The organism is Rhodococcus sp. KRD162 (assembly GCF_017168335.1).
GTDB lineage: Bacteria > Actinomycetota > Actinomycetes > Mycobacteriales > Mycobacteriaceae > Rhodococcoides.
The window spans coordinates 1-46,528 of sequence record NZ_JABFAU010000056.1; the positions used below are offsets into that span (position 1 = coordinate 1).

Below are 46,528 nucleotides of genomic sequence, written 5' to 3' on the forward strand. Positions count from 1 at the left end.
ACCCTGCCCTCGCAAACGCGCGCGCGTTTGCCAGATGCGAGCAGGCTGGTCATCGATCGGGTCATATTTTGCGCGCGTTCAGCAAACGCGCGCGCGTTTGCCCCCTGCGAACAGGCCCGGCATCGATGGCACCGTCACTGCCCACTATTTGCCTCGATAGGCGGATTCGCGCCGCCGATGTCGAATAGTGGACAGTCAGCGCACCTGGCCGACTGCGATCAGGCTTCCGCTTCCACGATTCGCTTGATCGCCGCCAGCGTGCGGGGAATTCCGTCCAGTGCGGCTCGGCTACGAATGTCGATCTGATTCTGCGCATCGTCGCCGAATTTGCGATGGAAGTGGGCGATTCCTTCGGGGAGGAAGTTCCAGTTCTCGGTCAGGCGTGTGCCACCGTCCGCCGACTCGAGGGTGTAGCCCCAGCGCACGAAGTTCTCGCCCACCACCCACGCGAACTCGCGGCCGGGTTCGGCGGCAGCAACGGTGGACACTGTCTCCCACGTTCGTTCTTCCGTGACGTTGCGGCCGGTGAACGTGGACCCGACGCCGCCACCATCGGGCTCGTTCCACCAGCATTTCTGGCAGATCGGGCTCCATTCTCCCGTTCGGGTGACATCGGAGACGACGGCGTACACCTTGTCGACCGACGCAGCGACGACGATGGATTCGGAGAACTCGAGTGCAGTCATCTTCCCATTGTGCCTCCGATCCTCACGAAGCTGTGAGCAGAGTCGCTGCCTACAGCAGAACTGCTGGTGTGCAAACCAATTCGGGCTCACACTCGATTCATGACCGAATCGCCACGATTGTTCCCAGCCGAACTCCGCAATCAACTCCTCCGCCACCGAGTTCTGGTACTCGACGGGCCCCTCGACGATGACAACGGCACCGTCCTCACCACTCATCTACTCACCCTGGCCGCCGAGAACACCTCTGCCGACATCGCTCTGTGGATTCATTCCCCCGGTGGATCGGTTCCCGCGATGCTGGCCATTCGTGACGTGATGCGCCTCGTGCCGTGTGACGTCTCGACATTGGCACTTGGATTGGCTTGCAGCGCAGGCCAGTTCCTTCTGTCGGCGGGAACTCGAGGCAAGCGCTACGCGCTACCGCACTCGCGGATCCTGATGCATCAGGGCTCAGCAGGCATCGGTGGGTCGGCTGTCGAAGTAGAGGTCCAGGCCAATGACCTGCGCCATACCCGAGATACCGTGCTCGGTCTCATCGCCGACGACACCGGGCAGTCTCGAGAGCAGATATTCGACGACTCCCTGCACGATCGCTGGTTCACCGCGGCCGCTGCTCGCGAGTACGGGTTCGTCGACGCGATCGTCGACTCGTTCGATCAGGTCATGCCTGCGCGACGGGTGTCCTTCGGAATGGAGATGGCCCGATGAGCACATACACGATTCCCAATGTGATCACTCGAGACTCCCGCGGAGAACGCGTCGTCGACGTCTATTCGCACCTCCTCAGTGAGCGCATCGTCTACCTGGGTACCGGGATAGACGCCGGGGTGGCGAATGCGATGATCGCGCAGTTGCTGCACCTGGAGGCCGATTCTCCCGACCAGGAGATTTCGATGTACATCAACTGCGAGGGCGGCGACACTGCTGCCATGCTCGCCGTCTACGACACGATGCAGTTCATCGGATCACCCGTTGCCACAACATGTGTGGGTCAGGCAGTTGCGGCGGGTGCTGTGTTGCTCGCGGCCGGGGCACCGGGGCGTCGATCGGCGCTCACCCACAGTCGGGTGGTGCTGCATCAGCCTGCCGCCCAGGGCCGCGGCACCATTCCAGATCTCATCCTGGCCGCCGACGAGGTCGTACGGGTTCGCGCCGAAATGGAGGCAATCCTCGCAAAACACACTGGACGCGATGCGGCGAAGCTTCGACACGACACCGATCGGGATCTGGTGTTGACGGCTTCCGCTGCCCGCGAGTACGGCGTCGTCGACCAGGTTCTCGAGGGACGTCAGGCAGCCATCAGTGTCGCGTCGCCGCGCGAGAGGTCGTGATGCGCGAGGCGTGAGATTTCGGCCATCGATGTCCCCAGCGCGCCGACGACGGCCGCAAGAACTTCGCTCGACGGGTCCTTGCGGCCACGCTCGACCTCCGACAAGTACTGTGGCGCAATGCCTGCGCGAGCAGCGGTGTCGGCGAGCGTATCGCCTCGGGCGTGCCTGCGCTCGCGTAGTCTTCGGCCGACCACCTCACGCCACAAGGGTTCCACGGTACGCGCCGCACGGCGCTCATCGATTCGTATGACCTCGCCCATGATCGGAGCCTAGGCCTCGATAGCCAGACAGGTCGGCGATTCTGCTCAGAGCAGAGAATCCGGTCTGACGAACGTCTTCGCAAAGCGCTTCTGCCAGGGCGTCTCCATGGCCCGACGCGAGTAGTGTCGACGTACGTAGTCGACGGCCGCACCGCCGGGCAGACCGTCCAGCGCGACGAGACACGCCAGCGCTGTGCCCGTTCTACCCGCTCCACCGGTGCACGCAATCTCGACCCTTTCGGTTGCAGAGCGGCGCAATGCTTCTCGTAGCACAACCTCGAGATGTCTCGAATCGGACGGTAGCCAGAAGTCCGGCCAACGAACCCATCGATTGTCCCATTCGAACCCGCCGGGATCTTTGCCCTGCAGATAGATCCCGAGATCCGGCCGTGGTCCGTCAGGCAGCGAATCGCGCATGCCGCGTCCACGAACGTAACTGCCTGACGGCAACTCCAGCACGCCAGGACTATCCGCTTCCCACACTCGGCTCGTCCTCTCGCAGCATCCAAGTTCCTTGCATTCTGCATCGCTCGGCCTCGAGGGGAGGACGTAACAGCATGGGGCATACTCGGACGATGCACCCATTCGTCGAGCACCGTGAGCGTGTGTTGACCGGTTGCTGGACTCCTCAGCACGGCGTCCAGGTCACGTCGTCCACATTGCCCGTGCCATGGTTGGCTGCGCTCGATCGACTCGGGCATGACCTGCATGTGCGTCAGTACGGCTCTCGCATCGAACGTATCGACTGGGCGGCCATGTACGACCCGGACGGCGGGGCGGTCTGGCTCGAGAGTGCCGTCACCGTGGAGGGACGCAATCCGGATGGGCTCGGCGGCAACGGATATGGCGCGCAGGTCGACGCCAACGTCGACGAGGCGCTGGTGTCCATGGCAGATTTGGTTCAACTGCAAGTGGCCAACGCTCACACAGCGTGGCCGTGGGGTGACGACGGTGGCTTCATGAGCCCGCATCTCGTCGACGGCGTCGCCGTGTGGATCGACCGAACTGGAAGTTCGACTCCGATCGGCACTCTCGACGAGAGACGCTAGCTGCACCCTCTTTCCGACGTATCGATACTGCGGTATCGTTTGCTTCACCAACGCGAAATACTCACCGGCCCGCCTCCGATATGGCGCACACTATGACATTTCTTTACGAGAAGGCCACGGCCTCGTTCGTCCGGTGAACCCCCACAGACCGCGTAGATCGCGGACCGATGGTTGGGCCATCCTCGATCTGACGCAGTGGCGTCATCGAGTCGAATATGCCGAACAGCGTGTCAATCGAAAATCCAAATCGCTGTTCGACAACCGAGTGCCTATGTTGGCGGGCTTCACCGACTGTCCTGCATGCGATGGCCACTTCGGCGGTGACGGTCCGCGCGATCGGTTGGAACGATTGATGCGACGCGATGGACGACATGCCCACCGGTTGCGCGTCGCGGTAACCGAGTTGGACCGTCGGTACCGTGAGGCAACCGTCGAGATCGTGAAGTCCAGAACGATGCCGTGGTGGGAACGCCGATTGCCGTGAATGTGACGACACCGAGCGCTCGACTAGACATCGGGCTTCGTCCACTCGATCGTGTGTCGAAAACCAATGCGATGTCGCATCTTTGCACCCGGCAGCCGATTCTCGACCATGCCGCCGATCTCATCGAAGCTCAGCACCGGGTCCTTGACCGGGAACGGTGGCGGCGGTGCGGTCACCGGGCTGGGCCACGGTCGGTGAACGAATCCGATCAATGGATTGGTGACGATGGACACGGCGTCCCACATCAGGTCTCGGACGCTTCGCGGGGGTGCCAGACCCACCACGAGCACGCGTCCGCTGGGCGTGAGAATCCGCTCGATGTGGCTCAACGCGTCGTCGATATCGAGGTGATGCAGAACCGCGACCATGGTGACCAGATCGATCGAATCGTCTGCCCAGGAGTCGAGTTGACGACCCGTGATCGACACGTTGTTCACATCGGCAGAGGTGATTTCTGCGATTCGTCGCATGTCCGCATCGGCGTCGGCGGCGACGACGTGGTCGAAGTGGGAAGCCAGGATCCGCGCCAAAGCGCCTCGTCCACAGCCCATATCGAGTGCTTTGGCACGCCCGTCGGGCAGATTCGCGAGAATCCAGCTGTGAAAGTAGTCGTTGTGACTCCATGCGTGTCGCTCGTTCAGCTCGCGTAGCCATCGAGCTCCGTCGCGTCCCAGCCGGGATTCTCCTAGTCGCCTCAGCACCACAGCGCCCAGTATCCATGAGGCGCAACCGTGGTGGGTCGCCGGAGCATGTCAACTGGCGATCTTCACAATCAGGTTTCCACGATGGTCACCGGCCAGGAGTTCGTCCAACGCGGTGATCGCCCGATCGAGCGGACCCTCCAACATTGTGTGCGGGAAGGTAACCACACCCTGCGAGAACCATGGGATGTAGTGGCTGACCCAGGCCTGAATCTGGTCGGGAGTGTGCATCGTGGTGAATGGCCGTATCTGAATTTCTTTCACGATCGCGGTCATGATGTCCAAACGCGGATGTCCGCCGTGACCGCCGCCGATCTGCCCGGCGAGTGCTCCGCACAACGCAAATCGCGCGCCGAACGATGCGTGGCGGACGGCCGTCTCGAACTGCGTTCCGCCGATCGTGTCGAAGAATACGGTGATGCCAGCCGGTGCGAGTGCACTCAGGCGAGCGTCGAGATCCTCGTTCTTGTAGTCGATCGCCGCATCGAAGCCGAGCTGCTCAGTGAGGTAAGCGCATTTGCCCGGACCACCCGCGATACCGATCACCAGCGCGGCACCCTGTGCCCTGGCAATCTGCCCCGCGATCGAACCCACTCCACCTGCCGCCCCACTGACCAGAACCACGTCTCCCGCACCCACACCTGCGACGTCGACCATGCCGTGAAAGGACGTCACCCCTTGATTGAGCATGTACTCGGGGCCTGGGAACACTCCCTCTGGAACGGGAAATACCGCGTTCGACGCGATCGCAGTCAGGTTCCTCCACCCCTGATTGTGCTGCACGATGGTTCCGACCGGTCTATCGGATCGAGATTCCACGACTCGCCCGATCGCGGGCCCGTACAGCGGCACACCGACGTCGAAGGCCGGCAGTGGGAGACCCGGGTTCTCGAACATCAGGTCGGCATTGACAGCAGCAATCTGTTGAAAAATGTTTTCTACGAGCACCTCTCCATCTCCGATAGGCCGCTGATTCGCGACTTTGACTTCCAGCAGCTCGGACGGCCGCTGCCCCAAATCGGTGCGGTGCGCGCGCAGCAACACTTCTGCGGTTTCGGTCCAATTCACATTTGCCCCCTCGATCTGTACGCGACCCGGTTTTCCAGGTACGCCGCCGACGGTAGAAGCAGATGCGGACAGCTTCGGTCCTCGTGACCGGAGGGCCGTCTTACGCTGATGCCGCCCACGCATCCAATGCCTGTTGAACGAGTGCCGGAGATTCGAGCGGACTCAGGTGCCCCACGCCAGGGAGAGTAAGCACAGACGGTTCCCCCGGCAGCGATTGTTGCAGGCGAAACGCCTGTTCGACGGTAATCCAGGGGTCCTGCTCGCCCCATCCGATGGCGGTGCTGCAGCGGACTCGAGGTAGGGCATCGACGATGGGTCGCGTGTGCTCGGTTCGCAGTTCGGCGATCTGTCGGTAGAACGCAGGCTGACCCTCGTCGGATATCCAGGGTTCGGTCAGCGTCGCCACGGTATCTCGGTCCAGTTGCTGATGTGACGCTCCTGCAATGTATTCGGAGACCAGCGCCGCATGCAGCGCAGAAGGCAACGCGGCGAACACGTCTGTGTTGTCCGCCACCAGCCGGAAGAATTCGGATCCCCAAGGCTCGAGAGTCACCACGTCCCACAGGAACAAGCTGCGGTAGTCATGTCCGTGCAGCAGATGGGCTCCCAGTGCGACGGCACCGCCGATATCGTGTGCTACGACGAAGGGTTGCTCGAGCTCCCAGTGGTCGAGCAACAATGCCAAGCGCCGCATCTGGGTGTGCAGATCGGTCCGCACATCGGATCCCCGCGCGGAGCGGCCGTATCCGGGCATGTCCCATAAATAGACTCGGTGCCCGCTGCTCAGATGTCGAGCTGCCTGAGCCCAGACCTGCGCAGACCACGGAGTTCCATGGCAGAACACGACGTCCGCGGACGCAGCGTTGCCGCCGTCGGGAGTGATCTCGTACGTCGCCACCCGATCGCCGCCCACGAGGACGAAGACGGGTTCCGGTAGGTCGAATCTGTCGGTCGCCATGACGACGAATCTAGAACTTCAGGTCCACCTGAAGTCAACGTGAGAGCATCGGCGGATGAAGATCGGAGATGCCGCGCAGCAACTCGGCGTGCCGACTCACGCCCTCAGGCATTGGGACGACGTCGGTGTCGTTGTGCCCGCACGCTTACCGTCGGGCCACCGTGATTACAGCGAGGAACACCTGTATCGACTGCGGGTCGTGCGTGCATGCCAGGCTGTCGGCATCAGCCTGGCAGATATTCGCCTCATCCTTCACCGAGACGAACCCGAGCGGACGGTGATCATCGAAGCGCAGCTTGCTCGAATACGAGCGCAACAAGCTCAACTCGAGGGTGCTGAACGTTTTCTCGTTCACGTCGTCTCCTGCACGCACGACCTGCTCACTCGATGCCCACACTGCAGCGAATATTCGACTGCGTCGAGGGCATCGACATGATGAGGTGACGTAGTGACCCAACCAGGATCCCTTTCGGTCGTGCGTCCCTCGACCCGCGGCTGGGTGAGTCGATATCTGCATGCTGGTGAACGGATCATCGACGCGGAGGCGCTGACGGGCGGAATCACGGCCGAAGTGGCGAAGTTGACTGTTCGTATGGTCAGCGGAGCCGAGCGTTACCTGGTGTTGCGCAGCTATACCGATTCCGCCAGGCTTCATCATGCCGAGGACTGGCTGGATCGCGAAAGCAATGCTTTGGCAACGCTTTCGGGATCGTGTGTGCCCGCTCCCGAGTTGGTGGCTGTCGATCCGCGCGCTGGATATTGCGAGTTCCCGTCGCTTCTCATGACCCACTTGCCGGGGTCGACACTTCTCATCGATGAATCCGTGGAAGTGCGGGTTCGCATGCTCGCGCGGCAACTCGTCGAGATACACGCCATAGATGCCAACAGTCGGCCGCGTGAATATCAGGTATTGACCACTGCCGACACTGTCGTACTACCCGCGCGAGCGGACGCGACAGTGTGGTCCGCCGCGGTCGACCTGATCCGCGGGCCGACCCCACGATACGAGGGACGGTTCCTGCATCGGGATTTTCAACCCGGAAACGTTCTGTTCGACATATCGGACTCGGGCATGCCTCGGATCACCGGCGTCGTCGACTGGGCTGGAGCATCGTGGGGGCCGACCGATCTCGACGTGGCACATTGCTCGACCAATCTTGCTCTGCTCCACGGGCCACAGTGGGGATCACGGTTCGCCTCCGCATACGAAGAGGCCGGCGGCACCCTTTCCAACAACTCACGAGCCCGGCAGTACTGGTGTGTGCGTGATGCGTTGGCCTGTTCCGCCGAAGTGCAGTTGTGGGCGTCGCCGTGGCGCGACGCCGGTCGAACGGACCTGACGCCGAGCGTCGTAGAGGAACGGTTGTGCGCTTACGTCAGGTTGTTGATGGACGCGCCCCAGGCCAGATGAGTGGGTCATGTCTCCGGAATACCTCTTGAACATGTTCAAAATGGGGTCTAACGTCATTTTTGAACACGTTCAGAAATGAGGCGAACCGATGGCCCGCACATCCGAGACTCGCGGCAAGGTTGTCGAAGTTGCCCTTCGCCTGTTTCGAGAGGAGGGGTTTCAAGCAACCACGATGCGTCGCATTGCCGACGAAGCGGGCGTCTCCCTCGGTAATGCCTACTATTACTTCGCCGGCAAGGACGAACTGGTCAACGAGTTGTACATGGTGATTCAGCGCGATCACCGCGAGCGCGCACTCCAGGTGTTGGTCCACGGCGGATCATTGTCGGAAAACCTTGCTGCCGTGTTGCATTCCGGCCTCGACGTCATGGCCCCCTACCATGCCTTCGGCGGGTCTTTCCTACAATTGGCGTTGCCCACCCGGTCCAGCTCCAGTCCGTTCTCGCAGGAATCGTCCGACGCCAGGTCCATGGCCATCGACCTCATGCGAACCACCTTGGAGACTTCGAAACAGAAGGTTCCGGCGTCGCTGAATGATGTTCTTCCACAACTACTCTGGATGATCTACATGGGTGTCACCCTCCATTGGGTGACCGACTCCTCGGACAGCCAGCAGCGCACTCGCACACTGGTCGACGGGCTCGTGCCCGTGGTGGCCAAAGCCGTACGCCTCGCTCGCCTCCCGGTGGCGCGGGGGTTGGTCACCGATGTGGCCGGTCTGTTGAAACGAATGACGTCCCCAGAAGGGCTCGAACGATGAATGATTCACTGTCGACCGTCGTCCTGTGCGGTGCCTCCGGCTACATCGGACGATACCTTCGCGCGTCGTACGAACAGCGCGGAATCCAGGTCCGGACCGTCGGACGCGGACCATCGAGCGACGCCACCTGGGACGACCGTCGCCGTCTCGTCGACGTTCTCGACGGTTCCGATCTGGTCGTCAACCTCGCGGGCCGCTCGGTGAGCTGCCGCTACAACAAGACCAACGCCGACGCGATCATGTCGTCCCGCGTACAGACGACGGCCGAGCTCGGACGTGCGTTGGCGGAGGTGCAGAACGCGCCCACTTTGTGGGTCAACGCCAGCACCGGAACCATCTATCGCGACTCACGCGATCGACCGATGGGCGAGAGCACCGGCGAACTGGGGTCGGGATTCTCCGTCGAGGTCGCTCGCGCCTGGGAGCGTGAGCTTTTCGACGCGGACGTCGCCATCCGCAAGGTGGCGTTGCGATTGTCGATCGTATTGGGCGCTGGAGGCGGAGCGATCAATCCGATGATCGACCTCGCACGGCTCGGACTGGGCGGCACGATGGGTGACGGCCAACAGATGTTCAGCTGGGTTCATGTCGCGGATGTCGCACGAGTTCTCGATCATCTCCACGAGAACCGGGGCATCTCCGGACCGGTCAACGTGGCAACTCCATACCCGGTCATCAATGAGGTTCTGATGCAGCAGATTCGGGCAACTCTGGGCCGCGCGCGCGGGGTGCCGACCCCGTCGTGGTTGCTCCAGTTCGGTGCACGCGTGATTCGTACCGAGGCAGAGTTGGTTCTCAAGAGCCGATGGGTGGACCCACTTGTGCTGACCGACAGCGGCTTCGAGTTCAGATATCCGACGCTGGACGACGCGCTGGCCGAGATCGCGTCCAGGACGCCCCGTGGTTTGCTCCCCGTCACCCTCGGTTGATGGGGATCAACCCCGATCGCCACACCAACGACGCCGATGCCGAGTTGACCAACATCTGCAGCTTCACCGTCGGGCATACAATGAGGCGCCCTCCACGCGCGGAAAGGACACGGATATGACGCAAACTGTTGATCCGCGCGCGCGAATAGAGGAGCGCGCTCGCAACAAGTTCGAGTCCAAACGGACCGAGCTGGCTGAGGCGACTCTGCACACGCTTGCCGAACTGGGGTACGCCCGCACCTCGCTGAGAGAGATCGCGCAGAATTCCGAATATTCGCACGGCGTGCTGCACTACTACTTCACCGACAAACTCGATCTCATCACGCACGCTGTGCGCCAGTACGAGGCCATCTGCGTCACTCGTTACGACGAGGTGGTGGCCGATGCAGTCGACGCCACCGGACTGTCAGAGGACTTCGAGGCGAAGTACTTCGGCACCCTGACCGCGGACGCAGGCATCCACCGCCTCTGGTACGACCTCCGAAATCAAGCATTGTTCGACGGCTCGTTTCGCAGCGACGTACTCGAGATCGAGGAGCGACGCGTGGACATGATCTGGCGAGTAGTTTCCCGCTACTGCGAACTCCACGGCACCGAGCCGGCTCTCGATCGAGCATCCGCCTACATCCTTCTCGACGGCATCTTTCAGCGAGCCCTTCTGCAACACCTCGCCGGAAACTCAGACGAACTGGACGCCGCACGAGTGCAACTACGCTCTGCCTTTTCGATGCTGGATTTCCCGACGCGTCAGTAGGTCCTGGGCCGGATGCCTGTGTAGATGCCGGGAACCCGATCGCTCGCTACGACGGTCCAGCGCCTTCGACAGCGGCACGCATAGGTGCATCGCAGGGCACCTGATCACGCCACCGCACCGCCGTATGCCATCATGGAGGTGCGCCTGGGTGCGCAGCGGCGGTGGGGCTCGCCGTAACCGAACCTCGGCCTGCGGGCCGACAACAGTCCCTGTCTCGGTTCTCGTATGTCCGCAGATAGGGAGCAGGTCGATGAACAATTTCGACGAGTCACACGGTGGCACCGACGACAGGTCCATCCCGGTCGACCCAGACGGCGTGGATTCATCGCGTCCCCTCCATGTCCAACCCGTTGCCATTGCAGCAGTGGCGCTCGGTGGCCTGGTGGGCACCGGTATTCGGTACGGTGCCGAGTCGGCGTTTCCGTCCGGTTCCGGTTCGTTCCCGTTCACCACCCTCGTCATCAACCTCACCGGGGCCTTCATTCTGGGAATGCTGTTGGAACGGCTCGTTCTGTCCGGCCCCGACGCCGGCTGGCGACGACGAATCCGATTGTGCATCGGTACCGGGGTCCTCGGCTCGTACACCACCTACAGTTCGTTTGCCCTCGAGACCGTGGAGTTGCTACGAGATCATCGTGTGGTGGCTGCCGGGGTGTACATGACCGTCAGCGTGATCGTCGGTACGTTCGCAGCCGGAGCCGGCATCGTTCTCGCACAACGGTTCGGTGCCACCAAGGAGGAGACGCGATGATCGCGTTGTGGGTCGTCCTCGCGGGAAGCGCTGGGGCAGTAAGCAGGTTCGTGCTCGACGGCGTAATCCGCTCACGGCTGAAGACTGAATTTCCCTACGCCACAGTGGTGATCAACGTAGTCGGATCGGCAATCCTCGGCGTGGTGGCGGGGTTGGTGACGTTCAGGTCCGCACCGGAACAGGTGCAAGCGATAGTCGGTGTCGGATTCTGCGGCGGTTTCACCACTTTCAGCACCGCAAGCGTGGAGACCGTTCGATTGCTCGAACGCCGACGCTACGGATCCGCGGCATACAACGCCGTCGGCACTGCGCTCACCACCACCGCAGTGGCAGGTGTGGCGATGGTCGCGGCAGCGTATATGTGACCTGCCTGCGGAGCCGACATTTCTGACGGTTCCGACCGCAGCACGTCACCGTAATCGTCCCTGACGCGGTGCCGCCACGCTGCGGACGCAGGGAGTTCACGAAGGTCGATCGTCATGTCATTACTCCGTTTCGATGCACCGATGAAGGTCGAGAATATCGAGATCAGGCCCGTACCCCTTGACCTTCGAGTTACAGGAACCTCGATGCTGACGGTTGCCGCACAGTGCGGACCACCGGTACATGATCGAAGGAGCCGAAGCGATGACCGACGACGCCACGATGAAAGCCATAATCGCAGCAGTGGCCGAAGGCCGCAGCGGAAATCCCGTGGACGCTCGTCGCACGCTGCTCGATCTCTGGAACAGGATCGGCAGTAACGGCGATGCCCTGCACCGTTGCACTCTCGCGCACTATCTGGCGGATCTCTACGACGACCCAGCGCAGTCCTTGGCGTGGGACATCCGGTCTCTCGATGCGGCAGATGCCCTCACCGACAGCCGAGTTCGACATCATCACGCGACGCTGTATGTCGCCGGTTTCTATCCGTCGCTCCACCTCAACCTCGCCGACGACTATCGCCGTCTTTCGTCGTTCGAGGCGGCCGAGGACCACATCGCGGCAGCGAAGAAACTGGCGAAGGACCTGCCCGACGATTCGTACGGCACCGGCATCCGAGACGCCATCGCCGAGATCGGCCAGGCTATTGCCGGCCGAGACTCGAGGCCTCGAAAGCAAGAGGAGGTCTCCGGTTCCACGCAGACGGACTGATGCGTCCCCGTCTCGTGACGCGCGTGCCCAGTTGTGCGTATGTGACGTCAACGGTCCATGTGATCGCTTCTCTCGCTCACGAGGATTCGATCCTGGCGAACGGATAGCCGCCGATGACCACGACGACGAAGACATATCCTGCAAGCCCAAACAATTCCCACGTGGTTCTTTCGCGCTGGAAGTCGAGGAAAATCCACGCCAACGGAGCGAGAAGCAAAACAGCGCTGACGATCCCGCACACAGCGAACCACCTGTTCGCCGCTGCGCGCAGGTGCGGCGTGGTTTTCACCCGGTCCGGTACATCGCCGCCGTAGTAGTCGGAATGGAGCGCCTTTCCTCGAATACCGACAGATGCTCCATAACTGAACGCGACGACGCCCACGATCAGGCCGAGAGCAAGTGCAGTGTTCACGACGCCCCGACCGTCCGGTAGATGCGAATCGTGTTGGCGCACGCCCACCCTGCAATGATCGGCGCTAGCAAGCCGAGCCACGGAACGTGACCGGTGAACGCCACCACGAGAATCGCGAACGCGATCGCGGTCGTGCCGTAGGAGTCGACTTTTCGGCCGATCGAGGAATTGGCCGGAGCAACCTTTGCCGGAAATCGCGGGGAGTCGGCGAGCATCCTCACCGCTGATACACATGCCGAGATGCCTGCGATGACTATGAATGCGAAGACGAACGCACCGCCCAATCCGATACCGGCCCAATCCATACGCGGCTCGAACAGTCCTCGAGCGACCGACCCGATCACCGCAACCGACGCGAAGAACCCCAGGTACAGCAACGCGATGGGTCCCGCCAGTCCAGTTCTCGCGCTATCGCCCATACCGGACGGTATCAAATGGAATCGAACGGATCGTGCCGTGCGGGTTCGTCGCAGCGGTTGGTGGCGCTTCCGTAGATCACCGCGAAGAGAGTCAGCGCCGGACTCTTATCCGAGATCCAGAAGTAGTCGCTTCAACAAGTCGGCGAGTTGGCTTCGCTCGTCCGAATTCAGCGATCTCAGCAGAGTTTCCTCGTTGGCTACATGCGCCGGTAGCGCGGCATCCACTGCGGCGACCCCTGCCGGCGTCAATTGCACGATCACCACTCGGCGGTTGCTCGGGTCGATTTCTCGTTCGATCAGGCCCTTGTCGGTCAGCCGGTTCAGCCGGTGGGTGACCGCGCCCGAGGTCACCATCGCACTGTCCAACAACTGCCCGACGGTGAGTCGATAAGGAGCTCCGGCGCGTCGGAGCGTGGCAATGAGGTCGAATTCGCCCGACTGCAAGCCGAATTCGGACAGCACGGCCTGAATCCTTTTGTCCAGTACGGATGCTGCTCGCCCGATCCGCCCGATGACGGCCATCGGGCTGACATCGACCTCTGGTCGCTCGGTGTGCCACTGCTGCACGATCCGATCCACTGCATCGTCCGCCATCGAACATCACCTTAATATTTCAGCGTTGAATTGTTTGACATTGCCACTTCGTCGACCTACGGTTCATCACTAGATAGTTCAGCGTTGAGATGTTGCATGACCTTAGTCCCCCGGAGATGAGTCCACCATGAGGACACGCCACGAACAGGCACAACCGACCGATGCCCGACGCCTCCTCGCGCCTCGTGTCACGCCGTCGACCCTCGTTTTCACCGCTACTGCCGCGCTCGCCCCCATCATGTGGGGAACGACTTATCTGGTGACGACCGAACTCCTGCCGCCGGATCGGCCCATGACCGCCAGCGTCCTCCGCGCAATCCCCGCCGGACTGCTTCTCCTGCTCATTGCGCCAGGCATTCCCGGCAAGGGCTGGAGGCTGAAGACCGCGACCCTCGGGGTGCTGAACATCGGATTGTTCTTTCCGATGTTGTTCGTGGCCGCCTACCGACTGCCAGGAGGCATCGCGGCCGTCGTCGGATCTGCGCAGCCGCTCGTCATCATCGCGATATCGACAGCGCTGGGCTGGGGACGAACGCGACCCGTGCAACTCGGATGGGCTGTTGTTGCGGTCGCCGGGGTCGCGGTGGCGGCTGCGTCGGGCACGGTCCGGCTCGATGCGATCGGTTTGGCCGCGGCGGCAGTCGGAACCGTCAGCATGGCGATGGGCATCACCCTCACCAAGCGCTGGGGGGTTGCTCCGAACACGAACCCGCTCACGTCCACTGCGTGGCAATTGCTTGTCGGCGGCCTCGTCATCTGCCCGCTGATTCCCATCGTCGACGACGGTGCCTGGACCGTCGATGCACATGCAGTGATCGGATACGCCTGGCTGGCAGTGATGGGTGGTGCGGTTGCCTACTCACTCTGGTTTCGTGGTGCCCGCAATCTTCCGACCACCAACATCGCCCTCCTAGGGGTGCTGAGCCCGTTGACCGCGGCCGTTCTCGGTTGGATCATTCTGGGCCAGAACATGACCGGATTGCAGTGCCTTGGATTCGGCGTCGCACTCCTCGGCTCGATCGCCGGCCAATTCGTGAAAACACCGTCGCCGCGGTAGGAATCGACGAAAACCCAGGCGGGAAGCGCATGCCGACCTCGAGTGCACCAATCGGCCACTACACCAACATCATTCCATCATCTCGATCCACAATCAGGCAGTGATCCCGCTTCGCCACCTCAATCCAGGGACACGTTCTCGGGTGCGTTCGGGCCCGCCGGCAAAAACGACCGGGTAGTCCGTGTCGTAAACCTGGGCGCAACAACAACGATCTATCGTGACCCTTATGACCTCGTCCAGCTACATGCCGCTCCGGGCCGACACTGGATCGCGTACGCATGCCGGACACAGGTCGGTCGCCGCAGCGACGGACACCCCACGCACTCCGGTCGGATCGGTACCCACAGCGCGGAAGATCCGCTTCGGTTCGCGATGGCTGGCAGGGTCGATACTCGCGGCGTGCATCGCGATTGCAGCGCACGCGTTCTTCCTCGGATGGACAGTTCCATTCGGGCTCTTCGGCAACGGAATCGACACGATCGTCTACCGACACGGCGGCGAGGTCGTCGTGCTCGGTCAGCCGTTGTACGAATTCGCCCTGTTCGACGTCGGACTACCCTTCACCTACCCACCGTTCGCGGCTTTGTTGTTCACTCCACTCGCGCTTGTCACCGCGACGAGTGCCGTCACGGTTGTGCAAGCGATCAATGCCCTGCTGGTCTATGCAGCGGTGGTCCTGAGCTGGCGAGCTCTCGGATATCGCAGCGGCGCTGTGTATCTCGTCAGCGCGGGTATGGCCGTCGCGTTCACCTGGCTCGAACCGGTGCGGATGACCATCTGGCTCGGCCAGATCAACCTTCTGCTGCTCGTGTTGGTTCTGTTCGATCTCAGCCGAAGCGAAGGCAGTCGGCTGCGCGGGGTCGGTGTGGGAATAGCCGCGGGGCTCAAGCTGACTCCCGCCTTCTTCGTCCTCTATCTGCTCGCAATCAAGCAGTGGCGTGCAGCGCTCACTGCCACTGCCGCATTCGCAGCAACCGTTGCCGCCGGATTCCTCGTCATTGCCTCCGATTCCTGGAAGTTCTGGACCGCAACGATGGTCGACTCCGAACGAATCGGGGCTCTCGCATCACCGGCGAACCAATCGATCCACGGAGCGCTGGCCCGCCTGTGGCCGGGCAACACGCCACCTTTTCTCGTGTGGCTTCTTCTTGCTGCGGCTGTCGCGGCGCTCGCATTGTGGACAGCTGCCCGCGTACACAGGGCAGGAAAGACATTGCTGGCTTTGACGATCTGCGGACTCGCAACGCCGATGGTCTCTCCCTTTGCGTGGGGGCATCACTGGGTGTGGTGCATCCCGCTGGCCGTTCTCGCCCTCGACTATGCGAATCGACGCCGCACCTGGTGGAGCTGGTTGGTGCCAATCGCCGTCACTGGCCCGATGATCGCCTGGTACTTCACCGATTACCGCGGCATCAAGGCCATCGGAATCTTCATGTTCGAGGGATCTCCCGCCTTCGAATTCGCCGTTCAATTCACTTACCCGGCAGTGTTCCTGGCCGTCATCGCCGCAACTCTGATCTCCTCGTTCCGGCCAACGAGCGCGGTGCCCGGTTGATGAGTACGTGAACAGTTGGTGGAGAGCCGTACTTGCGTTGCTGATCCTCCTCACAGCATCGTGCGGTTCCTTCGAGCCTGGCAAGCCCTTGGCCATGGACGGGGATGACGTGTCGTACGAGTTGGAGAAGGTCGCCTTCACGATTCCGGATGGCTTCGAGTTCATCCAGGGCGTCAAGTACGCGGAGTTCGTCGGACAACCCGCGTGGGCTGCTCGATTCGACGGACCGAACGAACTGGGTGACGGGCGGGCCGTAGCGGCTGCCAACCCGTCGTATCCCCCTCTGCAGCCGGCCGACTGCGGCACCGCATCGAAGGACAGCTGGACCTCGTTGGGCTCGAAGTGTGAACCCGAGATGCTGTTTACCTCACGCCTTGCAGGTGGATCTTCAGACGCTTTCTCCGTGATGTTGACAACGGGTGCTCAGGAATCGTCGCTCTTCATCTACTGCGAGGGCCACTGACCTGCCGCGGGAAATCGTGTGCAGCCAGCCGCGCTCAGCGCGGCTGGCTGCACCGGATTCGGTTGACGGTGGCGATGATTTCGGCGATAACCTGTTCCATTCGCTCTGTCAGGTCCAACCAGGTGTATCGAAGCACCGTCCAGCTCTGCGAGAGGGCATTCTGACGGGTCCGATCACGTTGGAACACGTCGTGGTCGGTGTGGAAGGCCCAACCGTCGATCTCGATCGCTACCATTTCCGCAACGAACGCGATGTCGAGTTCGTATCCGCTCCATCGATAGTTGGCTACCCAGCCGAGGACCGAACGGGCTCGGAGTTCGCTGAGCAGCAGCCGTTCGCCTTCGGAGCGGGCACCACTTTCGGCGACCTTCAGTAGTCGTGCGGCCTGCTGAGCACCTGTTCGACCGGGATTTCGCGCGTGGGACTGCCTCAATTTTTCCAAGTTCGTATGCCGTTGCAGCGCTCGGTCCATGATGTGTGACTTTCCGATTGCCGATTCCAGCACCGAGAGTTCGAGCGAGGTGACCTCGAGCCCTCTGCGGGTGACGATGTCTTTTCCGTGCACATCTCGTCGGCGGATTCTGCATCCCTCCGCGCGGCTTCGACCATTGCGCGGTGTTGTGACCTCGATGACCTGGGGCACCTCTGTAGTCACCCGGTGCCAAAAGACCGCAGCTTCCCCACTGAGAATCGCACTCGTCCCCGCGCCCCACACTGCCGCCCGGATGCGCGCATCGGTGCTGAATGGGCGGTCCGCAACGAAGTAGACACCTCGGTGCACCTTCGTCCACGTGCCCGCGCGCAGCAATCGGTCCACCGCGTCCGCGCTCACCCCGCATGCGCCTGCTTGCGCGCGAGTGATCACTCCGTCGTGTTGCGCCAGCCAATCATCGAGCATGTCGACTTGGACGTTCACGCGGTCGAAGGGGTTCCATGGATCGGATCCGCGGGACGGTTCATCCCTGACTGTCGAATCCGCGCATATCCCGCTACGATCCTCGGTACATCAGACCAAATGGTCTCTAAGGTGGAGGGCTACCAATGCCGTACTTCGGTTTGCTGGTGATGTTGCTGTGGGTGTTCTGCCTGATCGACGTGATCACAGCCGACGACGGTGGAGTGCGGTACCTACCCAAGATCGTTTGGCTGCTGCTGGTGGTATTTCTCCCGCTCGCCGGATCGCTGGCGTGGCTGTTCGCAGGACGCCCCATCGGCGGCGGCATCTGGGGAGGTCCTGGCGGCGGATCCCGTTACCAGCGGGCGGGCAATTCGACATTCCCGGAGTACGAGACGCGGCCAGGTCGCCAAGCGGCTCAGAACCGGGAAGCGGACGATGAATTTCTGCGTCGCTGCCGTGAGCGCGCAGAGGAGCAGCGTCAACTGGAGCGGGAGCGCCGCAAGCGCGATCTCGGGCTCTGACCGCAAGAAACACTGTCCAGCTCAGCGTTGCTGTATCGATGGCGAATCGATGACTCCCCATCGCGAAGGCGGCAGCACGATCAGGCGCGCCTTTCCGATGACGTCATCCACGGGCACTGTTCCGCCGAGTTCGTCGCCTGCGTGAGCTCTCGAGTCCGCCGAGCCACTTCGATTGTCGCCCATCACCCAGAGACTTCCGTCCGGCACTTCGACGGGTCCGAAGCAGCGGCCGGACGGCGGCGCGGTCTGACAGGTGAGCTGGTTGTCGACAAACGGGAAGTCCCTGACGACATACGGCTCGTCCAGGGGCCGACCGTCCACCTCGACTCGTCCTTGCGCGTCACAGCACTGCACAGTTTGCCCACCGGTGGCGATAACTCGTTTCACGAGATCGTTCTCGTCGGGTGCCACCAACCCTGCCCACGAACCCGCGTCCTGGAGTGCCTTGACAATCGGGTTGTCCGAGCGTGTCGAGCGGTAGCCGATGTTCCACGACGAGGTAGGCGCTCGGAACACCACCACATCACCCGGTTGTGGATCACCGAAGCGAAAGGTCATCTTGTCCACTGCAATTCGATCGCCGACAAGAAGCGTTGGTTCCATCGACCCGGACGGAATGTAGTACACCCGTCCGACGAACGTCTGCAACAGAACACTGAGCACCAACGCCACAACGACGAGGATTGCCGTCTCCCGCAGCCAGGACGGGACCCTGCGTCGTGGGGCGTCGTCGATGTTCTGGTTGTCGGCCATCACCATCTTCACAGCTTAGAGCCAGTGCAGTGCGTATCGTACTGAGCATGCTGTTTCTGGGCGTCGTGTTGGCTACTGTTGGTGCGGTGATGATGACCATCGCAACAGCGCAGCTCTCGCGCGTGAACGAGGGCCACTACCTGCCCATGATCATCGGAAGATTCGCGGTCGCGTCCCCATTCAAGGTCACCGCTCTTCGGGTGGGCGCGCAAACCGTCGCTGCCGTCGCGACATGGATCGTCGCTGTGACCACATGGGATCACCGGGCACCCTGGCCATCCTTCATCGCCACTGTGACGACTCTGATTGCAGCAGTAGCGATTCCGGTCATTGCCATGACGTGGAAGCACAATCGACATTTCCGGAGGTCGAATCGATGACGTCGGCGCACAGGGTCGGACTCGCCACCATCACTCTCGCGGCAATGCTCTGTGCGTGTGCGCCTGCCGAAGTCGACGAACCTGGAATTCCTACCGCTTAGATTCGTTCGACGCAGTTCGCCGCTCCTCCACCTCCGGTCACCGATGCTGCTCCCACCGCCGAGCAACTGACCACGCTTTTCGCTGCGAGCCTTGACTACTCCGTTCGAGAGAAGGATCGGGCCCACCTGTTCGACGGCCCCAGCGAAAACAATGTTGCACTCGCACGCGCGTGGGGTGCCCAGCCCGATCCACAACGGATCGAATTCACGACGGTCGAGCCCGCTGGCCCGGACACTGTCCATGCGAGTGGACAAGGGCGCTGGAGAAGCATGGAGCCCTATTCGGTGGGACCGATCCCTTTCGTCCGGTGGGACAACGAGTGGAAGGTCTCTCGCACATTCGCTTGTGGATTCGTGGGTGCCTTCGATGGACCCGACGCATGCGCGTGAGCTGACGTTCTGGCCTTGCCTGCATCAGGATATCTCGAATCGGGTGCAGCTGACCGCGGTGAGCAGCGAACTCGGCGATGCCATCACCGGACGGAAGACCGGCCGCTCCAGCGACAAAGAGATCACTCTGTTCGACTCCACCGTCAACCCCAGCTGGCAAACGCGCGCGCATTCGCTGAACGCTCGCGAAATCGCTGCCACTTCGAGGCTATTCCCCGCGCACCTGGCAAACGCGCGCGCATTTGCGTACGGCTCGAAGGCCGATACACCCCGAATTACCTATGCCACATACTGATTCCGTTGCTATTGCAACATTGCCTAACCCCGGGCAGCCTTCAGGTGATCAGCCGACACCGCCTTGAGGTGCGTCAGGTCCGAAGCCACTGTGGCGAGCGTGAAGCCCGCGGACAGTCGTTGAGCAGCGATGCTTCCCGTTGCAGTGTGAATCCCCGCCGTTATTCCTGCGGCGGCGGCAGCTTTCTGCACTCGGACGAGAGCTGCGTCGAACTCCTCGTCCACGGAAGGGTCCGTAGGCGAGGCTCCACCGACGGCCAGGCGCAGATCCGAGGGCCCCACGTAGACGCCGTCGAGTCCGGGTACAGCACAGATCGCTTCAACGTTGGCCAGGCCCTGCGGTGTCTCGATCATGGCCAACACGACGGTATCGCGGTTGGCAGCGGCAGGGTCGGGTCCGATGCGTAGTTGCGAGCGCATCGGGCCGTAGGAACGGATTCCTGCCGGCGGATAGGTCGCCGCAGACACTGCGGCGGCAGCGTCTTCGGCGGTGTCGATGAGCGGCACGATGACGCCGGCCGCACCTGCATCTAGTGCACGGCCGATGACGGTGGCATTGTTGGCCTCGACCCGAACGAGGGCGGCGGGCCCCTGCGCGGCGTCGATAGCCGTGATTCCGGCGAGCATGCCCGAGTATCCGATCAGACCGTGCTGGAGGTCGAGAGCAATGTAGTCCCAACCCACGTGCGCAAGCCATTCGGTCGATACCGGACTGTCGATGACTGACCAATACCCGAGGATGCGCTCGCGGTTACGAACCCGAGCGGCAAATTCCTGTGCAGACATTCAAACCCCTTCAGCGGTTGTAATTCGGCATCGGTCCGCGGAGCGCACCACCGACCTCGTCGCATGCAGCGACGACTTCCGCGTCGAGTGGCCCGCGGCCGAGGGCAGCGATGTTCGACTCGAGGTGCTCCACCTTGGATCCCCCCAACAGCACCGGCCCGGTGGCAGGCTTGGACACCAGCCATCGTAGGGCGAGCTCGGTGAGCGGCATTCCGGCCCCGTCGGCAACGACACCCAGCTGCGTGATGGCATCGAATATTGCTGTGTTCCAGTAGCGTTCACGGTACATGGCAGCCAGACGCGAGTCACCGAACCGACCGTCGATGGGTTCGACTCCCGCGGAGTGCTTTCCGGTGAGCAGGCCGCCGCCTAGTGGGTTGTAGACCATGGTGGTCAGACCCGTAAGTGCAGCGAACTCGACGTACTCCTCTTCGATCCTGCGTGCGAGCAAGTTGTACAGCTGCTGCGCGACCACTGGACGTGGGGCACCTACCTCGTCGGCTACCCGGTTGATCTCTCCGATCTGCCAGGCCGCGAAGTTCGAGACGCCGAGGGCCCGAATCTTTCCCTCCGACATCAGCTCTGCAACGGTGGTGAGAGTGTCCGCGATCGGTGTCGCGCGATCGGGCTGGTGCAGGTAGAACAGATCGACGTAGTCGGTGTTCAGCCGTACCAGGCTGGCATCGACGCTCCGCCGCAACCCTTTCGGAGACAGTGGACTGTTGTCTCCGGCGTCCGGATGGGGCATGCCGGCTTTGGTTGCCAGGGTCACTCGGTCGCGACGGGTGGCGAGCAGAGTCGCGAGCATCCGCTCGGATTCTCCGCCCGCGTAGCCGTTGGCCGTGTCGATGTGTGTAACTCCGGCGTCCAGTGCGGCATCGAGCATCTTCGCGGCACCGGGTTCGTCGACGGTGTCACCGAACGTCATGGTCCCCAGGACGAGAGGGGAAATGTCGAGCGAGTTCATGCGGGGGCTCCTACGGGTGCATTCGTGAGCCGCGAAACGACATGTCGCGGTTTGATTCCTGTCATCGCTGCGGGGTCGAGCGCCGCTGCGCGCAGTGCTCGGGTGTACGGCTCCTTGGGGCGCGCAAGAACCTCCTCGGTGTCGCCGCTCTCGACGACGCGTCCCTTCGACATCACGATGACCGTCTCACTGATCTCGCGGACTACCCCGAGGTTGTGCGAGATGAAGACGTAGGTCAACCCGGTTTGCTGTTGAATTTCGCGCAGCAGCTCGAGCACCTGCGCCTGCACCGACACATCCAGCGCACTGGTGGCTTCGTCGCACACCAGGACCTCCGGTCCTGAAGCGAGAGCACGAGCGATGCCGATTCGTTGGCGCTGGCCACCGGAGAACTCTGCTGGTCGACGCCCGAGGGCTGTCGTCGGCAGTCCGACCCGGTCGATGAGTTCGGCCGCCTTCGCTACTCGCTCCGACTTACTTCGAATACCTTTGAGGCGCAGCGGCTCCCCGACGATGTCGACGGCCGTTAGGTGCGGGTCGAGTGACCCATAGGGGTCCTGGAACACCATCTGCACGCGGGAACGGAACGGCCGCAGTGATTTCTCGGACATCTGCGCGATGTCGGTACCGTCGACTACTATCCGCCCGGCCGTCGGGGTGAGCAACCGAACGATGGACTTGGCGATGGTGGATTTGCCGCAGCCGGATTCACCGACGATTGCGATGGTCTTGCCCTTGTCCACTGAGAAGCTCACCGTGTCGACGGCTCGGAATCTGCCTTGGGCGACGGGGTATTCGACGACGAGGTTCTCGACAGACAGAAGTGGTGCAGTCATACCGTGGCCTCGACCTTCTCGGCTGCTTCGTTCCACGGTCCCAGTTGCGGGATCGCGTCGAGCAAGTTCTTCGTGTAAAGATTCTTCGGGGCATTGACAAGCTCTTCGGCACCGCCGTCCTCGACGAACACTCCACTCTTCATCACGTAGATGCGATCGGACATCAAGCGTGCGACGCCGAGATCGTGGGTGATGACGAGCAGTCCGATTCCGGTGCGCTCCTGCAGTTCCAGAAGCAAGTCGAGAATGCTGGCCTGTACCGTGACGTCGAGGGCGCTGGTCGGCTCGTCGGCGACGATCAGTTCGGGGCCGGCCGCGAGTGCGCCTGCAATCAGTACGCGTTGGAGCATACCGCCCGAGAGCTGATGCGGATACTTGTTCAATTGGCCCGCGGGGTCGGGAATACGAACCTGCTCGAGCAACTCGATGCATCGTGTGGTCTGCGCGGATCGGCCGGTGACGCCGCTGTGCCGGACAGCTTCTCGCAGCTGACTACCGACAGTGTGCACCGGGCTGAGAGCTGTCATCGGGTCCTGAGGGATGAGTGCGATGTGCTTACCCCGAATGCCGCACAGCTCCTTGTCCTTTCCGAGTATCTCCGTGTCCCGGAAGGTCACGGACCCGGAGAGCACCGCCAGATCGGTGGGGAGCAGCCCGAGTATGCCCATTGCCGTAGTGGACTTTCCGGATCCGGATTCGCCGATGATAGTGACGGTTTCACCTGCTTCGATGCAGAAGGACACGCCGTCGACAGCCCTGATGACGCCTGTGTCGGTGACCAACTCGATCTGCAGTTCATCGACCTTCAGTAGGTTGCCCATGTCTCAGGCACGCCCTTTCTCGTTGAAGCGGGAGAACATTCGTCGTAGGCTCGATCCGGCCGGACGGTCGCGCAGGCCGTCACCGAGCAGGTTGACGCCGACCACCAGCAGCACGATAACCAGACCGGGCAGGGTGACGAGCCACCAGGAGGTGGTGATGTAGTCCTGACCGTCGGAGATGATGCGCCCCCAGGTTGCGAATGGACGTTGTGGTCCAGCACCGAGATAACTCAGTGCACTCTCGAGCAGCACTGCCTGCGCGAGGAGCAGCAGCACGACCAGCGATGCCTGCTTGATGATGTTGGGGACCACATGGCGCAGCAGGATTGCGATTCTGCCGAGCCCGAGCACTCTGGCCGCAGCGATGTACGGCTTCTCGCGTTCGACCAGGACGAGTGATCTCGTCAGTCGGGCAATCTCGGGCCATTGCGCAATGGCGATGACAAATGTGATGACCGGGATGGACGGACCGAAGAGCGCGACGACGAGGAGCAACATCATCAACAACGGAAGGGACAGTTGCGCTTCGAGCAGGCGGGACACGACTGCGTCGACCCATCCGCCGAAGAAGCCGGCGAGCGACCCGAGGGTGAGTCCGATGAGCCCCGAGACGATGACAGCCAGGATGCCGACTGTGAGCGAGACCTGACCGCCGTAGAGCACGCGGGCCAGTAGATCGCGTCCCAGCTGATCGGTTCCGAAAAGGTGACCGTCGGTGAGCGGTGCGAGTCGCCGTTGGGCGAGGTCGGTGACGTCGGGTGAGGCGAGTGGCAGGACCCGCGCGAACGCGACCGGGAGGATCACTGCCAGTGCGCATACGGTGCCGATCCATATCTTGACGCGGCTGTCTCGTCTCCTGCGCGTGGCTCCGGCCGAGGCGAAGTCCTGGGGAGTAACGGCACTGGGACGCGCTGCGTCCGAGGGCTTGTCGACGACTGTCATCAGCTTGCTGCCTTCCCGAGGCGGACGCGGGGATCGAGGAGTGGGTAACAGAGATCGACGGCCAATTGCACGAGGACGGCGAGCACTGCAGTGACCAGAACCGTTGCCTGGATCAACGGGTAGTCGCGGGTTTCGAGGGCGCGCACCACCAGTGAGCCGACACCGGGCCAGGCGAAGACCACCTCGACCACGACGACGCCGTTGAGCATCGACGCGAACCTGGTGCCGAGTGCGGTCAGCACCGGAATCGAGGAATTGCGCAGCGCGTACCGCCAGGTGATCTCCCGTTCGGTGACGCCCCGCGAGCGAGCGACGGTGACGTAGGGCGAGGCGTACGCGCTGACCATCTCGCGTCGCACCATCCGGGAGATGAGGGCGATCTGCAGTATCGCGACGGTGACGGCCGGCAGGATCAGCGACGACCAGGTGGTGAACCCAGCCGCTGGGAGCACCGGGATCAGTACGGCGAAGAAGGTCAACAACATCAAGCCGGTCCAGAAGTCGGGCATCGACTGGCCGGCGATAGTGACGACGTTCGCACCCAGCTCACGGCGGGTATCGGCGCGACGGGCCATCCAGATACCCAGAGGAATCGACACCACGGTGGTCAGCAGGATCGCCGCGATGGCCAGGGTGATCGTGTACGGGATGCGCTGGAGGACTACGTCGAACGCTGGTGCCTGGAACGAGTACGAGGTACCGAGGTCCAGGGTGAACAGGCCCTTCAAGTACAGCGCGTACTGAGTGAAGATCGACTGGTCGAGCCCGAGGTTGGTGCGGATCTGCGCCAGGTCCTCGGTGGTGGCCAGTGGCCCCGCCATCGAGTAGGCCGGGTCTCCGGGGGCCATGCGGATCAGTACGAAGACGGTGGTGAGCGTCAGGAAGATGGTGAGCACGCTCTGCCCGAGCCGACGCACAACGTAGCGAGCCGTCGGCGCGGTAAGGAACGCGGGTAGCACGGAGTTCGTGGCCGCGGGCACGCTGGGCGGACTGGCGGTGAGCTGGGTCATCGCTCCACCTGCGCTGCTGATACTGCTTGGGTCATCGTCGACCTTTCGATAACACTGCCTCGTTGTAACTCAGCTCACAATTGCACCGATGCGCGATTTGCGCAACCGGCAATATTTTTCTGCGCATTTCAAGCATTTCGTAGTACAGTCGCCATGTGTCCACGATCACTTTCGTCGACGGAGGTCTGCGAGACCTGAACCGACATCCACATTTCGATGCGCCAGTCACGAGAGGTCAATGATGACCGAAAGCTTTGTCAACCAGCGTTTTTCACGGCGAGCACTGTTTCGATCGAGTTTGGTTCTCGGCGCGGGGCTGACCCTCGGCGGCGCGATGACTGCGTGCGCAACGCCCACCGGCCAACCAGGGCCGGGCACTGTCAGCTTGGCCATGAATCGATCGATGGTGACCCTGGACAACAAGCTCCTCCAGTTCGACGCGGCCCTGACCGTGCAGCGCTCGGTGCGCGAGGCGTTGACCACCATCACTCCGTCACTGAAGGTACAGCTCGTTCTTGCCGACAGCTTCGAGCTCGTCGCGCCGACGCGGTGGCTGGTACATCTACGCCCCGGAGTCACCTACTCCGACGGCAGGCCCGTCCGGGTCGAGGACGTCGACGTCGCGCTGCGCATGTACAGCCAAGTCACGGGCTCGTTCGTCGGAACGTTCTTCCCCGAGTGGCCCACGGTCGGCAAGATCGACGACTCGACGTTCACTCTCGACACCGAGCGGCCCATCCCTGTGCTCGACTACTTGATGTCGAACATCCTGATCACCCCCGCCGAGGACAATATTCCCGAGGACTTGCAGGACGGGGTCGGTACCGGCCCGTTCGTGGTGACCGCGTCCGATCGCGGTACCGGAAACTACTCACTGGCCAGGAACCAAACATATTGGGGTACTGCGGCATCGGTTGAGTCGGTCAACGTTCGGTTCGTGCCCGACGAGTCCAATCGCGTCGTCTCACTTCGTAGCGGCGAGGTCGACGTCATCGATGCCATCACTCCCGACGCGGCCGATCAGCTCGCCGGCTTGGCCGGTGTGACCGTGCAGCGCACGGACGGCGTGCGACTCAATCAGCTCTTCTACAACTTCCGGAAGCCGGCCGGGCATCCACTGGCGGATCCTCGCGTCCGAAAAGCACTGAGCTATGCGATCAACGGCAACGCATTGATCGACCAGGTGATGCAGGGCACGGCAACTCCGTCGCGCGGCGTCGTGCCGGGCATTCTGGCCGGGGCGATCGAGACCGGTGAGTACGTCTACGATCCGCAGCGGGCTCGGCAGGAGCTCGATGCGCTGGGCGTTCGCGATCTGGAAGTCAAGATCATTTGGGAGACCGGTGAGTTCGCGGCCGACACCGACATCATGGAGTCGGTTCTGCAGATGTTATCGGCCGTGGGTGTTCGTGCGACGTTGCAGCAGTTCGAGCCGGGCGGCGACATTGCCACGTGGCGTCAAGGCAAGGCCGGCGACTGGGACATCCTCGGCAACGGTTACCCCAGTCCCACCGGCCTGGCCGTGACGATCATGCAGGGCATGTACGCGGGTACCGCGGCAAAGGAAGAGACTCGAGACACCTACCACGGGTACATCTTTCCCGAGATTGCATCTCTCATCGCAAAAGCCTCCGAGGACGCCGACCCGGCCACTCGAAACGAGACTCTCGCCCAAGCCCAGCGCCAGATCTGGGATACCTGGCCATGCCTGTGGTCGTTCGTACCCAAGACCGTCATCGCTCGTCGCAACCGCATCGATGGAATCGACCTGCGTCCCACGAACTCCTACGACATGGCTGCGGTCACGCTCACCTCGTGAGCGAGAAAGAAGGTAGAACATGAGCGACATCAGCTTCCTCACACCGGGCGATCTTCTCGCCGACGGCGCTCTGCGCGAGACCACCGAGCCGGGCCGATCCGACGCGTTTGTGCCTGCACCTCAGGTGCAGAACCACGCTGCCAATCTGGCGATCCTGCCCGACGGCGCGTTGGCGTGTGTGTGGTTCGCGGGCACGCAGGAGGGTGTTCCCGACATCAGCGTATGGTTCTCCCGGCTGGAGGCCGGGGAGCGCCAGTGGAGCACTCCCGTCCAGCTGTCCGAGGACCCGACGCGTTCGGAGCAGAATCCTGTGCTTTTCGTGCGTGATTCGGGCGAGGTGTGGTTACTGTGGACGTCGCAGCATGCGGGAAACCAAGACACCGCTCGGGTTCTGCGTCGCATCTCCCCCGACGGCGGGATCAGCTGGGGCGAGGCGCACGTGTTGCTACCCGAGACCGATGCGGGCGGAGTCTTCGTACGTCAACCCGTGATCAGGCTCGAATCGGGACGGTTGCTGCTGCCGGTGTTCCACTGCGTCAAGCTCGACGGCCGCAAATGGGTCGGTGATCGTGACTACAGCGGTGTCATGGTCTCCGACGACGATGGCACGACGTGGCGCGAGGTGGTGGTTCAGAACAGTGTCGGCTGCGTCCACATGAACATCGTTGTGCAGCGCGATGGCTCACTGGTCGCGCTGTACCGCAGTCGGTGGGCGGATCACATCTACCGCAGTGTCTCCGCCGACGACGGAGATTCCTGGAGCGCCCCGGTCCCCACCGAACTGCCGAACAACAACTCGTCACTTCAGGTCGTCGCCCTCGCCGACGGAACGCTGGCCCTGGTCTACAACCAGTCGTCTGCGCTGGACGCCACGGCGCGACGCGTATCGCTGTACGACGAAATCGACGACGACGGTTTGGCCGATGGCACCGATGACGCCGAGTCCCCCCTCGACGACGGTGATACGCGTGCGGCTTTCTGGGGGGCACCGAGAGCACCGATGACACTGGCCATCTCGTCCGACGGCGGGCTGACCTGGCCTGTTCGACGAGATCTCGATGTCGGCGACGGCTACTGCCTGACCAACAACTCTCGTGACGGCTCCAACCGCGAGTTCTCGTACCCGTCGATCGTCGAGGACGCCGAAGGTCGGCTTCATATCGCGTACACCTACTTTCGCCAGGCGATCAAGTACGTTCAGCTCGACTCGGACTGGGTCGTCGACGCGTGAGCACGACGCCGCATGCCGTCGTCACCGGAGTCAGCAGCGGGATCGGCGCGTCGATCGCACGGATGCTGTCCGGGCGCGGTTGGCAGGTCACCGGCCTGAGCAGGACCCGCCCCGAGCACGGTTTCGAGGACGGCGGACCGCACCGCTGGATCGGCATCGATCTTGCGGACACCCGGGCCGTCTCCGACATCGTCGACGACCTTCCGAATCCCCACTCGATCGTCCACGCCGCAGGAGTGCAGCGATCGGGCCGACTCGGAACTCTCGATCCTGCGCACAGCGAGCAGATGTGGCGCGTACATGTCGCTGCCGCCGAGGTTCTGGTCGACCGGTTGGCCTCGCGTATCGACGACGGGGGCCGGGTGGTATTGATCGGCAGCAGAACGATGACCGGAGTAGCGGGTAAGAGTCAGTACGTCGCCACCAAGTCCGCATTGGTGGGCATGGCGCGGTCGTGGGCGATGGAACTGGTGAACCGCGGAATCACCGTCAACGTGGTGGCTCCCGGCCCGACCGACACCCCGATGCTGCACGATCCGGGGCGCGTCGCCACCCCTCCGATCACCCCACCGCTGGGGCATTTCATCGATCCCGACGAGGTTGCCGAGACCGTCGCATTCTTGCTGTCGCCGCACGGCCGCAGCATCACCGGCCAAACCATCATGCAGTGTGGCGGGACATCGCTGTGACAAAAATACGCGAAACACGCAACAATGCTACGGTTCGATGCGCATATAGCGCACAAGCAGAGGGGTGGGGCACGATGACCGACGCACAGCGCCCCAACATCCTGATACTCGCGGACGATCTGTCGGGAGCCGCCGAAACTGCCGCACTGTTTCTCGATCGTGACGTCACCCTCGGCATCGACATCGGCACCCGCCACGGCGACAGCGACGTGCGTGTGCTCGATCTCGGTACTCGGGCCATGTCCGGCATCGAAGCGGCAGACCGGGTCCGAGCATCGATGCGCGATATTCCGCCCCATGTTCGGGTGATCAAGAAAATCGATTCGATGTTGCGTGGCAACATAGCTGCCGAGGTCGAGAGCCTTCTTGGCACGGGACCGATCGTGTTCGCCGCCGGACTTCCCGCCCTCGGGCGCACCGTCGAGAACGGTGTTCCGTACATCGACGGGGTGCCCCTGCACCGCAGCGGCCGATGGGCGTTGGAGGCAACCGAGGCCCCTGCCTCGATAGCGGACCTGTTCGGGCATGTGCCCACCGTCGCCGTAGAACTCGAGGACGGAATCGATGGACTTACGGCTGCAGTGGATTCCGGTGCAGTGGTGGTGTTCGACGTTCGATCGGAGGAAGACCTCGATGCGATCGTGGAACTATCGTCGCAGATTCCAGGAGTTCGTCTCGTAGGCACCTCGGCGCTGGCCGCGGCGGTGGCGAGAACACTGCCGCCGAGCGCCCTCGACGCCCCACCGATCGAACCAGCATCCACACTTGTCGTGGTCGGCACCGCAGAACCTGTTGCTGCACAGCAGGTATTGGAACTGGTGCGCTCAGGTGCGACGCACATCCGGATACACATCGACCATCTGCTGGCCGGCACCGATCCCACCTCGGTGCGCAACGCCTTGGACGGCGGTCACGCGGTTCTGACGGTGACCGGGCCGGTCGATCCAGCTCGATCGAACGAGGTGGCGGCCGCGCTCGCAGAACTGGTCGCCAACGCAATCGAAGATCGGGCCGTGGGACTCGTCCTCACCGGAGGAGAAACCGCACGCCGTGTCCTCGACGCGCTCGGTGTGAGCACACTGCGTCCGATTGCAGAGATCCATCACGGGGCAGTCGTATCTCGCACGGCTACAGGTGGATACATCGCCACTCGCCCCGGGAGCTTCGGTGGACCGGACAGTCTCGTCGCTATGACCGCGTACCTACGCGGCGTCGTCAACACACACTCTTTCTCTCACAGTGAGGCATTGGCATGACCACAACACTTCAGCCCTTCATCGCGGTCACCATGGGCGACGGCGCCGGAATCGGTCCAGAGGTGATCGTGCCCGCCATGATCGACCCCGCCACCCTCGAGCGATGCCGGCCCGTGGTGATCGGTGACGCGTCACGTCTGCGCTTGGCAGCGCAGGTACTCGGAACCGACGTCGAGATCGTCGCCATCGACCGCATCGAGGATGCAGAATTCTCACCGCAGCGGATCAACGTCATCGATCTCGACATGCTCCCCACGGATCTCTCGTGGGGCGAGTTGTCCGCGGCTGCGGGGGATGCCGCATTCCAGTACATCCGCGTGGCAAGCGAACTCGCCGTACGCGGCGACGTTCAGGCGATCTGCACGGCACCGCTGAACAAGGAAGCACTGCACGCGGCCGGTCATATCTTCCCGGGTCACACCGAACTGTTGGCGCACCTGACCGGCACCGAGGAGGTATCGATGATGCTGTCGACACCCAAACTCAAAGTCATTCACGTGACCACCCACATCGGATTGCTCGACGCGGTCGCGAAGATCGAACCGGGTCTGGTCGAGCGCACCATCCGGCGCGGTCACGAGGCGTTGGTTCGCTCCGGCACCGCGAATCCGAAGATCGGTGTCTGCGGGATCAATCCGCACGCGGGCGAGAACGGATTGTTCGGCTACGGCGAGGAGGATCTCAAGATCGTGCCTGCGGTCGAGAAGCTCAAGGCCGACGGTATCGACGCAGTGGGACCGTTGCCGGCCGACACCGCCTTCTTCCTGGCCGGCCGCGGAGACTACGACCTCATCGTGGCCATGTATCACGACCAGGGACACGGACCGGTGAAGGTGCTCGGGATCGAAGCTGGAGTGAACATCACGGTGGGACTGCCGGTGATCCGCACGTCCGTCGATCACGGCACCGCATTCGATATTGCGGGCAAGGGCATTGCCGAGGCCGGTAGCATGATCGAAGCTCTGCGGCAGGCTGCCGAATTGGCCACCAGCCCAGCGCTACTGAGCTGATAGGGGTGGGTGGTGCGAGTTTCGGAAGCCCGACGCAATGAGATCGTGCGCCTGGCGAAGTCGGGTGGTCTGACCAGCGTCGAGGAGTTGTCGGCGTTGTTCAAGGTTACGGCCTCGACGATCCGACGCGATCTCGACCATCTCACCAAGCAGGGGCTGCTGGCCCGTACCTACGGCGGTGCCATTGCTATCGGCAGCCGGCACGAGGCGTCGGTGAAGCAGCGGTCACTCGAGGGGTACGACGCCAAGCGGCTCATCGCCGCCAAGGCCGCCGAGTACATCCAGCCGGGCGAGACGGTACTGCTCGACGCGGGTACCACTGTCGGCGCGATGGCGGAGTTTCTACGCGACGCGGTCGACCTTACTGTGATCGCCGCTGGATTGACCGCCCTCGAGGCGCTGGTCGACGCAGACGAAGTGCACGTGGAGTGCATCGGCGGCACCTTGCGTCATGTGAGTCAGGGATTCGTCGGCCCACTCGCCGAGGCCTCCCTGCGGCGGGTCTCGTTCGATCGCGCGTTTCTCGGAGCAGATGCTGTCACCGCCGACTTCGGGATCTGCGAAGCGGGCTCCGATCAAACGCAGTTGAAGGAGCTGATGATGGAGCGCGCGGTCGAGACTTACATTTTGGCGCACTCGGCCAAGCTCGGCCAGAAGCCCTTCCATGCCTGGGCTCCCATCCCGCCGGGCACCACGCTTATCACCGACGCCGAGGCGACTCGAGCTCAGATCGACGCCTTCGAAGGCAAGGGCGTCGTCGTCGTCATCGCGTAGAAGGCACTGGCCCCAATTCCGCCCAACCACGAGCACGGAGCTCGCATCGGGTGCACCGCCGCAAACGCGCGCGCATTTTGCGAATGAACCTGACAACCAGGCGAATCTCAGGCCCGCTTCGAGGAGTACATCCGCTCGTCCGCAATGCGAAGCAGCTTCTCGGGGTCGGTGGTCGGTTCCCAACTCCATCCGACGCTCACCGATACCGGAATGTCGGTGCCATCGATGTCGTAGGGGCCGGCTAGGTGGCCTCGAACTCGGTCGGCGAGTCGTTCGACGCCTTCGGCCGATCGTGCGCTGTGCAGCAGGGCGACGAACTCGTCTCCGCCGATGCGGCAGGAGATGTCTTCGGTGCGGGTGTTGTCCAGGATGCGTCGTCCGATCGCCGCGAGTACTCGATCGCCCACGACATGGCCGAATCTGTCGTTGATGGTCTTGAACGCGTCGATGTCCACGAAGAGCATTCCGACCGGCTGATCACCGGGCAACTGCGCGAGCTTGTCCAATTCGATCATCAGTCGTCGGCGATTTCCCAGTGAGGTGAGGTCGTCGATGAGGGCCTGGCGTTCGAGTCTCGCTTCGGCAACCTTGCGTGCGGTGATGTCTTGTATCTGCGCGATGATCACGTCGCCGGAGTCGCCGTCGCGTACCACGGTCGCGTTGCGCTGCACCCAGATGGTGGCACCGTCCTTGCGGATGTACCGCTTCTCCGATGCGATGTTCGTCAGTGTTCCGTCTGCCAACGCCTTCAGATGTAAGTCGGCGAGAGGAATATCGTCGGGATGGGTGATGTCGCGGAAAGTCTTCTGCCGCAATTCTTCTTCGGTGTAGCCGAGTAGCTCGCACAGGGCTTTGTTCACCTGGAGCCAGCGTCCGTCCCGGGTCATCACGGCGTTTCCGATCGGGGCGTTGTCCATCACGTTCTGAAACAGCCGAATCGCACGGTCACGTTCACGCTCGATCTCGGCGCGCGCACTGACGTCGACGACCAGAGCGGTGAACCCGATGACGACACCGTCGACGATATCTGGCACGTAGGTGGCCTGGGTGACGCGAACGACTCCGTTGACGTCGATGAGGGTGCGGTCGAACTGCTGTTGCTCGCCGGCCAACACGCCGGTGATGTAGGGCAGGTTCAGTTGGTAGAGGTCTTCTCCGAGTAGTTCACCGATGTGCTTTCCGACCAGATCCGATGGCTCGATACCGAAGTAGTCCGCGTAGACGCGGTTGGCGAAGACATTGCGTTGCGCGCTGTCCCAGTACCCGACCAACGACGGCAGCTGCTCGACTGCTCGACGCATCACCTCGTCCGATGTGGAGCGCTGCTTGGTCATGAACACCTCGTTTGTGATGCCGATCGCGCAACGGTACCCGAACAGTCTCGCATCATGATCGCACGAGCACGCGATCATCCCGTTCCAATGAGTGCGCACGTGCGCACTCATATGTAGGGTGAATGCCATGCTTCGGGCCAACAACGCTTTCCGTCGCCTGTTCACCGCACAGGTCGTCGCGTTGGTGGGCACGGGGCTGCTCACGGTGGCTCTGGGGTTGCTCGCCTACGACATCGCCGGCAACTCCGCCGGTGCCGTGCTCGGCACCGCGCTTGCGATCAAGATACTCGCCTACGTCTTCTTCGCACCCATCGTGTCCTCGGTGACGAGTGCGCTGCCCCGCAAGTTCGTGCTCGTCACTGCCGACGCCGTCAGAGCGCTGACGGCGATGGCGTTGCCATTCGTCGATCAGGTGTGGCAGATCTACGTCCTGATCTTCGTTCTGCAGGCCGCGTCGGCAACGTTCACGCCCGCCTTCCAGTCCGTCATTCCGTCGGTGGTCCCCGATGTCCACCAGTACACCCGCGCCCTGACGCTCTCCCGCCTCGCCTACGACCTCGAGTCCCTGCTGAGCCCACTGATCGCCGCAGCCCTGTTGACGGTCATCGATTTCCACCTGCTGTTCGTCGGCACCGCCGCAGGGTTCCTCGCGTCCGCTGCGATGGTCATCGGCACCGCTCTGCCGAATCACGCTGTCGCCGAGCACAACAGGCCGACCGACGGCATCGCGATGTTCATCGAGAACCGCGAGCTCCAAGGACTTCTGGCACTGAACACAGTGGTGGCCGCCGCAACGGCGCTGGTGTTGGTCAACTCCGTGGTCTACGTTCGCGATCTGTTCGGCGGCGGGTCCAGCCAGCTGGCTATCGCTCTCGGGTTCTACGGCGGCGGCTCGATGATCGCAGCTCTGTTCATCCCGCGCGCCCTCGGATCCACGAACGATCGCACCCTCATGCTGGCCGGAGCCGCGACCGCTGTGACCGGAACCGCCGCAGCAACCCTGGTGGCAACTCTGCACGGAGGATCGGCCGGCTGGGTCGCCCTCGCCACGACGTGGACGATCCTGGGCGTCGGGACCTCGATGATCAACACGCCGTCGGCGAGAATTCTGCGGCGTGAGTCCGACGAGAGCACTCGAACGTCGATCTTCACCGCGCAGTTCTCGCTCTCCCACGCCGCATTTCTCGTCACCTATCCGGTAGCGGGATGGGTCGGGTCGCACTTCGGTCAGTTCACCGCGGCGGCGGTGCTGACGGGCTTGGCTACACTTGCGGCATTGTCCGCAGCACGCCTGTGGAGTCGCTCCCGACTGTCGGTGGTCGTCTCCGCGTAGGGAGACGACGTTCGATGCCACCGAAGAAGGAACCGCGCATCAGTCTCGACCATGCCGCCGAACCGGACTCCACCCGCCTCGCGACGGCGAGCGACACCTTTCGGATGCTGTCCGATCCCACCCGGCTGCACATCCTGTGGCTACTCGACCGCGGCCCCGCAGACGTCAGTGCGTTGACCACCGCCACCGGTACCTCGCGCACCGCGGTCAGCCAGCATCTGGCCAAGCTCCGATTCACCGGGCTCGTCGAGACCCGGCGCGAGGGCCGCAATGTCATCTACCGCCTGGCCGACGGCCACCTCGCCCGTCTGGTGCGGGAAGGGCTCAACTTCGCCGACCACAAGGTGACCGGCGAACCCCCACACGAATAGCCGCAGTCACCGACGGCCCTCGCGAGGGCAAACGTGAGAACATGCAGCCATGAACGACGGTGGGTCACATCCCAAGGCCGATGGCCGCAAGAGGCGTTGGGAGCAGCACAACACCGATCGTCGACGCCATATCATCGAGGCCGCGATGACCGTTCTGGCCCGCGACATCGCCCCTGGTGAGCGTCTCACCACCGCGCAGATCTCGGCAGAGGCCGACGTGCATCGCACCGGGCTCTACCGGCATTTCAAGGATCGCACCGACCTCGACACCGCCATCCAGCGAGCCATCTGCGAGCAATTATCTGCGGCGCTCGTCAGCTCGTTCGCGTTGACGGGCACTCCGCGTGATGTGGTGCATCGCGTCGTGAGTACCTATGTGCGCTGGGTTGCCGAACATCCGGCGTGGACGCGTTTCGTCGAGCAGGATGTCAGTGCCCAATCGCCGACGCCGCTCGAGGAGACCAATGCTCTGCTGGCCGAGCAGCTGGAGGTCAGCGTCGCCGCGTTCCTCGCCCTCGTTCATGCCGATCTGTCCACCGACGACTGGTCGCTGGTGCGGCCGTGGGTGGCGGGCTTGGTTTCCGGCTGCATGGGTGCGGTGCGCAGTTGGAGCGGGCAGACCGAATCACGCACGGGTCTGGACCATTTCGCCACGTTCCTGGCCGACACCATCTGGCTTCAGGTCAAAGGGCTCGGCGCGTCCCGCGGGATTGCCATCCCGCAGATTCCGCTCGAAACCGTCCCCGTGGAGCGTCAGCCGAACGACGGCTCACTGCGATAGCGCGACGGCCGTCCGTCGATTCCGAGTGCGCGCCATACCCGTCGGGATACGCGGTTCATGAGTCCGAGTTTGTCGGCGAGCATCCGGACATCACCGAATGTGTCGCGCAGCGCCTTTCGTGAGGTGTCGCTGTTCCACCAGACGGCGTCGACGACGTCATCGGGGATCGCGAGATCGCGTCGCATCTGCTTGCTCGGCTTCATGATCATGTCGCACAGAATTCGCATCACGATGGGCATCAGGACCGAGATCGATGCCTTCTCGAATCGTCCGAGTCGGGGCGCCTTGTGCTCGAGATACTGATGAGCGAAGCCGATGTGCCGCGCTTCCTCGGCGATGTGGATCTGCATCACGCGCATCACCAGAGGGTGGCCGACGGCTCCGCTGCGCAGAATTCCCTTCTGCATGTGGTCGATCGGTTCCTCCCCGGCCAGGACGCCGACGAAGAATCCGAACGGTGCCGATCGGCTGGCGAACAGTGCGAGCACCGGTACCACTTTGCGGAACCAGGCGGGGCCGCCCGGCACGTCGATGCCGATGCGGTTGACGAGTTCCTGGAACATCTGGGTGTGGTGGCACTCTTCGGTGGCCTCGTGCGTCGAGTACCGAAATTCGGGTGAATCGTTGGGCAGGGTGAGGGCGTAGTGCATCAGTCCGCTGATGAGGATCTGCTCGAACTGCAGGCCGACCTTGACCATGCTGGCCTGGCGATACATGCCGACGTGGATCTGCTGGTCAAGGGGAAGAGACTTGTACCAGTCGGTGTGGCCGAGCGGATCCTCGTCGGGCAGCACCCAGCGCGGATCGTCGGGGACTATCGCGTACTCGGGGTCGTCCCACGGAATGTCGAGGAAGGCGTCGAAATGCTGGTGCACCGATGCCGTCGACAGCGAATGCAAGTTGTCTCGATAGCGAGTTCGTGAGTCGTCGACTGCAGTCATGGTGATCCTTCCGCCTGCTCCCGAACAATCTTTACGCTACACAGCGTCACACATAAAACGAGTTAGTGCAACGGACCGTCGCAGATAGATCGAGATTTTCCGTCCGACACGACGAACTACTCAGCCCCACAGGAGCCGTTGCCCCACCGAGGCTTTCGTCGGACCCAGATCGAAGGTGGTGGCATCTGGCATCAGGTACGGGACGAGGACGCGCATCGCGTACTCGCGATGCTCGAGCAGAACCTCGAGATATGCGCCCGACGCCTCCTCGCCGGTCACGTCGGAGACGATGGCGTACGACCGCAGATCCGCAGCGACGGCACGCAGATCGTGGACGAGCTGCTCGTGCATCGCAGCATTCGATGCCCCGTCCCCTGCAGTCTGAAGTGGCGCGAGCAGCCGCTGCCCACCGGAGACGGCGTTGACGACGGCCACCGGGTGGAGCCCCCAGTTCTCGCTGATCCGTTCGGCCGCGATGTCGATACAGACGTCGAGCAAGTCGTCGAAATCCTGTTGGCACTCGATGCTCGTCACTTCTCGCCACTTCGTCATCAAGACCCCATCGTCGACCGACTACCCCACCTCTTGGACGGGCCGCGAGCGCAAACGGTTCCGGAAAGTCGTACATTCGTACAAATTTGCTGAATCAGCAAGCTACTTTTGCCATTGACCGCCCGTTCGACACGGCCGTCGAGAGATCTCACAGGGTGATTCGGTGCGCCGGCACTCCCTGGGTTGCCGACTCGCCGACGCTCCGGCCGTCGAGTCGATGCAGCACGTAGCTACCGAGGGTCACCGCGCACGCCGCGAGCAAGGCGCCTGCGCACACATCGGTCAGCCAGTGGACGCCGAGGTACATCCGCGTGCACGCAACGGCAGCGGTGACCGTGACGGCGAGGACGAGCAGCAGGGTTCGCACGGTGGTGGACCGCCCCGCCCCTGCCATGAGGGCGAGCATCAGTAGCAGGGCCGCTGTTCCCGTGACGTGCCCCGACGGGAACGAGGGATCGGTCTCGAGCATCAGCTGGATCGATTGCGGTGGCCGCTCACGGCCGACTGCCAGTTTGACGATCGTGCACAGTATCGAGGCCGAGCCGACGGTCACCAGCATCACCAGCGCGGGCCCGTACCGCTTCGTCCGCCACACCATGATCACGGCAATCACCAGGCCCAACGCGGCGGTCTCCGCAGGGCCACCGGCCGCGGTGAGCGCACTGGCCAGTTGCCCGAGCACGGGCGATCGATGGTCCACGAACCACTGAGCCACAGGCGCATCGGACCCGGTCAGCCAGCCGTTGCTGGATACCGCAAGGGCCAGAACCACAAATCCGAAGGCGTAACCGAGAGCGGAGAAGACCGTCGCACCGGTTCGGTCACCGCGGATCCGGCGAACCGTCCCGAGCACAACGAGGCCGACGGCGATGGCCAATCCCGCTGCCTCCACATCGGCACTGGCGAGTTCGGTGAACACTTCGGTGACCGTCGCGTGGACGGCGGATGTCGATGACGAGAGCAGCACGTGACCAGTGTGCATAGGTGCTCCTGAAGAACCGCTGAGAGCGAACCTTCCGTGGTGGGACTCGTGCGCCGGTGGGCTCGACACCACCTCGACTAGACTTCCGATGCGGGAAGGGGAGAGAGCAGGTCGGTGCGTCGTGGAGGAACACTGGTACCGGCGCATATTCGCCTCCAGCCCCGTGGCGCAGGCTCTCTCCGACGCCAATGGATTGTTCGTCGATGTGAACACCGCCTACTGCGAACTCGTCGGCTTGTCCTCCTCGGAACTGCTGGGTCGATCCGCGACGGTGCACACGCACCCGGACGACCTCCCGCTGCACAGCAGCGTCGAGGATCTGATGGCTGCCGGGACGGCCGCGGACAAATCCGTGAAGCTCGAGGTGAGGTTCGTTCGACCGAACGACGAGATTCGCTGGGTTCTACTGACTCTGGTTCCTTTCACCGGGCCGTCCGATGCCGAGTGGACGCTCGCCGCCGCTCTCGACATCACCGAACGCAAGGAAGTCGAGGACGGCATCCTGCGTGTGTCCCGAACGGATCAACTGACCGGGGCTCTCAATCGTCGCGGCTGGTCGGACTACGCGGTATCCGTCGTCAAGGAAAATTCGGTCGACACAGCCGTCGCGGTTCTCGATCTGGACCACTTCAAACAGTTCAACGACAATTTCGGCCACGCAGCCGGCGATGCGTTGCTCCGCGACTTCGCGTCGAGTGCCCGTCACTGCATCGGCGACGATGGACTCTTGGCACGATGGGGCGGAGAGGAATTCGTGATCACTCTCCGCAACTGCGATCGTCGTGGTGCTCTTCGATCACTCGAGGCTCTTGCAGCCGCCACGACAAGTTCAGGGGTGACGTTCTCCGCCGGGTACACAGTCCAGCGACCGAACGAAGGTCTTCGCAACACACTCGACAGAGCCGACGCACTGATGTTTCAGGCGAAACGCGCCGGCCGCAATCGAATGGTCACCGACGCGCCTCACTGACACGGGCGATCTGTTCGCCGCCACTGAATACGTTCCGGCGCATCCCCATCCCCATGCAAACACCACGGTTGCGGGGTCGAGCATCGCTCCCCAGCAGCAGGTAGTACGGCGAAAGAAGGACGTTGGACAACAAAGTCCGGCATGATGTAGTGATGACTACCAGCGTCTTGGCTGCTTCGGAGTCGGGTGTGTCCGCAATTGCGTTGTGGACCTTGATCATCGCGGTGATCGCTGCAATCGGTGCCGCGTGGGCGGCGCTGAGCGTGCGCCGCGTCGGATCGAACGAGGATGTCATCTCTCGGGAGTTGGCGGCGTTGCACACTGCCGTCGACCGTCAGGTGCGTCAGTCGAGCGAGAACGACTCGTGGAATCGCGACGAGGTCACCGCACGGTACCAAGAGTTGCTGTTCGCCCTGTCGAATGTGGATCGGGTTGTGGCCGAGGATATTTCAGCCGCGGTGGTATCGACCCCGGTGGGCGATCTGGGTGCGGCGACGCGGTCTCTGAACAAGGCCTACGACCAGTTGAATTTGGCTCTCACCGCGGCACTGGTGGTTGCTCGCAGACGCGTCCACCCGTTGGCCTTGGAGCTGTCGACGGGTATCGATCGTCGAGTGTTGACCCCGCTGGCACCCCAGTCCGGGATCCCCGCTCCCGCACACGAACGCCTGCAGAGCGAGCATGCGTACATCAAGAAGATGCACTCACTGCTGCTCCAGGCGATGCGTGCCGATCTGGGTCTGCTCGATCCCGGCATCGAGGCAACACTGATCTTCACCACGAAAGAAGTCGAGTCGGGCGCGCTGGCCGATCGGTCGACGGCGGCTGGGCGCAGCGGCGTGCAGCTGATCAATCTGCTCGAGGATTTCGGTGTGATGCCGTTGCTCGGCGCGGAGGACGACTACGTGATGTCCGACGAGCTGCTGGGCCAGTGCGAGGTTCTCTACAGTGCAGTGAGCGCGACCTTCGAGGCGGTGATGCGCCACATCGGCGATGAGATCCACCTGGCGATTCGTCCCGATCTCACCGACGAACGACTCGATGAGATCTACGAGATCGCCGTCCGGCTGGTCGAAGCGGGATTACGCGGCAACATCCACCGCAGGGACGGACTCGACGGGAGCAGCCTGTTCCTCATCGAGCCGAGCCATCGCGCCGGAACCGACCCGGTGTAGCGGGGCGTGCCCTATCCGCCCTGCGCCCGGACCCCAGCGTCCACTATCGAACACCATCGGCGGAATCCCGCGGCCGAGCCACGACCCTGAACACCGAGGTTCGGTAACCGAGCTACACCGGCCGAAATCCTGCTCCAGGCGCTCCGGATACGCCCAGCAACCGCAGCGATTCCACTGCCGATGCATACGCGGTGGGGGTCACCAGTGGTGCGCCGGAGGCGTGACTGGCGATGCCGACGAGTGTGGTTCCGACTACGAGCGGCCCACCGGAGTCGCCCCAGACGGTGAGTGCGTCGGACATCAGATCGCTGCCCCGCGTTTCGGTGATCCTGCCGCACGTCAGTCCGCTGCCGAGCCCGCTCTTGCACACCGGCTGACCCACCGCGCCGGGGCCGATGTCCGTGACGGTGATGCCGCCCAGGCTGGCGACCGGTGTGACGGCGGCCGGGTCGAGAACGATGACACCGTAATCCGGCCCCCAATGCCCGACGGCCGTGGTGCCGACCGGCGCGCCCGGCGATCCGACGAGAGTGACGGGTAGGCCTGCGCGGAGGATGCAATGACCTGCGGTGAGGGCAACGAGGCGTCCAGCGTCGTCGTATCCGACGGCAGCGATGGAGCAGAGGGTGAGGTCGTCGAGGGCTCCGGTGGTGACGAAGCCACTGCCGGGCCCGACGACCGGCAAGGGTGCAGCAGCGGCGGTACCGGCCGACATCGTCGTGAGTGCCAGCACTGCTGCGGCGAACAGTGCACTGACAACACCGAGTCGGGCGTTCTTCATATGGGCACTACTCCTCGACGGAAGTTCGGGGCGGTAATAGCGAATCGCCACCATCCAAACAGCTACCGGCGACGAAGGCGAGTCGTGATCTAGGTACTCGGTATCGTCGCCGTCTGGTTGTTGATCGGGTCTGTCACCGCCGTGTGTATCGTCCTCGGCCTTCGCCGTGTCGATGCCGAGCAAGCCGCAACCGAATCGGCGTGCAGAATCACTGACGGCACAACACCGCAACAGGAGGCCGCGTAGTCGAGCGGTGTCAGGGCGCAGGTGTATTTCCGGCTTCCAGGGTGAACCGCACAACGTCGATGCGTGAACTCTTGAATCGAGCCGACGAGCCGGTGAGGTACTGCACGTACTTGTCGTAGGCCGCCTCCGAGGACACGGCAATGGCCTCGTCTCGCGACCGATCAACTCCTCCGCTTGGGTGCCGAGCGTGTGTGCATTTCGCCGTCGGCCCAATTCATCGTAAAATGCAGTCGGATGCCACGCTGCACAGCAACTGATTTCGCTCCGAAATGAAGGGCCGGTACTAGAGTACCGGCCCTTCAACACTTGCCTGCTGGCTAAATCCCAGCGGGTGCCACTGTCACATCAGTTCCCACTGCTGCCCGTTCCGAACGGAAGAAGACTGCCCAAGCCGCCGAACGGACCCGCACTGCTGCCCGTTCCGCCTGAACCCGAATTCGGGGCAGTTCCATCGTCTGGTCCAAACGAGTAGACGGGCGAATCAGTTGTGTCCGTAGAATCGACGACTGTGACCGGTACCTCGACAGAACGTCCACCCGGCTGCCGAACGATCAGGTGATGATCGCCGTTCGGAGCGTCCATAGGTACGTTCACAGCCACGACGGCACCACCATTTTCATCTGTTGTGAAGTTACCGATCACCGTCGGTTCTGAAGCGAAGAGCGCCGTGCCTGGTTGTTTCACGAGCCAGCCGCCGACCGAGAACAGAATCTCCTGCCCCCGTTGCACGAGCGTGGGCTCACGCACGACCGCAGGCAGTGCATAGCCGGTGTCCTTCATGACCCGGAATGCGGCACACTGAAATACCACGACGTCCTTCTCCCCATTCACTGGGCACGATGCCTTGGTAGTCGGCAACCCATATGATCCGTGGATCTTCTTACCAAAAACCACGTCCACAGGCGGATTGCAAACGATGTCGCCGACCAGGCAGAAAGAACTCACGACGTTCTGATGTGTCGCGAGGTACCCGGCAATGTCGGCGTCAGCGTTCGTAATTCCCAGAGCTACTGCACCCGTCGACTTCTTGGCCGTACCCTCATGACGCTCACCGAGTCGGCCGGGCCGTACGTTTGGATCGCCCAAGAAAACAATAGATTCCACCGAATCCACTTCACTGGAAGCCAAGTTATCAGTCAAGTACCTGTTGATAACGTTAGCACCCTGTGAATACCCTGCAAGGACCACGCGCGTATCACTCTTGCATTTGCCGTAGAGCGCTTTCATCACCCTGGTCAGATTATCTGCGCCGATTTGGACGGAGCTGCGATACTCCGCGGATGCATAGTCGACGCTAAAAGCGACCGGAATAGCGGGATATGCCACCGACATGACGTTGAAGTCATAGTCGACCGACGGCTGCCGCTGCAGGAAGTTGAAGACCTCACGCAAAGGCCCACCCATTCCCAGATCTACAGTCCCGTCCTTGTTGAACGGTTTGATTGCGGCCGCCGAGGCCTCGTAGTAGGCGAGGTCCGGGGTTTGCGGTTGCTCACTGGAGCCTCTGACTCCGATGAAAGTGGGTGCTGTACAGACGATGCCAGGCCTGATGTCTCCCGCTCCACTAGTAATAGCGGTAGAGATCGCCGCACTGAGTTCGGTGGTGTTGGTGGCAGTGAAGTATTGGCCACCAGTGGCAGCTGCGATGCAGCTGAGTTCGCTCTCGGCCACGTCCGGTGCATTGAAGCCGACAGCGTGCACGCGAAAGTCGATACCGAATTGGGTTTTGAGTTCCGCAGCCACAACGCACGGGTCGCCACATGAACTCTGACCGTCGCTGATGAGAATGATGGTCCGGTCGCCGCTGGCCGGCAAGTCGCTGGCCGCAGCGCGCAAAGCATCGGGAGTCGGCGTATTGCCGCTCGCGCCCAACTGGTCGGCAGCCGCGTCCAGTTCGTCTTTATTGTCCGTACCGATCGGCACGAGCAAACTGCCCCCCTGGCCACATCCGCCCGCGAACGATCGCAAGCCCGCCGCCTGTCCGGGGGCCAGCGCGTCGATTCCTGCGTGCAGCGCTTCCTTGGCCTGATTGAGGGGCACGCCGTACATCGAACCCGAGGTGTCGACAACGAAGAGCACGGTCGATTTTGTGTCGTCGGCCTGTGCGACAGGGGCCGACAACCCCATCACCAGTAGTACCGCAACGAGCGTCCCGAACACCCCCCGGCCAATTTCTCGGGAATGGGTGCGAGCTGTGCGGTGACGTGTTCGCCACCGTGATGCAAATGACACTGACACTGGGTCCCCTCTGACTGCCTCTTCGATCATCAACGCGGGGGCAGAAGGCGCACCCGACCCCATGGATGTAACAGCGTCAGAGCCTCATTGTCTGTCCTGCGAACGGACTAACCGTCAGTCGTATCGCAGTCAGTGCCAGTGGACGCGACACGGTGAAAAGCACTGACTTACGCATCCGTCGGCAGTCGGCTGATGACTATTAGCGCGAGCAGGCAGAAGCTTATGCCCAAGGCAGAATGACCAGTGAGCGCTGTCGCGCAGTCACTCCACAGCTCCATCTGCTGCCGCGAGCGTGAATTGCACGACGTTGATGCGTGAATTCTTGAATCGTTCCGAGCATCCGGTGAGGTATTGGACGTATTTGTCGTAGGTCGCTTCCGAGGACAACGCGATCGCCTGCTCGCGGGCCGCGATCAGCTTCTCGGCCCAGGTGTCGAGTGTCCGGGCGTAGTGCGGCCCCAGTGCGTGCTCGCGGAGCAATTCGAACCCGGCCTCAGCCGCTTTCGCTTTCACCACCTTGACCAGTGTCAACTGTCCACCGGGGAAGATATCGCGCAGGATAAACCGTGAGAAGTGCGCGTCCTCGCGGGTGAGACCGCCGCCGGAGGCCGGGTCAGGCGGCGTTATGACGATGGTGTGCAACAACATTCGTCCACCGGGTTGCAGCACCGAGCGGCACTTGGCGAAGAACGCGGAGTATCGCTGGCGTCGAAAGTGCTCGAAGGCACCGATACTGACGATCCGGTCGACGGGTTCGTCGAACTCTTCCCAGCCCTGCAAGCGGATGTCGACGATGCGGTCGGTCGGCAGATCGGCGACGACCCTACGGGCGTGGTCGTACTGATTTCGGCTCAAGGTCAGGCCTATGACGTTGACGTCGTATTTCTCCACCGCCCGTTTGGCGAGGGCTCCCCACCCGCAGCCGATGTCGAGCAGCGTCATCCCCGGCTTCAGGTCGAGCTTGCCGAGCGCCAGGTCGATCTTGGCGGTCTGTGCCTGTTCGAGCGTCATGTCCTCGCGCTCGAAGTAGGCGCAGCTGTAGGTCATGCTCGGATCGAGGAACAGCGCGAAGAACTCGTCCGAGAGGTCGTAGTGCGCTCGAACGTCGTCGACGAAGGGCTCCAGTTGTTGGTTCATCACGCCACACCCTTCCCTACTGCTTCGGTGCCGATGACTCGGCCCAGTACACGAGCACCGCGCTCGCTCAGCATGTCTTCGTGGTCTGCATCGACCCGGTGGATCGAGATACGGCCGTCGGCGAAGTCCGTCCACTGCTCCGCGCCGTGTGAACCGCGAGCGGCGAGGTAGTGCACGGGCCCCTCGAACACGGCCGGCTGGTACGACGCCACCCAGCTCGGGGCCGAGACGACGGGCCGGAACATGCGCTGCAGATGCTCTGCGGTGAGGAAGGCCAATTCGCTTCCCGTGCTGTGCAATCGATCCACGATGGCCTCGAACGAGTCGCCCTCGACCCCGAGTTGCGCGGCGAGATCGCCGATCTCGAACTCGGTGGTGCCCTCCGGCTGCGTGAGCTGTGCGTCGACGAGCGCGAGCAGGGCCACGCCCTCGCCGTCTGCCTGCAGCTGCGTGGCCACGGCATGCGCGATGACGCCGCCGAGCGACCACCCGAGCAGGTGGTAGGGCCCGTGGGCCTGAACCGCTCGGATCTCGCGCACGTATCTGGCGGCGAACTCCTCGATCGACGACGGTGCGGCGTCACCGTCGTCGATTCCCGGATCCTGTAGTCCGTACACGGGCCGGTCGGTCTCGGCGAGCAGCGACAGGTAGCTCCACGCGATTCCGATGGCCGGGTGCACGCAGAACAGCGGGGCACCGATGCCCTCGGTTCGGAGCGGAAGCAGCACATCGAATGCGTTGCTCGACGGCATATCTCCCGCATCGAGCTGCGCTGCCAGCGCCGCGACTGTCGGGTGCATCAGCAGCATGCCGACCGGAATTCGGCGGCCGAGGCGGTCGCCGAGTGCATCCATCACCTGCACCACCGACAGGGAGTGCCCGCCGAGATCGAAGAAGTTGTCGTCGATTCCGATGTGTTCGGCGGGTATGCGCAGTACCTCCGAGAACTGGGCGTGCACCAGCAGCTCGTTCGGTGATACCGGCGCCCGGCGCTCGCTCGACATCACCGACGGTGTCGGCAATGTGCGTACATCGACCTTGCCGGACAACATCATCGGCAGTGCATCGACGACGGTGACGGTACCGGGCACCATGAATGCCGGCACCGCGGCGGCCAGAAAGTCGCGGACCGACCGCGGCTCGACCGGCCCCACCACGTAGGCGGCCAACGAATGCGCGTGCCCGATCACGGCGGCCTGGAGCACATCCGGGTGCCGCAGCAGCGCCGCCTCCACCTCGGCCAGCTCGACGCGGTGGCCGCGAATCTTGACCTGCGAGTCCACTCGGCCCAGATATTCGAGTTCGCGGCGACCGTCGCGCAGCACCCAGCGCACCAGGTCACCTGTTCGATACAACCGACCGTCGCCGAACGGGTTGGCAACGAAACTGCCTGCCGTCATGCCGGTTTGACCGACGTATCCCTCGGCCAGACC

Annotated in this window: 54 protein-coding genes; 28 read left to right on the plus strand and 26 right to left on the minus strand. The window is 62.8% G+C overall.

Annotated features, from left to right (window positions below):
* Positions 1-218 precede the first annotated feature (218 nt).
* A complete protein-coding gene (locus J1M87_RS25975) occupies positions 219-686 on the minus strand; it encodes an SRPBCC family protein (protein WP_206492582.1) in 468 nt (155 codons plus the stop codon).
* 99 nt (positions 687-785) lie between these two features.
* Between J1M87_RS25975 and J1M87_RS25980 the strand changes: the two genes are divergently transcribed.
* A complete protein-coding gene (locus J1M87_RS25980; protein ID WP_206492583.1) occupies positions 786-1,394 on the plus strand; it encodes a ClpP family protease in 609 nt (202 codons plus the stop codon).
* Positions 1,391-2,017: a ClpP family protease gene (locus J1M87_RS25985; RefSeq protein WP_206492584.1), complete on the plus strand. Its 627-nt coding sequence runs from the start codon at positions 1,391-1,393 to the stop codon at positions 2,015-2,017. Before J1M87_RS25980 ends, J1M87_RS25985 begins: the two co-directional genes overlap by 4 nt.
* On the opposite strand, the gene J1M87_RS25990 is transcribed toward J1M87_RS25985, so the two are convergent.
* Entirely contained in the window at positions 1,975-2,277 is a 303-nt protein-coding gene (locus J1M87_RS25990) for a helix-turn-helix transcriptional regulator (RefSeq protein WP_241257472.1), read from the minus strand. The genes J1M87_RS25985 and J1M87_RS25990 overlap by 43 nt on opposite strands.
* A gap of 45 nt (positions 2,278-2,322) precedes the next feature.
* Positions 2,323-2,694, minus strand: coding sequence for a protein-tyrosine phosphatase family protein (locus J1M87_RS25995; RefSeq protein ID WP_241257473.1), 372 nt, complete (start codon positions 2,692-2,694; stop codon positions 2,323-2,325).
* A 158-nt stretch (positions 2,695-2,852) separates the two neighbouring features.
* On the opposite strand from J1M87_RS25995, the gene J1M87_RS26000 reads away from it, so the two are divergent.
* Positions 2,853-3,326: a hypothetical protein gene (locus J1M87_RS26000; RefSeq protein ID WP_206492586.1), complete on the plus strand. Its 474-nt coding sequence runs from the start codon at positions 2,853-2,855 to the stop codon at positions 3,324-3,326.
* A 507-nt stretch (positions 3,327-3,833) separates the two neighbouring features.
* Here the strand turns inward: J1M87_RS26000 and J1M87_RS26005 are convergent.
* The 3 genes from J1M87_RS26005 to J1M87_RS26015 form a co-directional block, all read right to left on the minus strand.
* Complete coding sequence (locus J1M87_RS26005; protein ID WP_206492587.1) at positions 3,834-4,514, minus strand: class I SAM-dependent methyltransferase; 681 nt, start codon at positions 4,512-4,514, stop codon at positions 3,834-3,836.
* A 48-nt stretch (positions 4,515-4,562) separates the two neighbouring features.
* On the minus strand, positions 4,563-5,579 hold the full coding sequence (locus J1M87_RS26010) for an NADP-dependent oxidoreductase (protein ID WP_206492588.1): 1,017 nt from the start codon (positions 5,577-5,579) through the stop codon (positions 4,563-4,565).
* A 100-nt stretch (positions 5,580-5,679) separates the two neighbouring features.
* On the minus strand, positions 5,680-6,537 hold the full coding sequence (locus tag J1M87_RS26015; protein ID WP_206492589.1) for an alpha/beta fold hydrolase: 858 nt from the start codon (positions 6,535-6,537) through the stop codon (positions 5,680-5,682).
* 55 nt (positions 6,538-6,592) lie between these two features.
* Between J1M87_RS26015 and J1M87_RS26020 the strand changes: the two genes are divergently transcribed.
* From J1M87_RS26020 to J1M87_RS26055, 8 genes are all read left to right on the plus strand, one after another.
* Entirely contained in the window at positions 6,593-6,973 is a 381-nt protein-coding gene (locus J1M87_RS26020; RefSeq protein ID WP_206492590.1) for a MerR family transcriptional regulator, read from the plus strand.
* 39 nt (positions 6,974-7,012) lie between these two features.
* A complete protein-coding gene (locus J1M87_RS26025; RefSeq protein WP_206492591.1) occupies positions 7,013-7,948 on the plus strand; it encodes a phosphotransferase family protein in 936 nt (311 codons plus the stop codon).
* Positions 7,949-8,036: 88 nt separating this feature from the next.
* Positions 8,037-8,708 carry a TetR/AcrR family transcriptional regulator gene (locus tag J1M87_RS26030; RefSeq protein ID WP_206492592.1) on the plus strand — a complete coding sequence of 224 codons (672 nt, stop codon included), beginning with the start codon at positions 8,037-8,039 and terminating at the stop codon, positions 8,706-8,708.
* A complete protein-coding gene (locus J1M87_RS26035; protein WP_241257475.1) occupies positions 8,705-9,637 on the plus strand; it encodes a TIGR01777 family oxidoreductase in 933 nt (310 codons plus the stop codon). Before J1M87_RS26030 ends, J1M87_RS26035 begins: the two co-directional genes overlap by 4 nt.
* A 115-nt stretch (positions 9,638-9,752) precedes the next feature.
* Positions 9,753-10,391, plus strand: a complete 639-nt coding sequence (locus J1M87_RS26040) for a TetR/AcrR family transcriptional regulator (RefSeq protein WP_206492593.1) — start codon at positions 9,753-9,755, stop codon at positions 10,389-10,391.
* Between the two features lie 250 nt (positions 10,392-10,641).
* Positions 10,642-11,142, plus strand: coding sequence for a CrcB family protein (locus tag J1M87_RS26045; RefSeq protein ID WP_206492594.1), 501 nt, complete (start codon positions 10,642-10,644; stop codon positions 11,140-11,142).
* A complete protein-coding gene (gene crcB, locus J1M87_RS26050) occupies positions 11,139-11,507 on the plus strand; it encodes a fluoride efflux transporter CrcB (protein WP_206492595.1) in 369 nt (122 codons plus the stop codon). The genes J1M87_RS26045 and crcB overlap by 4 nt, the downstream gene beginning before the upstream one ends.
* Positions 11,508-11,769: 262 nt before the next feature.
* A complete protein-coding gene (locus J1M87_RS26055) occupies positions 11,770-12,276 on the plus strand; it encodes a hypothetical protein (RefSeq protein WP_206492596.1) in 507 nt (168 codons plus the stop codon).
* Positions 12,277-12,352: 76 nt separating this feature from the next.
* On the opposite strand, the gene J1M87_RS26060 is transcribed toward J1M87_RS26055, so the two are convergent.
* The 3 genes from J1M87_RS26060 to J1M87_RS26070 form a co-directional block, all read right to left on the minus strand.
* The gene (locus tag J1M87_RS26060; RefSeq protein WP_206492597.1) at positions 12,353-12,688 is read right to left on the minus strand and encodes a hypothetical protein; all 336 of its coding nucleotides are present in this window, start codon (positions 12,686-12,688) and stop codon (positions 12,353-12,355) included.
* Positions 12,685-13,107 (minus strand): hypothetical protein, encoded by a 423-nt coding sequence (locus J1M87_RS26065; RefSeq protein WP_206492598.1) that lies wholly within the window; start codon positions 13,105-13,107, stop codon positions 12,685-12,687. Before J1M87_RS26065 ends, J1M87_RS26060 begins: the two co-directional genes overlap by 4 nt.
* A 105-nt stretch (positions 13,108-13,212) precedes the next feature.
* A complete protein-coding gene (locus tag J1M87_RS26070) occupies positions 13,213-13,701 on the minus strand; it encodes a MarR family winged helix-turn-helix transcriptional regulator (protein ID WP_206492599.1) in 489 nt (162 codons plus the stop codon).
* A gap of 127 nt (positions 13,702-13,828) precedes the next feature.
* Here J1M87_RS26070 and J1M87_RS26075 point away from each other — a divergent pair, with 127 nt between their 5' ends.
* From J1M87_RS26075 to J1M87_RS26085, 3 genes are all read left to right on the plus strand, one after another.
* Complete coding sequence (locus J1M87_RS26075; protein WP_206492600.1) at positions 13,829-14,758, plus strand: EamA family transporter; 930 nt, start codon at positions 13,829-13,831, stop codon at positions 14,756-14,758.
* Between the two features lie 226 nt (positions 14,759-14,984).
* Positions 14,985-16,313, plus strand: a complete 1,329-nt coding sequence (locus tag J1M87_RS26080) for a glycosyltransferase 87 family protein (protein WP_241257476.1) — start codon at positions 14,985-14,987, stop codon at positions 16,311-16,313.
* A gap of 7 nt (positions 16,314-16,320) precedes the next feature.
* Positions 16,321-16,776: a hypothetical protein gene (locus tag J1M87_RS26085; RefSeq protein WP_206492601.1), complete on the plus strand. Its 456-nt coding sequence runs from the start codon at positions 16,321-16,323 to the stop codon at positions 16,774-16,776.
* Between the two features lie 34 nt (positions 16,777-16,810).
* On the opposite strand, the gene J1M87_RS26090 is transcribed toward J1M87_RS26085, so the two are convergent.
* On the minus strand, positions 16,811-17,692 hold the full coding sequence (locus tag J1M87_RS26090; protein WP_307830928.1) for a type IV toxin-antitoxin system AbiEi family antitoxin domain-containing protein: 882 nt from the start codon (positions 17,690-17,692) through the stop codon (positions 16,811-16,813).
* Between the two features lie 125 nt (positions 17,693-17,817).
* On the opposite strand from J1M87_RS26090, the gene J1M87_RS26095 reads away from it, so the two are divergent.
* A complete protein-coding gene (locus tag J1M87_RS26095) occupies positions 17,818-18,195 on the plus strand; it encodes a PLD nuclease N-terminal domain-containing protein (RefSeq protein ID WP_206492602.1) in 378 nt (125 codons plus the stop codon).
* A gap of 21 nt (positions 18,196-18,216) precedes the next feature.
* Here J1M87_RS26095 and lepB read toward each other — a convergent pair whose 3' ends face one another.
* Positions 18,217-18,954: a signal peptidase I gene (gene lepB, locus J1M87_RS26100; RefSeq protein ID WP_206492603.1), complete on the minus strand. Its 738-nt coding sequence runs from the start codon at positions 18,952-18,954 to the stop codon at positions 18,217-18,219.
* Positions 18,955-18,977: 23 nt separating this feature from the next.
* On the opposite strand from lepB, the gene J1M87_RS26105 reads away from it, so the two are divergent.
* Entirely contained in the window at positions 18,978-19,328 is a 351-nt protein-coding gene (locus J1M87_RS26105) for a hypothetical protein (protein ID WP_206492604.1), read from the plus strand.
* Positions 19,329-19,796: 468 nt separating this feature from the next.
* Positions 19,797-20,114, plus strand: a complete 318-nt coding sequence (locus J1M87_RS26110; RefSeq protein ID WP_206492605.1) for a hypothetical protein — start codon at positions 19,797-19,799, stop codon at positions 20,112-20,114.
* 23 nt (positions 20,115-20,137) lie between these two features.
* On the opposite strand, the gene J1M87_RS26115 is transcribed toward J1M87_RS26110, so the two are convergent.
* The 6 genes from J1M87_RS26115 to J1M87_RS26140 are packed head-to-tail and all read right to left on the minus strand — an operon-like array spanning position 20,138 to position 25,475.
* Entirely contained in the window at positions 20,138-20,899 is a 762-nt protein-coding gene (locus tag J1M87_RS26115; protein WP_206492606.1) for an HpcH/HpaI aldolase/citrate lyase family protein, read from the minus strand.
* A gap of 10 nt (positions 20,900-20,909) precedes the next feature.
* Positions 20,910-21,866 (minus strand): aldo/keto reductase, encoded by a 957-nt coding sequence (locus tag J1M87_RS26120; RefSeq protein ID WP_206492607.1) that lies wholly within the window; start codon positions 21,864-21,866, stop codon positions 20,910-20,912.
* Positions 21,863-22,702, minus strand: coding sequence for an ATP-binding cassette domain-containing protein (locus tag J1M87_RS26125; protein WP_206492608.1), 840 nt, complete (start codon positions 22,700-22,702; stop codon positions 21,863-21,865). The genes J1M87_RS26120 and J1M87_RS26125 overlap by 4 nt, the downstream gene beginning before the upstream one ends.
* On the minus strand, positions 22,699-23,523 hold the full coding sequence (locus J1M87_RS26130) for an ABC transporter ATP-binding protein (protein ID WP_206492609.1): 825 nt from the start codon (positions 23,521-23,523) through the stop codon (positions 22,699-22,701). The genes J1M87_RS26125 and J1M87_RS26130 overlap by 4 nt, the downstream gene beginning before the upstream one ends.
* Before the next feature lie 3 nt (positions 23,524-23,526).
* Positions 23,527-24,465, minus strand: coding sequence for an ABC transporter permease (locus J1M87_RS26135; RefSeq protein WP_206492610.1), 939 nt, complete (start codon positions 24,463-24,465; stop codon positions 23,527-23,529).
* On the minus strand, positions 24,465-25,475 hold the full coding sequence (locus J1M87_RS26140) for an ABC transporter permease (RefSeq protein WP_241257477.1): 1,011 nt from the start codon (positions 25,473-25,475) through the stop codon (positions 24,465-24,467). The genes J1M87_RS26135 and J1M87_RS26140 overlap by 1 nt, the downstream gene beginning before the upstream one ends.
* A gap of 241 nt (positions 25,476-25,716) precedes the next feature.
* Here J1M87_RS26140 and J1M87_RS26145 point away from each other — a divergent pair, with 241 nt between their 5' ends.
* From J1M87_RS26145 to J1M87_RS26165, 6 genes are all read left to right on the plus strand, one after another.
* Positions 25,717-27,294 (plus strand): ABC transporter substrate-binding protein, encoded by a 1,578-nt coding sequence (locus tag J1M87_RS26145; RefSeq protein ID WP_206492611.1) that lies wholly within the window; start codon positions 25,717-25,719, stop codon positions 27,292-27,294.
* Between the two features lie 19 nt (positions 27,295-27,313).
* Positions 27,314-28,525 carry an exo-alpha-sialidase gene (locus tag J1M87_RS26150; RefSeq protein ID WP_206492612.1) on the plus strand — a complete coding sequence of 404 codons (1,212 nt, stop codon included), beginning with the start codon at positions 27,314-27,316 and terminating at the stop codon, positions 28,523-28,525.
* Positions 28,522-29,214, plus strand: a complete 693-nt coding sequence (locus tag J1M87_RS26155; RefSeq protein ID WP_206492613.1) for an SDR family NAD(P)-dependent oxidoreductase — start codon at positions 28,522-28,524, stop codon at positions 29,212-29,214. Before J1M87_RS26150 ends, J1M87_RS26155 begins: the two co-directional genes overlap by 4 nt.
* A 74-nt stretch (positions 29,215-29,288) precedes the next feature.
* Positions 29,289-30,470: a four-carbon acid sugar kinase family protein gene (locus tag J1M87_RS28910; protein WP_241257478.1), complete on the plus strand. Its 1,182-nt coding sequence runs from the start codon at positions 29,289-29,291 to the stop codon at positions 30,468-30,470.
* The gene (gene pdxA, locus J1M87_RS28915; protein ID WP_241257479.1) at positions 30,467-31,480 is read left to right on the plus strand and encodes a 4-hydroxythreonine-4-phosphate dehydrogenase PdxA; all 1,014 of its coding nucleotides are present in this window, start codon (positions 30,467-30,469) and stop codon (positions 31,478-31,480) included. The genes J1M87_RS28910 and pdxA overlap by 4 nt, the downstream gene beginning before the upstream one ends.
* Before the next feature lie 12 nt (positions 31,481-31,492).
* Complete coding sequence (locus J1M87_RS26165; RefSeq protein ID WP_206492614.1) at positions 31,493-32,254, plus strand: DeoR/GlpR family DNA-binding transcription regulator; 762 nt, start codon at positions 31,493-31,495, stop codon at positions 32,252-32,254.
* A gap of 107 nt (positions 32,255-32,361) precedes the next feature.
* On the opposite strand, the gene J1M87_RS26170 is transcribed toward J1M87_RS26165, so the two are convergent.
* Complete coding sequence (locus J1M87_RS26170) at positions 32,362-33,588, minus strand: GGDEF domain-containing protein (protein ID WP_206492615.1); 1,227 nt, start codon at positions 33,586-33,588, stop codon at positions 32,362-32,364.
* Positions 33,589-33,715: 127 nt separating this feature from the next.
* Here J1M87_RS26170 and J1M87_RS26175 point away from each other — a divergent pair, with 127 nt between their 5' ends.
* Genes J1M87_RS26175 through J1M87_RS26185 form a run of 3 tightly spaced genes read left to right on the plus strand, consistent with a single transcriptional unit; the run spans position 33,716 to position 36,073 of the window.
* The gene (locus J1M87_RS26175) at positions 33,716-34,921 is read left to right on the plus strand and encodes an MFS transporter (protein ID WP_206492616.1); all 1,206 of its coding nucleotides are present in this window, start codon (positions 33,716-33,718) and stop codon (positions 34,919-34,921) included.
* 14 nt (positions 34,922-34,935) lie between these two features.
* Entirely contained in the window at positions 34,936-35,292 is a 357-nt protein-coding gene (locus J1M87_RS26180) for a metalloregulator ArsR/SmtB family transcription factor (RefSeq protein ID WP_206492617.1), read from the plus strand.
* A gap of 49 nt (positions 35,293-35,341) precedes the next feature.
* On the plus strand, positions 35,342-36,073 hold the full coding sequence (locus J1M87_RS26185) for a TetR/AcrR family transcriptional regulator (protein ID WP_206492618.1): 732 nt from the start codon (positions 35,342-35,344) through the stop codon (positions 36,071-36,073).
* Here the strand turns inward: J1M87_RS26185 and J1M87_RS26190 are convergent.
* The 3 genes from J1M87_RS26190 to J1M87_RS26200 all read right to left on the minus strand — a co-directional run bounded on the left by J1M87_RS26190 (position 36,046) and on the right by J1M87_RS26200 (position 38,548).
* The gene (locus J1M87_RS26190; protein ID WP_206492619.1) at positions 36,046-37,014 is read right to left on the minus strand and encodes a diiron oxygenase; all 969 of its coding nucleotides are present in this window, start codon (positions 37,012-37,014) and stop codon (positions 36,046-36,048) included. The two genes, J1M87_RS26185 and J1M87_RS26190, sit on opposite strands and share 28 nt — an antisense overlap.
* A 120-nt stretch (positions 37,015-37,134) precedes the next feature.
* Complete coding sequence (locus J1M87_RS26195; RefSeq protein WP_206492620.1) at positions 37,135-37,566, minus strand: hypothetical protein; 432 nt, start codon at positions 37,564-37,566, stop codon at positions 37,135-37,137.
* 148 nt (positions 37,567-37,714) lie between these two features.
* Positions 37,715-38,548 (minus strand): phosphatase PAP2 family protein, encoded by an 834-nt coding sequence (locus tag J1M87_RS26200; RefSeq protein WP_206492621.1) that lies wholly within the window; start codon positions 38,546-38,548, stop codon positions 37,715-37,717.
* A 121-nt stretch (positions 38,549-38,669) separates the two neighbouring features.
* Here J1M87_RS26200 and J1M87_RS26205 point away from each other — a divergent pair, with 121 nt between their 5' ends.
* Complete coding sequence (locus J1M87_RS26205; RefSeq protein WP_206492622.1) at positions 38,670-39,518, plus strand: sensor domain-containing diguanylate cyclase; 849 nt, start codon at positions 38,670-38,672, stop codon at positions 39,516-39,518.
* 152 nt (positions 39,519-39,670) lie between these two features.
* Positions 39,671-40,693, plus strand: a complete 1,023-nt coding sequence (locus J1M87_RS26210; RefSeq protein ID WP_206492623.1) for a hypothetical protein — start codon at positions 39,671-39,673, stop codon at positions 40,691-40,693.
* A gap of 112 nt (positions 40,694-40,805) precedes the next feature.
* Here J1M87_RS26210 and J1M87_RS26215 read toward each other — a convergent pair whose 3' ends face one another.
* The 5 genes from J1M87_RS26215 to J1M87_RS26235 form a co-directional block, all read right to left on the minus strand.
* A complete protein-coding gene (locus J1M87_RS26215; RefSeq protein WP_206492624.1) occupies positions 40,806-41,474 on the minus strand; it encodes a S1 family peptidase in 669 nt (222 codons plus the stop codon).
* A 256-nt stretch (positions 41,475-41,730) separates the two neighbouring features.
* Entirely contained in the window at positions 41,731-41,856 is a 126-nt protein-coding gene (locus J1M87_RS29170; protein WP_307830929.1) for a hypothetical protein, read from the minus strand.
* A gap of 209 nt (positions 41,857-42,065) precedes the next feature.
* Positions 42,066-43,847 (minus strand): cutinase family protein, encoded by a 1,782-nt coding sequence (locus J1M87_RS26225; protein WP_241257485.1) that lies wholly within the window; start codon positions 43,845-43,847, stop codon positions 42,066-42,068.
* A gap of 372 nt (positions 43,848-44,219) precedes the next feature.
* The gene (locus tag J1M87_RS26230) at positions 44,220-45,095 is read right to left on the minus strand and encodes a cyclopropane mycolic acid synthase family methyltransferase (protein WP_206492626.1); all 876 of its coding nucleotides are present in this window, start codon (positions 45,093-45,095) and stop codon (positions 44,220-44,222) included.
* The coding region (locus tag J1M87_RS26235; protein ID WP_206492627.1) for a thioesterase domain-containing protein at positions 45,095-46,528 on the minus strand (1,434 nt) is incomplete at its 5' end. The genes J1M87_RS26235 and J1M87_RS26230, both read right to left, overlap by 1 nt.

Bases quoted from the DNA above. Each gene is read 5' to 3' on its own strand.
- crcB (WP_206492595.1), top strand. From the start codon at position 11,139: ATGATCGCGTTGTGGGTCGTCCTCGCGGGAAGCGCTGGGGCAGTAAGC.
- J1M87_RS25990 (WP_241257472.1), bottom strand. From the start codon at position 2,277: ATGGGCGAGGTCATACGAATCGATGAGCGCCGTGCGGCGCGTACCGTG.
- J1M87_RS26230 (WP_206492626.1), bottom strand. From the start codon at position 45,095: ATGAACCAACAACTGGAGCCCTTCGTCGACGACGTTCGAGCGCACTAC.
- J1M87_RS26115 (WP_206492606.1), bottom strand. From the start codon at position 20,899: ATGTCTGCACAGGAATTTGCCGCTCGGGTTCGTAACCGCGAGCGCATC.
- J1M87_RS26020 (WP_206492590.1), top strand. From the start codon at position 6,593: ATGAAGATCGGAGATGCCGCGCAGCAACTCGGCGTGCCGACTCACGCC.
- J1M87_RS26200 (WP_206492621.1), bottom strand. From the start codon at position 38,548: ATGCACACTGGTCACGTGCTGCTCTCGTCATCGACATCCGCCGTCCAC.
- J1M87_RS26150 (WP_206492612.1), top strand. From the start codon at position 27,314: ATGAGCGACATCAGCTTCCTCACACCGGGCGATCTTCTCGCCGACGGC.
- J1M87_RS26035 (WP_241257475.1), top strand. From the start codon at position 8,705: ATGAATGATTCACTGTCGACCGTCGTCCTGTGCGGTGCCTCCGGCTAC.
- J1M87_RS26135 (WP_206492610.1), bottom strand. From the start codon at position 24,465: ATGACAGTCGTCGACAAGCCCTCGGACGCAGCGCGTCCCAGTGCCGTT.
- J1M87_RS28910 (WP_241257478.1), top strand. From the start codon at position 29,289: ATGACCGACGCACAGCGCCCCAACATCCTGATACTCGCGGACGATCTG.
- J1M87_RS26210 (WP_206492623.1), top strand. From the start codon at position 39,671: ATGACTACCAGCGTCTTGGCTGCTTCGGAGTCGGGTGTGTCCGCAATT.
- J1M87_RS26170 (WP_206492615.1), bottom strand. From the start codon at position 33,588: ATGACCAAGCAGCGCTCCACATCGGACGAGGTGATGCGTCGAGCAGTC.
- J1M87_RS26120 (WP_206492607.1), bottom strand. From the start codon at position 21,866: ATGAACTCGCTCGACATTTCCCCTCTCGTCCTGGGGACCATGACGTTC.
- J1M87_RS26180 (WP_206492617.1), top strand. From the start codon at position 34,936: ATGCCACCGAAGAAGGAACCGCGCATCAGTCTCGACCATGCCGCCGAA.
- pdxA (WP_241257479.1), top strand. From the start codon at position 30,467: ATGACCACAACACTTCAGCCCTTCATCGCGGTCACCATGGGCGACGGC.
- J1M87_RS26065 (WP_206492598.1), bottom strand. From the start codon at position 13,107: ATGGGCGATAGCGCGAGAACTGGACTGGCGGGACCCATCGCGTTGCTG.
- J1M87_RS26095 (WP_206492602.1), top strand. From the start codon at position 17,818: ATGCCGTACTTCGGTTTGCTGGTGATGTTGCTGTGGGTGTTCTGCCTG.
- J1M87_RS26080 (WP_241257476.1), top strand. From the start codon at position 14,985: ATGACCTCGTCCAGCTACATGCCGCTCCGGGCCGACACTGGATCGCGT.
- J1M87_RS25995 (WP_241257473.1), bottom strand. From the start codon at position 2,694: ATGCGCGATTCGCTGCCTGACGGACCACGGCCGGATCTCGGGATCTAT.
- lepB (WP_206492603.1), bottom strand. From the start codon at position 18,954: ATGGTGATGGCCGACAACCAGAACATCGACGACGCCCCACGACGCAGG.
- J1M87_RS26190 (WP_206492619.1), bottom strand. From the start codon at position 37,014: ATGACTGCAGTCGACGACTCACGAACTCGCTATCGAGACAACTTGCAT.
- J1M87_RS26110 (WP_206492605.1), top strand. From the start codon at position 19,797: ATGGACCCGACGCATGCGCGTGAGCTGACGTTCTGGCCTTGCCTGCAT.
- J1M87_RS26225 (WP_241257485.1), bottom strand. From the start codon at position 43,847: ATGGGGTTGTCGGCCCCTGTCGCACAGGCCGACGACACAAAATCGACC.
- J1M87_RS26045 (WP_206492594.1), top strand. From the start codon at position 10,642: ATGAACAATTTCGACGAGTCACACGGTGGCACCGACGACAGGTCCATC.
- J1M87_RS26140 (WP_241257477.1), bottom strand. From the start codon at position 25,475: ATGACCCAGCTCACCGCCAGTCCGCCCAGCGTGCCCGCGGCCACGAAC.
- J1M87_RS26030 (WP_206492592.1), top strand. From the start codon at position 8,037: ATGGCCCGCACATCCGAGACTCGCGGCAAGGTTGTCGAAGTTGCCCTT.
- J1M87_RS26125 (WP_206492608.1), bottom strand. From the start codon at position 22,702: ATGACTGCACCACTTCTGTCTGTCGAGAACCTCGTCGTCGAATACCCC.
- J1M87_RS26040 (WP_206492593.1), top strand. From the start codon at position 9,753: ATGACGCAAACTGTTGATCCGCGCGCGCGAATAGAGGAGCGCGCTCGC.
- J1M87_RS26015 (WP_206492589.1), bottom strand. From the start codon at position 6,537: ATGGCGACCGACAGATTCGACCTACCGGAACCCGTCTTCGTCCTCGTG.
- J1M87_RS25980 (WP_206492583.1), top strand. From the start codon at position 786: ATGACCGAATCGCCACGATTGTTCCCAGCCGAACTCCGCAATCAACTC.
- J1M87_RS26070 (WP_206492599.1), bottom strand. From the start codon at position 13,701: ATGGCGGACGATGCAGTGGATCGGATCGTGCAGCAGTGGCACACCGAG.
- J1M87_RS26175 (WP_206492616.1), top strand. From the start codon at position 33,716: ATGCTTCGGGCCAACAACGCTTTCCGTCGCCTGTTCACCGCACAGGTC.
- J1M87_RS26055 (WP_206492596.1), top strand. From the start codon at position 11,770: ATGACCGACGACGCCACGATGAAAGCCATAATCGCAGCAGTGGCCGAA.
- J1M87_RS26145 (WP_206492611.1), top strand. From the start codon at position 25,717: ATGACCGAAAGCTTTGTCAACCAGCGTTTTTCACGGCGAGCACTGTTT.
- J1M87_RS26130 (WP_206492609.1), bottom strand. From the start codon at position 23,523: ATGGGCAACCTACTGAAGGTCGATGAACTGCAGATCGAGTTGGTCACC.
- J1M87_RS26075 (WP_206492600.1), top strand. From the start codon at position 13,829: ATGAGGACACGCCACGAACAGGCACAACCGACCGATGCCCGACGCCTC.
- J1M87_RS25975 (WP_206492582.1), bottom strand. From the start codon at position 686: ATGACTGCACTCGAGTTCTCCGAATCCATCGTCGTCGCTGCGTCGGTC.
- J1M87_RS26195 (WP_206492620.1), bottom strand. From the start codon at position 37,566: ATGACGAAGTGGCGAGAAGTGACGAGCATCGAGTGCCAACAGGATTTC.
- J1M87_RS25985 (WP_206492584.1), top strand. From the start codon at position 1,391: ATGAGCACATACACGATTCCCAATGTGATCACTCGAGACTCCCGCGGA.
- J1M87_RS26185 (WP_206492618.1), top strand. From the start codon at position 35,342: ATGAACGACGGTGGGTCACATCCCAAGGCCGATGGCCGCAAGAGGCGT.
- J1M87_RS26215 (WP_206492624.1), bottom strand. From the start codon at position 41,474: ATGAAGAACGCCCGACTCGGTGTTGTCAGTGCACTGTTCGCCGCAGCA.
- J1M87_RS26000 (WP_206492586.1), top strand. From the start codon at position 2,853: ATGCACCCATTCGTCGAGCACCGTGAGCGTGTGTTGACCGGTTGCTGG.